Source organism: Paracoccus mutanolyticus (genome assembly GCF_003285265.1).
Lineage (GTDB): Bacteria > Pseudomonadota > Alphaproteobacteria > Rhodobacterales > Rhodobacteraceae > Paracoccus > Paracoccus yeei.
Map to the genome: position 1 here is coordinate 3,420,758 of NZ_CP030239.1, position 54,883 is coordinate 3,475,640.

58 protein-coding genes and 7 pseudogenes (2 of these 65 cut by a window edge) are annotated in these 54,883 nt (G+C 69.0%); 25 read left to right on the forward strand and 40 right to left on the reverse strand.

Annotation, left to right across the window (positions count from 1 at the left end; genetic code table 11):
* A protein-coding gene (locus tag DPM13_RS18585) for a CobW family GTP-binding protein (RefSeq protein ID WP_223252177.1) crosses the window boundary here: on the forward strand, positions 1–718 show its 3' portion. It extends 212 nt beyond the left edge of the window; only the last 718 of its 930 coding nucleotides appear in the window; its start codon lies beyond the left edge, outside the window; it ends in the stop codon at positions 716–718.
* Here the strand turns inward: DPM13_RS18585 and hydA are convergent.
* Genes hydA through DPM13_RS18600 form a run of 3 tightly spaced genes read right to left on the reverse strand, consistent with a single transcriptional unit; the run spans position 715 to position 3,716 of the window.
* Positions 715–2,148, reverse strand: a complete 1,434-nt coding sequence (gene hydA, locus DPM13_RS18590; protein WP_112888589.1) for a dihydropyrimidinase — start codon at positions 2,146–2,148, stop codon at positions 715–717. The two genes, DPM13_RS18585 and hydA, sit on opposite strands and share 4 nt — an antisense overlap.
* Before the next feature lie 19 nt (positions 2,149–2,167).
* On the reverse strand, positions 2,168–2,740 hold the full coding sequence (locus DPM13_RS18595) for an SDR family NAD(P)-dependent oxidoreductase (RefSeq protein ID WP_112888590.1): 573 nt from the start codon (positions 2,738–2,740) through the stop codon (positions 2,168–2,170).
* Positions 2,721–3,716: an ABC transporter substrate-binding protein gene (locus tag DPM13_RS18600; RefSeq protein ID WP_223252178.1), complete on the reverse strand. Its 996-nt coding sequence runs from the start codon at positions 3,714–3,716 to the stop codon at positions 2,721–2,723. The genes DPM13_RS18595 and DPM13_RS18600 overlap by 20 nt, the downstream gene beginning before the upstream one ends.
* A 217-nt stretch (positions 3,717–3,933) precedes the next feature.
* Between DPM13_RS18600 and DPM13_RS18605 the strand changes: the two genes are divergently transcribed.
* The 3 genes from DPM13_RS18605 to DPM13_RS18615 all read left to right on the forward strand — a co-directional run bounded on the left by DPM13_RS18605 (position 3,934) and on the right by DPM13_RS18615 (position 7,266).
* Positions 3,934–4,647: a GntR family transcriptional regulator gene (locus DPM13_RS18605; RefSeq protein ID WP_112888591.1), complete on the forward strand. Its 714-nt coding sequence runs from the start codon at positions 3,934–3,936 to the stop codon at positions 4,645–4,647.
* Positions 4,648–4,818: 171 nt separating this feature from the next.
* Positions 4,819–5,823 (forward strand): patatin-like phospholipase family protein, encoded by a 1,005-nt coding sequence (locus DPM13_RS18610; protein ID WP_223252179.1) that lies wholly within the window; start codon positions 4,819–4,821, stop codon positions 5,821–5,823.
* A gap of 27 nt (positions 5,824–5,850) precedes the next feature.
* Positions 5,851–7,266 carry a GntP family permease gene (locus DPM13_RS18615; RefSeq protein WP_223252180.1) on the forward strand — a complete coding sequence of 472 codons (1,416 nt, stop codon included), beginning with the start codon at positions 5,851–5,853 and terminating at the stop codon, positions 7,264–7,266.
* 59 nt (positions 7,267–7,325) lie between these two features.
* Here the strand turns inward: DPM13_RS18615 and DPM13_RS18620 are convergent, their stop codons facing one another.
* The 7 genes and pseudogenes from DPM13_RS18620 to DPM13_RS24330 all read right to left on the reverse strand — a co-directional run bounded on the left by DPM13_RS18620 (position 7,326) and on the right by DPM13_RS24330 (position 13,025).
* A complete protein-coding gene (locus DPM13_RS18620) occupies positions 7,326–8,105 on the reverse strand; it encodes an HpcH/HpaI aldolase family protein (RefSeq protein ID WP_112888594.1) in 780 nt (259 codons plus the stop codon).
* Between the two features lie 12 nt (positions 8,106–8,117).
* Positions 8,118–9,176: an Ldh family oxidoreductase gene (locus DPM13_RS18625; protein ID WP_112888820.1), complete on the reverse strand. Its 1,059-nt coding sequence runs from the start codon at positions 9,174–9,176 to the stop codon at positions 8,118–8,120.
* Between the two features lie 8 nt (positions 9,177–9,184).
* A pseudogene (locus DPM13_RS18630) lies at positions 9,185–10,149 on the reverse strand (phosphoglycerate dehydrogenase).
* Between the two features lie 4 nt (positions 10,150–10,153).
* A complete protein-coding gene (locus tag DPM13_RS18635) occupies positions 10,154–11,035 on the reverse strand; it encodes a dihydrodipicolinate synthase family protein (RefSeq protein ID WP_112888821.1) in 882 nt (293 codons plus the stop codon).
* Positions 11,035–11,903, reverse strand: a pseudogene (locus DPM13_RS24320) (ATP-binding cassette domain-containing protein). Before DPM13_RS24320 ends, DPM13_RS18635 begins: the two are co-directional and overlap by 1 nt.
* Before the next feature lie 26 nt (positions 11,904–11,929).
* The gene (locus tag DPM13_RS24325) at positions 11,930–12,694 is read right to left on the reverse strand and encodes an ABC transporter ATP-binding protein (protein WP_223252181.1); all 765 of its coding nucleotides are present in this window, start codon (positions 12,692–12,694) and stop codon (positions 11,930–11,932) included.
* The gene (locus DPM13_RS24330) at positions 12,687–13,025 is read right to left on the reverse strand and encodes an ABC transporter permease (protein WP_223252182.1); all 339 of its coding nucleotides are present in this window, start codon (positions 13,023–13,025) and stop codon (positions 12,687–12,689) included. The genes DPM13_RS24325 and DPM13_RS24330 overlap by 8 nt, the downstream gene beginning before the upstream one ends.
* Before the next feature lie 251 nt (positions 13,026–13,276).
* On the opposite strand from DPM13_RS24330, the gene DPM13_RS24335 reads away from it, so the two are divergent.
* A complete protein-coding gene (locus DPM13_RS24335; RefSeq protein ID WP_223252183.1) occupies positions 13,277–13,555 on the forward strand; it encodes a hypothetical protein in 279 nt (92 codons plus the stop codon).
* A gap of 188 nt (positions 13,556–13,743) precedes the next feature.
* Here DPM13_RS24335 and DPM13_RS24340 read toward each other — a convergent pair whose 3' ends face one another.
* The 3 genes from DPM13_RS24340 to DPM13_RS18655 all read right to left on the reverse strand — a co-directional run bounded on the left by DPM13_RS24340 (position 13,744) and on the right by DPM13_RS18655 (position 16,082).
* A complete protein-coding gene (locus DPM13_RS24340) occupies positions 13,744–14,307 on the reverse strand; it encodes an ABC transporter permease (RefSeq protein WP_223252184.1) in 564 nt (187 codons plus the stop codon).
* A complete protein-coding gene (locus DPM13_RS24345) occupies positions 14,307–14,480 on the reverse strand; it encodes a hypothetical protein (RefSeq protein WP_223252185.1) in 174 nt (57 codons plus the stop codon). The genes DPM13_RS24340 and DPM13_RS24345 overlap by 1 nt, the downstream gene beginning before the upstream one ends.
* Before the next feature lie 195 nt (positions 14,481–14,675).
* Complete coding sequence (locus tag DPM13_RS18655) at positions 14,676–16,082, reverse strand: ABC transporter substrate-binding protein (RefSeq protein WP_223252186.1); 1,407 nt, start codon at positions 16,080–16,082, stop codon at positions 14,676–14,678.
* Between the two features lie 340 nt (positions 16,083–16,422).
* Here DPM13_RS18655 and DPM13_RS18660 point away from each other — a divergent pair, with 340 nt between their 5' ends.
* The 4 genes and pseudogenes from DPM13_RS18660 (at position 16,423) to DPM13_RS25510 (ending at position 19,761) form a co-directional block, all read left to right on the forward strand.
* A complete protein-coding gene (locus tag DPM13_RS18660; protein ID WP_112888595.1) occupies positions 16,423–17,622 on the forward strand; it encodes a sialidase family protein in 1,200 nt (399 codons plus the stop codon).
* Entirely contained in the window at positions 17,619–18,569 is a 951-nt protein-coding gene (pdxA, locus tag DPM13_RS18665) for a 4-hydroxythreonine-4-phosphate dehydrogenase PdxA (RefSeq protein ID WP_112888596.1), read from the forward strand. Before DPM13_RS18660 ends, pdxA begins: the two co-directional genes overlap by 4 nt.
* 81 nt (positions 18,570–18,650) lie before the next feature.
* Positions 18,651–19,103 (forward strand): annotated as a pseudogene (locus DPM13_RS25505) (iron-containing alcohol dehydrogenase); the annotation flags it as partial.
* Between the two features lie 115 nt (positions 19,104–19,218).
* Entirely contained in the window at positions 19,219–19,761 is a 543-nt protein-coding gene (locus tag DPM13_RS25510) for an iron-containing alcohol dehydrogenase (protein WP_449579235.1), read from the forward strand.
* Positions 19,762–19,882: 121 nt separating this feature from the next.
* On the opposite strand, the gene DPM13_RS18675 is transcribed toward DPM13_RS25510, so the two are convergent.
* The 9 genes from DPM13_RS18675 to DPM13_RS18710 all read right to left on the reverse strand — a co-directional run bounded on the left by DPM13_RS18675 (position 19,883) and on the right by DPM13_RS18710 (position 29,125).
* On the reverse strand, positions 19,883–20,602 hold the full coding sequence (locus tag DPM13_RS18675; RefSeq protein ID WP_028718677.1) for a FadR/GntR family transcriptional regulator: 720 nt from the start codon (positions 20,600–20,602) through the stop codon (positions 19,883–19,885).
* Positions 20,599–21,534, reverse strand: coding sequence for a four-carbon acid sugar kinase family protein (locus tag DPM13_RS18680; RefSeq protein WP_262983193.1), 936 nt, complete (start codon positions 21,532–21,534; stop codon positions 20,599–20,601). The genes DPM13_RS18675 and DPM13_RS18680 overlap by 4 nt, the downstream gene beginning before the upstream one ends.
* A 100-nt stretch (positions 21,535–21,634) precedes the next feature.
* A complete protein-coding gene (locus DPM13_RS18685) occupies positions 21,635–23,134 on the reverse strand; it encodes a tripartite tricarboxylate transporter permease (protein ID WP_028718675.1) in 1,500 nt (499 codons plus the stop codon).
* Complete coding sequence (locus DPM13_RS18690) at positions 23,131–23,616, reverse strand: tripartite tricarboxylate transporter TctB family protein (RefSeq protein WP_080622645.1); 486 nt, start codon at positions 23,614–23,616, stop codon at positions 23,131–23,133. Before DPM13_RS18690 ends, DPM13_RS18685 begins: the two co-directional genes overlap by 4 nt.
* A 63-nt stretch (positions 23,617–23,679) precedes the next feature.
* The gene (locus DPM13_RS18695) at positions 23,680–24,651 is read right to left on the reverse strand and encodes a Bug family tripartite tricarboxylate transporter substrate binding protein (protein WP_112888597.1); all 972 of its coding nucleotides are present in this window, start codon (positions 24,649–24,651) and stop codon (positions 23,680–23,682) included.
* 601 nt (positions 24,652–25,252) lie between these two features.
* Positions 25,253–26,740, reverse strand: a complete 1,488-nt coding sequence (locus DPM13_RS18700) for an AMP-binding protein (RefSeq protein WP_112888598.1) — start codon at positions 26,738–26,740, stop codon at positions 25,253–25,255.
* Positions 26,741–26,763: 23 nt separating this feature from the next.
* Positions 26,764–26,937, reverse strand: coding sequence for a hypothetical protein (locus tag DPM13_RS24350; protein WP_223252187.1), 174 nt, complete (start codon positions 26,935–26,937; stop codon positions 26,764–26,766).
* Entirely contained in the window at positions 26,919–27,590 is a 672-nt protein-coding gene (locus DPM13_RS18705) for a p-hydroxycinnamoyl CoA hydratase/lyase (RefSeq protein WP_223252188.1), read from the reverse strand. The genes DPM13_RS24350 and DPM13_RS18705 overlap by 19 nt, the downstream gene beginning before the upstream one ends.
* An 83-nt stretch (positions 27,591–27,673) precedes the next feature.
* The gene (locus tag DPM13_RS18710) at positions 27,674–29,125 is read right to left on the reverse strand and encodes an aldehyde dehydrogenase (protein ID WP_112888599.1); all 1,452 of its coding nucleotides are present in this window, start codon (positions 29,123–29,125) and stop codon (positions 27,674–27,676) included.
* Between the two features lie 153 nt (positions 29,126–29,278).
* Between DPM13_RS18710 and DPM13_RS18715 the strand changes: the two genes are divergently transcribed.
* The 14 genes and pseudogenes from DPM13_RS18715 (at position 29,279) to DPM13_RS27800 (ending at position 39,017) form a co-directional block, all read left to right on the forward strand.
* A complete protein-coding gene (locus DPM13_RS18715; protein WP_189654773.1) occupies positions 29,279–29,671 on the forward strand; it encodes a MarR family winged helix-turn-helix transcriptional regulator in 393 nt (130 codons plus the stop codon).
* Between the two features lie 120 nt (positions 29,672–29,791).
* Positions 29,792–30,301 carry an MFS transporter gene (locus DPM13_RS24355; protein ID WP_223252189.1) on the forward strand — a complete coding sequence of 170 codons (510 nt, stop codon included), beginning with the start codon at positions 29,792–29,794 and terminating at the stop codon, positions 30,299–30,301.
* Positions 30,259–30,996, forward strand: coding sequence for an MFS transporter (locus tag DPM13_RS24360; protein WP_223252190.1), 738 nt, complete (start codon positions 30,259–30,261; stop codon positions 30,994–30,996). Before DPM13_RS24355 ends, DPM13_RS24360 begins: the two co-directional genes overlap by 43 nt.
* A 14-nt stretch (positions 30,997–31,010) precedes the next feature.
* Positions 31,011–31,892: an amidohydrolase family protein gene (locus DPM13_RS18725; RefSeq protein WP_112888601.1), complete on the forward strand. Its 882-nt coding sequence runs from the start codon at positions 31,011–31,013 to the stop codon at positions 31,890–31,892.
* Positions 31,889–32,722, forward strand: coding sequence for an acyl-CoA dehydrogenase family protein (locus tag DPM13_RS24365; RefSeq protein WP_223252191.1), 834 nt, complete (start codon positions 31,889–31,891; stop codon positions 32,720–32,722). Before DPM13_RS18725 ends, DPM13_RS24365 begins: the two co-directional genes overlap by 4 nt.
* Entirely contained in the window at positions 32,710–33,471 is a 762-nt protein-coding gene (locus DPM13_RS24370; protein WP_262983194.1) for an acyl-CoA dehydrogenase family protein, read from the forward strand. Before DPM13_RS24365 ends, DPM13_RS24370 begins: the two co-directional genes overlap by 13 nt.
* A 134-nt stretch (positions 33,472–33,605) precedes the next feature.
* Positions 33,606–34,232 carry an ImuA family protein gene (locus DPM13_RS18735; protein WP_112888602.1) on the forward strand — a complete coding sequence of 209 codons (627 nt, stop codon included), beginning with the start codon at positions 33,606–33,608 and terminating at the stop codon, positions 34,230–34,232.
* 80 nt (positions 34,233–34,312) lie between these two features.
* Positions 34,313–34,915, forward strand: a complete 603-nt coding sequence (locus tag DPM13_RS18740) for a Y-family DNA polymerase (protein WP_145963463.1) — start codon at positions 34,313–34,315, stop codon at positions 34,913–34,915.
* Positions 34,879–35,085 carry a hypothetical protein gene (locus DPM13_RS24375; protein ID WP_112888604.1) on the forward strand — a complete coding sequence of 69 codons (207 nt, stop codon included), beginning with the start codon at positions 34,879–34,881 and terminating at the stop codon, positions 35,083–35,085. The genes DPM13_RS18740 and DPM13_RS24375 overlap by 37 nt, the downstream gene beginning before the upstream one ends.
* Positions 35,086–35,263: 178 nt before the next feature.
* Positions 35,264–35,785, forward strand: coding sequence for a hypothetical protein (locus DPM13_RS18750; RefSeq protein ID WP_112888605.1), 522 nt, complete (start codon positions 35,264–35,266; stop codon positions 35,783–35,785).
* Positions 35,782–36,234 carry a PHP domain-containing protein gene (locus tag DPM13_RS27785; RefSeq protein WP_223252192.1) on the forward strand — a complete coding sequence of 151 codons (453 nt, stop codon included), beginning with the start codon at positions 35,782–35,784 and terminating at the stop codon, positions 36,232–36,234. Before DPM13_RS18750 ends, DPM13_RS27785 begins: the two co-directional genes overlap by 4 nt.
* 278 nt (positions 36,235–36,512) lie before the next feature.
* Positions 36,513–37,424 (forward strand): error-prone DNA polymerase family protein, encoded by a 912-nt coding sequence (locus DPM13_RS27790; protein ID WP_223252645.1) that lies wholly within the window; start codon positions 36,513–36,515, stop codon positions 37,422–37,424.
* Between the two features lie 10 nt (positions 37,425–37,434).
* Positions 37,435–37,800: pseudogene (locus DPM13_RS27795) on the forward strand (error-prone DNA polymerase); the annotation flags it as partial.
* Between the two features lie 230 nt (positions 37,801–38,030).
* On the forward strand, positions 38,031–39,017 hold the full coding sequence (locus DPM13_RS27800) for a helix-hairpin-helix domain-containing protein (protein WP_223252193.1): 987 nt from the start codon (positions 38,031–38,033) through the stop codon (positions 39,015–39,017).
* Between the two features lie 481 nt (positions 39,018–39,498).
* Here DPM13_RS27800 and DPM13_RS18760 read toward each other — a convergent pair whose 3' ends face one another.
* From DPM13_RS18760 to DPM13_RS18780, 5 genes are all read right to left on the reverse strand, one after another.
* On the reverse strand, positions 39,499–40,779 hold the full coding sequence (locus DPM13_RS18760; RefSeq protein WP_223252194.1) for a glycerate kinase family protein: 1,281 nt from the start codon (positions 40,777–40,779) through the stop codon (positions 39,499–39,501).
* A gap of 113 nt (positions 40,780–40,892) precedes the next feature.
* The gene (locus DPM13_RS18765; RefSeq protein ID WP_112888606.1) at positions 40,893–41,435 is read right to left on the reverse strand and encodes a hypothetical protein; all 543 of its coding nucleotides are present in this window, start codon (positions 41,433–41,435) and stop codon (positions 40,893–40,895) included.
* 37 nt (positions 41,436–41,472) lie between these two features.
* Positions 41,473–42,549 (reverse strand): SLC13 family permease, encoded by a 1,077-nt coding sequence (locus DPM13_RS18770; RefSeq protein ID WP_112888607.1) that lies wholly within the window; start codon positions 42,547–42,549, stop codon positions 41,473–41,475.
* A gap of 50 nt (positions 42,550–42,599) precedes the next feature.
* Entirely contained in the window at positions 42,600–43,385 is a 786-nt protein-coding gene (locus DPM13_RS18775) for a hypothetical protein (RefSeq protein WP_051577820.1), read from the reverse strand.
* A complete protein-coding gene (locus DPM13_RS18780) occupies positions 43,382–43,873 on the reverse strand; it encodes an RNA polymerase sigma factor (RefSeq protein WP_112888608.1) in 492 nt (163 codons plus the stop codon). The genes DPM13_RS18775 and DPM13_RS18780 overlap by 4 nt, the downstream gene beginning before the upstream one ends.
* A 95-nt stretch (positions 43,874–43,968) precedes the next feature.
* On the opposite strand from DPM13_RS18780, the gene DPM13_RS18785 reads away from it, so the two are divergent.
* Positions 43,969–45,348, forward strand: a complete 1,380-nt coding sequence (locus DPM13_RS18785; protein WP_112888609.1) for a S8 family serine peptidase — start codon at positions 43,969–43,971, stop codon at positions 45,346–45,348.
* On the opposite strand, the pseudogene DPM13_RS18790 reads toward DPM13_RS18785, so the two are convergent.
* The 13 genes and pseudogenes from DPM13_RS18790 to DPM13_RS18835 form a co-directional block, all read right to left on the reverse strand.
* Positions 45,260–46,452, reverse strand: a pseudogene (locus DPM13_RS18790) (M24 family metallopeptidase). The gene DPM13_RS18785 and the pseudogene DPM13_RS18790 sit on opposite strands and share 89 nt — an antisense overlap.
* A 3-nt stretch (positions 46,453–46,455) precedes the next feature.
* On the reverse strand, positions 46,456–47,007 hold the full coding sequence (locus DPM13_RS18795) for an FCD domain-containing protein (RefSeq protein WP_223252646.1): 552 nt from the start codon (positions 47,005–47,007) through the stop codon (positions 46,456–46,458).
* Positions 47,008–47,083: 76 nt separating this feature from the next.
* Positions 47,084–48,355, reverse strand: a complete 1,272-nt coding sequence (locus tag DPM13_RS18800; protein ID WP_112888610.1) for a Zn-dependent hydrolase — start codon at positions 48,353–48,355, stop codon at positions 47,084–47,086.
* Positions 48,352–48,912, reverse strand: coding sequence for an NAD(P)-dependent oxidoreductase (locus tag DPM13_RS24400; RefSeq protein ID WP_223252647.1), 561 nt, complete (start codon positions 48,910–48,912; stop codon positions 48,352–48,354). Before DPM13_RS24400 ends, DPM13_RS18800 begins: the two co-directional genes overlap by 4 nt.
* A complete protein-coding gene (locus DPM13_RS24405; protein WP_223252195.1) occupies positions 48,873–49,304 on the reverse strand; it encodes a Rossmann-fold NAD(P)-binding domain-containing protein in 432 nt (143 codons plus the stop codon). The genes DPM13_RS24400 and DPM13_RS24405 overlap by 40 nt, the downstream gene beginning before the upstream one ends.
* On the reverse strand, positions 49,301–49,669 hold the full coding sequence (locus tag DPM13_RS24410) for an FCD domain-containing protein (protein WP_262983369.1): 369 nt from the start codon (positions 49,667–49,669) through the stop codon (positions 49,301–49,303). The genes DPM13_RS24405 and DPM13_RS24410 overlap by 4 nt, the downstream gene beginning before the upstream one ends.
* On the reverse strand, positions 49,615–49,950 hold the full coding sequence (locus DPM13_RS24415) for a GntR family transcriptional regulator (RefSeq protein ID WP_223252196.1): 336 nt from the start codon (positions 49,948–49,950) through the stop codon (positions 49,615–49,617). Before DPM13_RS24415 ends, DPM13_RS24410 begins: the two co-directional genes overlap by 55 nt.
* Positions 49,947–50,990: a 5-oxoprolinase subunit C family protein gene (locus DPM13_RS18815; RefSeq protein WP_112888611.1), complete on the reverse strand. Its 1,044-nt coding sequence runs from the start codon at positions 50,988–50,990 to the stop codon at positions 49,947–49,949. The genes DPM13_RS24415 and DPM13_RS18815 overlap by 4 nt, the downstream gene beginning before the upstream one ends.
* Positions 50,987–51,759 (reverse strand): annotated as a pseudogene (gene pxpB / locus DPM13_RS18820) (5-oxoprolinase subunit PxpB). Before pxpB ends, DPM13_RS18815 begins: the two are co-directional and overlap by 4 nt.
* 7 nt (positions 51,760–51,766) lie before the next feature.
* Positions 51,767–52,764 (reverse strand): annotated as a pseudogene (locus DPM13_RS18825) (TRAP transporter large permease).
* On the reverse strand, positions 52,677–53,075 hold the full coding sequence (locus DPM13_RS26315; protein ID WP_223252197.1) for a hypothetical protein: 399 nt from the start codon (positions 53,073–53,075) through the stop codon (positions 52,677–52,679). The pseudogene DPM13_RS18825 and the gene DPM13_RS26315 overlap by 88 nt, the downstream one beginning before the upstream one ends.
* Before the next feature lie 12 nt (positions 53,076–53,087).
* Entirely contained in the window at positions 53,088–53,630 is a 543-nt protein-coding gene (locus DPM13_RS18830) for a TRAP transporter small permease subunit (RefSeq protein ID WP_080622660.1), read from the reverse strand.
* A 76-nt stretch (positions 53,631–53,706) separates the two neighbouring features.
* Positions 53,707–54,693 carry a TRAP transporter substrate-binding protein gene (locus tag DPM13_RS18835; protein WP_112888612.1) on the reverse strand — a complete coding sequence of 329 codons (987 nt, stop codon included), beginning with the start codon at positions 54,691–54,693 and terminating at the stop codon, positions 53,707–53,709.
* A gap of 172 nt (positions 54,694–54,865) precedes the next feature.
* Between DPM13_RS18835 and DPM13_RS18840 the strand changes: the two genes are divergently transcribed.
* Positions 54,866–54,883 carry the beginning of a LamB/YcsF family protein gene (locus DPM13_RS18840; protein WP_028718649.1) on the forward strand. 753 nt of this gene lie beyond the right edge of the window, so only the first 18 of its 771 coding nucleotides appear in the window; it begins with the start codon at positions 54,866–54,868; its stop codon lies off the right edge, out of view.

Here is a 54,883-nt window from a genome sequence, read left to right on the forward strand (position 1 = left end):
CGCGCTGCGCGAGCTGTGCAACGATGCCAGCGGCCGCGATGCAGGACGGATCGGCGGGGTGCTGCTGGAAACCAGCGGGCTGGCCGATCCCGGGCGCATCGCCGCCGCCATCGCCGCCGATCCCGTCCTGTCGCGCCGATTGGCCCTGCGGGAAACGCTGGTCCTGGTCGACGGCCTGCACGGCGCCCGGCAGCTGGCGGACGAAGGCCTGGCCCGCGCGCAGATCGAGGCGGCGGACGCGCTGATCCTGACCAAGCCCGCCGAGGCGGCGGTCCTGGGGCGGCTGGCGCTGACCCTGCGCCGGATGAACCCCCATGCCGCGCTGTCGGCGGCCGAACAGGGCGTCGCGGTCCCCCTGCCCTCTGTACCGGATGACCTGCGCCCGCTGGACCTGCCGCCGCTTGGCCCCAGCGAGCCCATCGCCCCTTATCGGCTGGCGGTCGGGCAGGATGGCGGCTGGGTGGCGCTGTCGACCTGGCTGTCGGCGCTGCTGCACGCCCGGGGCGACGACATCGTGCGCATCAAGGGCGTGGTGCGCACGCCGGCGGGCCGGCTGCTGCTGCAATCGGTCCGCCGCGTGGTCCAGCCGCCCGAGATCCTGCCCGACGACGATGCGGCCCTGGCCGGCCCCGCGCCAGAGGAAGGCGTGATCGTGCTGATCGGCCGCGGCATGACGGCCGAGACGCTGGAACGGTCCTGGCGGCGCTTTGGCGCCTAGCCCAAGGGTGCGCCCGCCCCGCGCGCCGCCATGGGCGACAGGGCGCGCGGCAGGAACCGGCCGCCCTGCTTGCTGCCCAGGATCTCGCCCTCCTGCATCACCACCTCGCCGCGCAGGATCGTCGCCTGGGGCCAGCCCGTGACCTCATACCCTTCCCATGGCGTATAATCCGAGCCGTGGTGCATCAGCGACTGGCTGATCGTCACGCGGCGATCCGGGTCCCACAGCACGATGTCGGCATCATAGCCCGGCGCGATGCTGCCCTTGGTCGTCAGCCCATAGATCCGCGCGTGGTTGGTCGAGGTCAGGGCGACGAACTGGTTTTCCGTGATGCGACCCTTGACCACGCCCTCGGACCACAGGATCGGCATGCGCACCGCGACCCCCGGGATCCCGTTCGGCACCCAGCGAAAGCCGGTGCGGGCCTTGGGGTTCTTCTTGCCCATCTCGCCCTCGAAATAGAACGGGCAATGGTCCGAGGAAAAGGTCTGGAACACCCCGGTCTGGATGCCGCTCCAGATCGCATCCCAGCTTTCGCGGTCGCGCGGCGGCGGCGAGCAGACGTATTTGCTGCCCGTGTCATCCATGTTCAGGCCCTTGAGGTCATCGGCCGTCAGCGAGACATATTGCGTGCAGGTCTCGCCCATGATCTTCAGCCCGCGGTTCTGCGCCCAGCGGATCTGCTCCATCGCCTCGCGCCCCGAGACATGGACGATCATGATGGGCACGCCGGTCAATTCGGCATGGCTGATGGCGCGGTGGGCGGCCTCGCGTTCGACGGACTGGGGGCGGGAAACGGCATGGTAATAGGGCGCAAGCTTGCCCGCCTTTTCCAGCTTTTCGGTCATGAAGCGGATGGCGTCATAGCCTTCGCAATGGACCATGACCAGCGCGCCCTGCTCGCCCGCCGCGTCGAACACCTCCAGAAGCTCGCGGTCGTTCAGCACCATGTCGTCATAGGTCATGAACACCTTGAGCGAGGTATAGCCCCCCGCCACCAGCGCCGGCAGTTCCTGGCCCAGCACGGCGGGCGTGGGATCGGTCAGGATCAGGTGAAAGCCGTAATCGCAATAGGCCTGGCCCTCGGCCTCGGCATGATAGTCGGTGACGGCCTGGCGCAGCGACATGCCGCGCGATTGCAGCGCAAAGGGAATGACGGTGGTGTTGCCCCCCGCGATGGCCGAGCGGGTGCCGCTTTCGAACCCGTCCGCCATCGCCGGTCCGCCAAAGGCCGGCTGGGCCAGATGCACATGGCTGTCGATGCCGCCGGGCATCACGCGCAGGCCGGTCGCGTCGATCTCGCGCCGTCCCGGGTCAAGCTCCAGCCCGATCGCCACGATCTTGCCATCCCGGACGCCCACATCGGCGCGCGCGCTGTCTGCGGCGGTCACCACCGTGCCGCCCCGGATCACCAGGTCGAAATCCTGCATGGTCCTGTCCCTCCCCGTTCTAAACCATCACGTCGCCGCCGTTCGGCGACAGCACTTGCCCGCAATAGAAGGCCCCGCCGGTTTCCGAGGCAAGCAGCAAGGCGGTCGGCGCAATCTCGTCGGGCTGGCCGAACCGCCCGACGGGCAACTGCCCCTTCTTCATGTCCAGCCACGCCTCGCTGTGGGCCATCAGCAGGGGCGTCTCGACCGGGCCCGGCGCAATGCCGTTCACCATGACATTGTGCGGCGCGCCTTCATAGGACAGGGCGCGGGTCAGCCCGACCACGCCCGCCTTGGCGGCGACATAGGCTGCCAGCCCCGGCGCGCCCTTGTAGGCCAGTTGCGATGCGATGTTCACGATGCGGCCGTAACGCCGCTCGACCATGCCGGGAAAGAAGGCGTGCGTCACCAGGAACACGCCGCGCAGGTTGACGCCCAGCATCCGGTCCCATTCCGCAACGGTGACATCGCCGAACGGCTTGTCCTTGCCGCCGATGCCGGCGCAGTTCACCAGGATGTCGGGTGCGCCCAGGACCTTGGCGGTCCAGTCGGCCAGGGCGGTAACCTGCGCCTCATCCGCGCGGCACCAGATAGTTCAGCGCCAGCCGCACCTTGGGATTGTCGAAGGGCGGCGTTTCGTTCTGCATCTCGACCCGGTGGATGAAGTTTCCGAACACCTTGTTGACCGTCACCCCCGGCATCTGTCCCAGCATGGACAGTTCGCGCGGCGACAGGTATTCCGCCACATCCACCGCCCCCGCCTGCAGGGCCGCCAGCCGGTTGGCGCTGGTCGGCATCTCGCGGAAGATTACCTTCTTCAGCTTCGGGACGCCGCGGTAATAATCGGTGTTGGCCTCATAGATGATTTCCTGGCCGGGCGAATATTTCGTCACCTTGTAGGGCCCGAACGAGGCCGAGTTGGTCGCCAGCCAGCGCTGGCCCCAGGGGTCCTCGGGCGTCAGGTGTTCCTTCATCGTGTCTGAATCGAGGATGCCCAGATCGCTGTTGATCCACAGCTTTTCCAGCAGCGGCGAGGCGTTGGGGATGCTGACCCGGACGGTCATGTCGTCGACCCTGGTGAAGGCCGCGTCGAAATCCTCGATCTTCAGGATCTGGGTCATGTACCAGTGGAAGTTCGACTTCAGGTTCCAGCCCCGTTCGAACGACCACATGACATCGTCGGCATCCAGCGGATGCCCTGCCCCGCTGACCACGCCCGGGCGCAGATGAAAGGTGATCGACTTGAAGTCGGGCGCGACCTCCCATCGCTCGGCCAGGGCGCCGGTGATCTTCGAGAAGTCCTCATAGGAGATGCCATCCTCGGCCTTCTTCATCTCATAGGCCAGAAGCCGTTCGTTCACGTTCCGGCGCAGTTCGTGCACCGCCTCGGTCGGCGGGTATTCCTGATCCAGCGACTCCGGGGTGCGGGGACCGGCGACGATCAGCGTTTCCTGCGGGCTTTGCGCCCAGGCCGCCTGACCGCCCCAGGGCGCGGCCACCATCATCGCACCGATGGCAGCCTGCATCAGCAGGCGATGCAGGGGCGAAGGGATATGGTTGATCTTCAAGACGAAAACTCCCTGTTCTGGACCCCCTTTCCGCCCTTGTCTGCGCAAGGTTTCTGGATGGTGAGTCGTCTACTACATTGGATACAATGAAATGAACAACGCTGGCTTCTGTCAATTGAAATTGCCCCTGCGCCGTGCGATAGCAAGGAAAAGCGCGGGAAAAAGGTGGGTGCGGTCGGTGACGTCCATTTTTCAGGCAGTCGATTGGTAGAACGTCATGGAAGAAACAGGCATCCCCCCGCAGAAGCGCCGCCACGGCTATACCGAGCAGGAAATCACACGCCGCCTGATCGAGGCGATCTTCGAACAGCGGCTTCCGCCTGGGGAAAGGATCACGGAAAACCAGCTTGCCGATATCTTCGGGGTCAGCCGCACGGTCGTGCGCCTGTCCATGAGCAAGCTTTCCGAGATCGGCGTTTTCAGAAAAACCCCCAACCTCGGATATACGATCGCCTCGCCCTCGCGCGCCGAGGCCAAGATGATGCTGGACGTGCGCAAGATGATCGAGCCCAGTATGGTCCGGTCCATCGCCGTGACCCGGTCGGCCGAACATCTGCAATCGCTTCTGGACCACATCGCCACCGAGGAGGCGGCGCGCAGCGCGGGCGACCGTTCGACCCTTGTGCGTCTGACCGGAGAGTTCCACCTGAAGCTGGCCGAGATCAGCGGCAACGTCTATCTGGTTCATATCATGACGCAGCTGCAGGTGCTGACCTGCCTTGCCATCCTGGTCCATGCCGAGTCCGAGACGGGATGCCCGAGGGACGAACACAGCAGCATCGTCAACGCCATCGCCCAAGGCGATGGGGAAAAGGCGGCGACCGAAATGGCGCATCACCTGTCCCATATCTCGGAAGAATTGCAGATCAACACCCTAAGGCCCGAGCCCAGCCTTGAAAGCGCGCTGCGCTGGCTGGGTGCCGCCCAGTAGGCTTGCCGACGCAGCTGGTACAACCATAGCCCACGATGCCAGGGGCCAAGCCGCTTTCTGCACCGCAGAGAAAGCCTTGAGAACGCGGGACACCGTGCTAGGATCGCGCCGAAGCAGCATATTGGGGGGCCCATGGCCAGTTCATCTCCCCCTCGTGGCAAGGCGGCCTCGGTGCCCGTCGATCTGGCCCTGCAGGGCGGCGGCTCTCACGGGGCATTCACATGGGGCGTGCTCGACCGATTGCTCGAGGAGGATTGGCTGACGATTGCCGGCATCTCGGGGACTTCGGCCGGGGCCATGAACGCCGCCGTTCTGGCCGACGGCTTTGCCCAGGGCGGGGCCGAGGGCGCGCGCAAGGCGCTGACCGCCTTCTGGGAATTCGTCGCCGATGCAGCCCGGCTCAGCCCGTTCCAGGCCACCCCCATCGACATGGCGCTGGGCAACTGGTCGCTGGCCCACTCGCCCGCCTTCGTCGCCATGGACATGCTGTCGCGGCTGGCCTCGCCCTATACGCTGAACCCGGCGGGGATCAATCCGCTGCTGCGGGTGCTGGAACGGGCGATCGACTTCGACCGCCTGCGCGCCGCGCCGATCAAGCTGTTCGTCACCGCCACCAACGTCCGCACCGGGCGGGGCCGGGTCTTTCGCAACGCCGACCTGTCGCCTCAGGTGCTGCTGGCCTCGGCCTGCCTGCCGACGCTGTTCCAGGCGGTCGAGATCGACGGCGAAAGCTATTGGGACGGCGGCTATGCCGGCAACCCGACATTGACCCCCTTGGTGCGCGAGGTCGACAGCGACGACACCATCCTGGTCCCGATCAACCCCATCGAGCGCCCCGGCGTGCCGCGCAGCGCGGCGGCCATCCTGAACCGGCTGAGCGAGGTTTCGTTCAACGCAGCGACCCTGAAGGAATTGCGCATGATCGCGCTGCTGCGCCAGGTCGCCGACCCCGGCAACGGAGAAGGCGCACGATGGGCGCGGATGCGGGTCCACATGGTGCCGAACGCGGTCATGACCAGCCTTGACCACTCGTCCAAGCTGAACGCGGACCGGATCTTCCTGCGCTGGCTCCGCGACCGGGGCCGAGAGGCGGCGGACCGTTTCCTGACCGAAAACGGCCGGAACATCGGCCAGCGGTCGTCCGTCGACATCGACACGCTTCTGGACGGGGTCTGACATGGGGCTGACCGCATTCTGCTGGCGTTGGCGCTGCTGATCTGGCTGGCCTATCGCGGCTGGAGCGTGCTGCTGCTGGCGCCGGTCGCCGCGCTTCTGGCGGCCGCCATCTCGGGCGAACCGTTGCTGGCGCATTGGACGCAGACCTTCATGGGCGCGGGCGCAGGGTTCATCGGTCAGTTCTTCCCGCTGTTCCTGCTGGGCGCGGTCTTTGGCAAGCTGATGGAGGACAGCGGATCGGTCCGCGCCATCGCCGACCTGCTGACCCGGACGCTGGGCCCTGGCCGTGCCATCCTGGCCGTGGTCCTGGCGGGCGCGGCGCTGACCTATGGCGGCGTCAGCCTGTTCGTCGCGCTGTTCGTGCTGGCACCCATGGCCGAGGCGCTTTTTCGCCGCGCCCGGATCCCGCGCAGGCTGATGCCTCCGGCGATTGCACTGGGCACATTCACCTTTACCATGATGGCGCTGCCCGGCACCCCCGCGATCCAGAACGCCATTCCGATGCCGTTCTTTGGCACGACGCCCTTTGCCGCACCGGGACTGGGGCTCGTCGCCTCGGCGATCATGCTGGGTTTCGGCTTGTGGTGGCTGGCCCGTGCCGAACATGCCGCGCGCGCCCGGGGCGAAGGCTTTTCCGACAGCCGCGTTCCGGGCGTGGACGAAACCGTCCTGCGCCAGCGGGCGGTGACGGCGCGCGAGTTCGACCCGGCCGAGGCCCCGCACGGCCATCAAAGTACCGAACTGCCCCCACCAATGATTGCCGTGCTGCCCCTGTTCGTGGTGATCGGGGTGAACATGGCCATGTCCTTTCTGATCCTGCCGGCGCGATCCTTCGACTGGCTGGCGCAGCCGCGCTGGGGCGGGACGGACATCGGCGCGGTCAGCGGCGTCTGGTCGGTCGCGGTGGCGCTTGCGGCGGCGATCCTGATCGTGCTGGTCCTGAACCGGCCGCGCCTGACGCGGCTGCGCGAAACCCTGGATGCCGGTGCCAGCGCCTCGGTCCTGCCGATCTTTGCGGTGGCAAGTCTGGTCGGCTTCGGTGCCGTCGTCGCCGCGCTGCCGGCCTTTGACCTGGTGCGCGACTGGGTGCTGTCGATCCAGGGCGGCCCGCTGGTCTCCATGGCGGTCGCCACGAACATCCTGGCAGCGCTGACCGGCTCAGCCTCGGGCGGGCTGACCATCGCGCTGGACGCGCTGGGTCCGACCTATCTGGAACGTGCGGCCGAACTGGGCATCGATCCGCAACTTTTGCATCGCGTCGCGGTGATGAGCGCGGGGACGCTCGACAGCCTGCCCCACAGCGGCGCGGTCGTGACGCTGCTGTCGGTCTGCGGTGTTTCGGCCCGGCAAAGCTATCGCGACATCGTCATGGTGGCCATTGTCGGCGCCCTGCTGGCGCTGGTCGCGGTGATCGCGCTGGGAACGCTGCTGGGCAGCTTCTAGCGCCTGCCGGGCGGCGGGTCCTGGGGCCTTCATCGGCCCGGACCCGCCCCGCGGCCCCGTCAGTCGGCGCGGGCCTTTTCCAGGTGCTGGCGGGCCGCCTGATCCAGATGGTTCAGGTCCGACGAGATCGAGGCGAAGGTGAAGCCTTCGTCCAGCCTTTGCCGCGCAACATCGCCGTGGCCGGTGTGGATGCCCGTGGCGATCCCGGCGGCGGCGCCGGCCTCGCGGATCCGGGCCAGAGCGGCCTCGAAATCCTCGGCGCGGGCCGGATCGGTGATCGTCTCGCCCCCCAGCGCCAGCATCAGATCGCCCGGACCGACGTAAAGGCCGTCGATCCCCTCGACCGCGGCGATGGCGTCCAGGTTGGCCAGCCCTTCGTGCGTCTCGATCATGGCGATGCAGGCGACCTCGGCGTTCATGTCGGCCGTGCGCGGGCCCGACCGCAAACCCGCCCGCATCGGCCCGTAACTGCGCGTTCCCAGCGGCGGAAAGCGGCACGCCCTTGCGGCCGCGCGGGCTTGCTCCGGGGTGTCGATCAGCGGCACGATCACCCCCTGGGCGCCAGCGTCCAGCGCCTGCCCGATCAGCGCCGGATCATTGGCCGCCACGCGGACCATGCCGCCGCAGGCGCTGCCGGCCAGCGCGGCCCCTGCGTCGATGCCGATCAGACCGTTCAGAACGGCGTGATAGTCCAGAAAGCCGTGCTGCGCGTCGAAGCAGACGTAATCGTAGCCATGCCGGGCCGCGCGCTCCTGCACGGCCGGAACCGGCAGTTGCGACCAGTAGCCGACCAGCCGCTCACGCGCGCGAAGGCGCGCGGCAAAGGTCCAGTTTCCCATGCGCTTTTCCTTTCACGCGGCTTCGTGGGCGGCCAGCACGGCCGGAACGTCGACGGACAGCGTGCCCGCCTGTTCGATCAACCCGGCCAGGATGCCGGGATACAGGGTGACGCCCTGGTCCAGGGCCTTGCGCTTGCGGGCCAGCGCCGCCTGCCCCGGCAGGCGCACCGGCTGGTCGGGGTTGCGCGGGGGCGAGGCAAGGCAGGCATCCACCAGCCAGCCGGTCTGCTTCAGGAAGGCCTCCGCGCCGCCGAAAGCCGCCGGGTCATAAACCGAGATGGTCACCGCCGCATTCGTCCCCTTGGGCGCATCGGCACGGCCATAGCCCGCCAGCCCCTGGGTGATCGCCTCGACCGACAGCGCCATGCCATAGCCTTTCTGGCCGTGGTCCAGCCCGCCGGTCGGCAGCAGCGTGCCGCCCTCCAGCACCGCCTTGGGGTCGGTTGTGGGCTTGCCCGTGGCGTCGGCCACCCAGGCGTGGTCATAGACGCGCCCTTCGCGGATCATGCGCTGCGCCATGTTGACCGTGGTGATCGAGGCCGAGATGTCGATCAGGATCGGGTCGCCCGGCGTCGGGATGCCGTAGGCCACCGGATCGGGCGTGAACACCCCCTTGAGCCCGCCAAAGGGCGCCACCTGCGCCCCCGAGGGGGACGACGAGGCGATCGAGATCATCAGCCCCTGGCTGGTCGCATCCTCCAGATAGGCGGCCAGCGCGCCGATATGGTGGCTGTCGCCGATGACCAGCGTCGCGGTACCGTATTCGCGGGCCCGCGCGCAGGCCAGCTTGACGCCCTGGGCGACCAGCCAGGCGCCGGGCAGGCGCGTGCCGCGCCAGCAGATCGCGGCGCCCTTGTCGGAGACCGTCTCGGGCGTGCCGTCGCGGGTCATGACCCCGTCCGCGATGCTTTGCAGATACCAGGGCGCCAGCGCCAGGCCGTGGGTCGTGTGGCCCATCAGGTCGGCCTCGACCAGGTATTTCGCCACGGCCTCGGCCTTGTCATCGGCCAGCCCGGCGGCCCGGAACAGCTCGGCAGAGAAACCTCGCAGGATATCGGCTTTGATCGTCATGTCGGTCCTCATTTGGCAAAGACTTCCGGGTTCAGGACGCGGCGCGGCTGGCCGCCCGCCATCAGTTCCTGAATGTCGGCGATGTTCATCAGGCCGACGTTTTCCACCGCCTCGACGGTGTCGGCGCCGTTATGGGGCATGAAGACCGTGTTCGGCGCGGTAAAGATCGGGTGGCTGCGGTCCGGCGGCTCGACCACATAGGCGTCGATGGCTGCCCCGCCCAGTTGGCCGGAACGCAGCGCCTCGGACACGGCGTCCAGATCGACGACCTCGCCGCGGGCCAGGTTCAGCAGGCGCGCGCCGGGCTTCATCCGGGCGATGGCCTTGGCGTCGATCAGCGCGGCATTGTCCTTGCCGCCGAAGATGTGCAGCGACAGATAGTCGGAGCGGGACAGCAGCCCGTCCAGGTCGGTCAGCTCGATGTCGTTCGCCGCGGCGAATTCCGCATCGGCATAGGGGTCCGAGGCGATGATCCGCATGCCCAGCCCCCGCGCCTCAGCGCAAGCGTGCGGCCGATGTTGCCAAGGCCAAGGATGCCCAGGGTCTTGCCGCCAAGCTGGCTGCCGACCTTGCGGTCCCAGCCGCCCGTCACCACCGTCTGATGGCCCGCGGGCATGTTGCGGGCCAGGGCGAACATCATCCCCAAAGCCAGTTCCGCCACCGCGTCGGCATTGGCGCCGGGGGTGTTCAGCACCGGCAGGCCGCGCCGGGTGCAGGCCGGAATGTCGATGTTGTCGACGCCCACGCCATGCTTCAGCACCGCCTTGATGCGCGGTCCCTTTTCCAGCAGGGCGTCCGTCGCGGGCACCAGCCCGACGACCAGATAGTCGGCGCGGTCGATATGGTCCCAGACCCCGCCATCTTTCAGCTCCGGGTCCGAGCAGCGGATCAGTTCCCAGCCAAGTTCCTCCAGCTTGGCGGCGACGCGGCCGATGCGGCCGAAGCTGGGCGAGGTGGTCAAAAGGACGGTCATGGGCTTATACCAGTTCGTATTTCACAAGGATTTCGCGGATCTTTTCGTCCTGGGCCGGGTCGGGCAGCAGGGCGGGCTGGCGGCTGGCGCCGACCGAATTGTCCATCAGGAACAGCGCGCGCTTGACCAGCGCGGGCGGATAGCCAAGGCCATAAAGATCCTTGCGGAAGTTCCCGAAGATCTCCTGCTGGCGCGCCGCCTCGGCCTGATCGCCGGCGTTGAAGGCGCGGATGATGCCGGCCAGCACCTCGGGCAGCACGTTGCCCAGGCCCGAGATGCAGCCCGCCGCGCCGTTCTGCAGCGACCAGTGCACCAGATGGTCGGGACCGGAATAGACCGCAAAGCCCTCGACCTCGCGGCCGACGGCCAGATAGGCCTCCAGCGTGTCCTGCGCGCCGCCCGAATCCTTGATCCCAGCGATATTGCCATGGCCGGCCAGGGCGCGGGCGGTCTCGGGCTCGATATGGTTCTGGGTGCGGGCCGGGATGTCATACAGAAAGACCGGCGTTTCCACCGCATCCGCCACGGCCGAGAAATGCCGTACCAGCCCGTCCTGGGTGCAGGCGATGAAGAAGGGCGTGATGACCGCGATGCCGTCGACGCCGATGCGGTCGAATTCGCGGGCAAGCTTGATCGTCTCGAAGGTGGCGGGCATGCCGGCGTTGACGATGACGCGCGCCTTGCCCGCAACCTCGTCCACCACCGCCTCGGTCAGCGCCACCTTTTCGTCATAGGTCAGGGCGGTGAAATCGCCGTTGGTCCCCGCGCACATGATGTTGTTGCCGGCCTGCACCTGGCGGCGCACCTGCGCGCGGGTGGCGTCGAAATTGATCGTCTCGTCATCGTTGAAACAGGTGACAAGCGCGACAAAGGCTTCTTTGGTCATCAAGGGCTCCGGGTAGAGGGGCGGGTCGTTCCGCCGCAGGGATTCATCGGGCAAGGGCCAGCCGCGCCATGCGGCGGGCGGCCTGCACGGCGGGGTCCGGGTCGAGCCCGCGGCAAGCAGGGCCTGCGTATAGGGCTGGCGCGGGTGGTCGAAGATCTGGCGGACGGCCCCTTCTCGACCACCCGGCCCTTTCGCATGACCATGACGCGGTCGGCGAAGTCGCGCACCACGGGCAGGTCGTGGGCGATGAACAGGAAGGACAGGCCCATGTCGCGGCGCAGCTTGTCGAGCAGCGCGATCACCTGCGCCTGGATCGAGACATCCAGCGCCGACACCGCCTCGTCGCAGACGATCAGCCGGGGCTCGATCGCCAGGGCCCGGGCGATGGCGATGCGCTGGCGCTGGCCGCCGCTGAACTGGTGCGGATAGCGGGCGGCATGCTCGGGCGACAGCCCGACCTGCGCCAGCAGGTCCGCGACACGGGCGCGCCATCGCGATTTCGGCAGGATGTCCGGGTGGATCACCCAGGCCTCGGAGATCAGTCGACCGACCGTCATGCGCGGGTTCAGCGACTGCATCGGGTCCTGGAACACCATCTGCGATCGCGGCGCAGCTCGACCAGCTCTGCCGGCGGCATGCTCAGCAGGTCGCGTCCCTGCCACAGCGCCTGCCCGTCGTCGGCCTGATCCAGCCGCAGCAGGATGCGCGCCAGCGTGGACTTTCCCGAACCGGATTCGCCCACCACGGCCAGCGTCTCGCCGGGCATCAGGTCGAAGCTGACCCCGTCCAGCGCGGTGAAGCCGCCATAGCTTTTGCGCAGGTCGCGCACGCTCAGCACCGGCTGCGCCGGAGGCAGAGGCTGGTGCATGGCGCCCTTGCCCGGCGCGGCGCCGATCAGCTTGCGGGTATAGGGATGGCTGGGATTGGCATAAACTGGGCGGCGCTGCCCGTCTCGACCACCACCCCGCCGTTCATCACCACGACGCGGTCGGCGATCTCGGCGACGACGCCCAGGTCGTGGGTAATGATCAGGATCGCATGCCGGTTTCGGCCTGCAGTTCGCTCAGCAGGTACAGGACCTCGGCGCTGCACCGTCACATCCAGCGCGGTGGTCGGCTCGTCCGCGATCAGCACATCGGGCTTCATCGCCAGGGCCATGGCGATCATCAGGCGCTGGCGTTGCCCGCCCGAGAATTCATGCGGGTACTTCCTCAGCGCGCCGGCGGGATCGGGGATGCCCACGCGGGTCAGAAGCCGCAGCGCCTCGGCCTTTGCGCGGGCCTGGTCGGTGCCGTGGATGGTCATCGCCTCGGCGATCTGCCAGCCCACGGTATAGACCGGGTTCAGGTGGCTCAGCGGATCCTGGAAGATCATCGCGATGCGGCGGCCGTTGACGGCACGCCGCTGTTCGTCGGACAGCGTCAGCAGGTCCTGACCGCCGAAACGGATCTGGCCGCTGGTGATCCTGCCCGGCGGCATGTCGATCAGGTTCATGATCGCCGAGGCCGAGACCGATTTCCCCGACCCGCTTTCGCCGAGGATCGCCAGCGTCTCGCCCCGGTCCAGATGCCAGCTGACGTTCTGGACGGCCTTCACGGTGCCGGCGGCGGTGTGGAATTCGACGGAAAGGTCGCGGACCTCCAGCAGGTGCTCAGTCATTCTTGCGTCCCCTCATTTCCAGACGCCAGCGCTGCACGGGGTCCAGCGCGATGCGCAGCCAGTTCGACAGCAGGTTCAAGGACAGCGTCGTCAGGATGATCGCAAGGCCGGGCCAGAACGACAGCCACCAGGCATTGGTCAGGTATTGCTTGCCCTGCGCGATCATCAGCCCCCAGGTGATCTCGGGCGGCTGGATGCCGATGCCCAGGAACGACAGGCTGCTTTCGGCCAGCATGACAAAGGCGAAATCCAGCGTCGCCAGCGTCGTCAGCGTGGGGATCACCACCGGCAGGATATGGCGGAACAGGATGCGCTGCGTGGGCGCGCCCATCACCGGGCCGCGCTGACAAATGGCCTGCGGCGGATTTCCAGCACCTCGGCACGGACGGTGCGCAGATAGACCGGGATGCGGGTGATCGCCAGCACCAGCACAAGGTTCCCGACACCGAAGGGCCCAGCAGATACAGCACCACCACCGCCAGCAGCAGCGACGGAAAGGACATGATGATATCGGCCAGCCGCATGATGACCTCGCCCGTGCGCTTGCCGGCATAGCCCGCGACCAGCCCCAGCGTGGTGCCGATGACGGCCGAACCCAGCACCGCGCCCGCCGCGACCAGCATCGTGTTCTGCGCCGCGACCACGATGCGCGCCAGCAGCGGGCGGCCAAGCGCATCGGCGCCCATGAACCAGACCCAGCCGCGCGACAGATCGAAGGGCGGGGCGTTGCGGCCGCGCAGGTTCTGCCGGGTCGCCAGATCACCCATCAAGGCCGGGCCGAACAGGGCCATCATCACCACGACCAGCAGAAAGATCACCGCGCACAGCGCGAACTTGTCGGCCCACAGCATCCGGGCATAGCGCCGCAGCGCGCCGGGTTCCTCCACGATCGGGATATCGGTCATTGACCTGCCCCCTTAGTGCCGGATGCGCGGATCGAGCAGCGCTAGGCGATGTCGATCAGCACGTTCATCAGGAAGATCGCCAGCGCCGTGACCATGATCGCGGCCTGACGACGTTGAAGTCGCGTTGCAGGATGGCATCGATCATCAGCCGCCGATACCGGGCCAGCCGAAGATCGTCTCGACGATGACGGCGCCGTTCATCAGGGCGGCGGCATGATCGCCGATCACGGTGATGACCGGCAGCATCGAATTGCGCAGCGCATGGACAAAGATGATCGGCCGCGCCCGCACACCCTTGGCCCGCGCGGTCTTGACATAGGCCGAACTCAGCGCCGTCATCATCGCGCCGCGCACGACCTGCACGATCAGCCCGAAGGGCCGGATGAACAGCACCGAGATCGGCAGGATCCAGTGCCAGACCGTCCCGGTCCCCGAGGTCGGAAGCCAGCCCAGCGACACCGAAAAGATCACGATGCCGACGATGACGATCCAGAAATCCGCAGCCGCTGCGCCGATCAGCGCGAGGATCGAGGCGATGCGGTCGAATAGACCGCCCCGCCACGCCGCCAGCGAGCCGATGACGACGGCAAGCGCCGTCACGATGGTCATGGTGATGACGGCCAGTTGCAGCGTCCAGGCGAAGGCCTCGGTCACCACCTCGATGGCGGGGCGCGCCTTGCGCAGCGAGTCGCCGAAATCCAGATGCATCAGATCGCCGACGTAACGCCCGAAGCTGGACCAGAAGGCGGATCGTTCAGCTCGTAGTTGGAAGCCCAGCCCATAGTGATGGTGCTGCCCGGTGAACGCGGAAGGTACTTTCCGGCCGGATCGCCTGTCAGCCGGTAGGAGAATTGCAGCGGATAGGTGCGCCCGTCGATCATGTGGCGCTCGTTTTCTGACAAAGCCTAGCATGGTGCCTCCCGTCCCCTGCCCGGCCGGCGCATCGGCCGACCGGGCGGCGCTGGTTACTTGAAGCCGATTTGCGACAGTTGCAGTTGCCCGTTCGTGGCGATGCTGGGCTTGAAGTCCAGCGCTCGCCGACGCGGGTATAGCCGACCATGTGATACATGAAGACATCAGCCACCACGATCGTCATGCAGATAGGCGACCAGGTCCTGCCACAGCTTCGTCCGTTCGTCCCCCGTCGCTGCCGAGGCCCGCGCGATCAGGTCGTCGGCCTTGGGGTCCGCGATGCCCGATTGCATGCCCTCGCTGTCGTATTTGAAATACATGGTGAAGGCGGGATCGCCCCGGCTGTTGTCATGCATCGCGGCCAGCATGTAGGGACCCTGATCCTTGGGATAGGGCTTGCTGTAGAAGGACTCGTGCTCGGCCACCTCGCGGAACTCCAGCTTCACGTTGAAGCCCGCGTCGGTCAGCATCTGCTGCATCGCCTCCATCACTTCGGTGATGTTGGGGAACTGCGCGGTGCGGGCGATCAGCCTGATCTGCGTGTCGACCGGCACGCCGTCGGCCTTGGCCTCGGCCAGCAGCTTCTTCGCGCCCTCGGGATCATAGGCGGGCACCTTGACATCCGGGTTCCAGCCGGCGGTGGTCGGCGGGAACAGGGCCACGGCCAGTTCGGCGCCCTCGGGCAGCAGCGTGCCGATGAAGGCCTGGCGGTCGATGGCCATGTTCAGCGCCCTGCGCACCCGCACGTCGTTCATCGGCGGCACGTCGTGCATCAGCCGCAGATAGACGGTTTCCGAGTCCAGATAGGGAAAATCGGTCGCCGGGTTGGTCGCATCGACCAGCGAGATCGAGGGCGCCAGATCCGCCTCTCCGGTCTGGACCATGGCGGCGCGCACGGCGGGGTCCGACCGCACCAGATAGGTGGCCGAGGTCACCTTGGGTTCCGCGCCCCAATAGCCGTCGCGCCGCGTCAGCACGATGCGCTGGCCGGGGGTCCATTCGGTGACCTTGTAGGGCCCGGTCCCGATCGGGTCGCGCACGAATTCGATCGGGGTTTCCTCGGGGACGATGGTGACCATGGACATCAGCAGGGGCAGGATCGGCTGCACCGGATCGGCCTTGAAGTCGATGGTATGGTCATCGACCACATTCGCCTGGACCGTCATGCCGCCGAAATAGCGCGGCGTCTCGCAGCTGATCTTGTCGCTCAGCGCACGCTCGAAGGAATGCTTGACGTCCTGGGCATCAAAACCGCTGCCGTCCGAAAAGGTCACGCCCTGGCGCAGGTGAAAGCGCCAGGAGCCATCGGGCATCTGTTCCCATGTCTCGGCCAGGCGCGGCAGGACGCCGCCGCCGCCTTCGCGGGCGTCGTATTCGGTCAGTGTCTCGCTGACGTTCTGAAAGATCACCCGCCCGATGTTCGAGCGCGTGGCCATGCAGGGTTCAAGCAGGTCCAGATCCTCGGGCAGGACGATCTTGATGTCCGTGCCCTCGGCCTGCGCCGTCCCGACCGTCACTGAAAGCCCGGCAAGCACAGCCGCCGCGCCCATGGCAAGAATGCGTTTTCCCATTGTCTCCTCCCCTTGCTGGCGCCGGCCAAAGGCGTTCCCGCGGACCTGTTCGCCACCTGCTGCGGATCGCCGGACATCCGGCTGGGCGCATTCCGCCGTGACTCATGGCGCCCTCTCCTCAGGGGGCAGATTGCAGTCAGTGTGGAATATTTGTCAACGTTTTGATGGTCTCATTCCCGGATAAGGAGGCATGATTCTATTTAATATATTATAATATATAGGTATTTTTTGACAAAACCGATGTCGCTGGCAATCAAATCGAAAAACACCAACTTGACAACTGTGCGAAGGATGCTGTTTCTGGACCTGATCGCGGCGGTCCGCGAGGCGGAGGAGGCCCATGTCACCCGAAGAAATCGCAAGCGGCATGACCGGGGTGCTCTCGGCCACGGCCCCCGGCCGGGTCGAGGCGCTGTTGCCCTCGCCCATGGTCCAGAACCACGCGGCCTTCCTGCATCTGTTCGACGACGGGGCGCTGCTGTGCCTGTGGTTCGGCGGCACGCTCGAGGGGAAATCCGACATCTCGATCCATGCCTCGGTGCTGTTGCCCGGCGCCGACGCCTGGGGACCGGCGCAGCAGATCAGCGACGATCCCGCCCATTCCGAACAGAACCCGGTGGTCTTTGCCGCGCCGGACGGGCGCCTGTGGCTGTTTCACACCTCGCAGCCGGCCGGGAACCAGGACCAGTGCCGCGTGCGCATGGTGGCGCTGGCACGCGATCCGGCCGATCCGCTGCGGCTGCTTCCGGGCGCCGGCCGGTTCCTGGACGACCTGCCCCGCGGCTGCTTCGTGCGCGGCCGGGTCATGCTGCGCCGCGACGGCGCTTGGCTGCTGCCGATCTTTCGCTGCGTTCCGCGGCCGGGCCAGAAATGGACCGGCAGCCATGACGTGGCGGCGCTTGGCGTCTCGCCCGATGGCGGCGCCACCTGGCAATTGCAGGAGGTGCCGGATTCGGTCGGTTCGGTCCACATGAGCCCCGTGCCGCTGCCGGATGGGTCCATCCCCGCCTTCTATCGCCGCCGGCAGGCGGATGCGGTGCACCGCAGCCTGTCCGTGGACGGCGGCTTCAGCTGGTCGGCGCCGCAGCCGACCGATTTGCCGAACAACAATTCCTCGATTGCCGCGACCCGCCTTGCCGATGGCCGCGTGGCAGTGATCTGCAACCTCGCCTCCGCCGCAACCTCGGCAGACCGGCGCGCCTCGCTCTACGACGAGCTGGGCGAGGACGACGACCGACCCGATGCCGACCCCACGGGCGGCTGCACCCCGGTCTGGGGCGTGCCGCGGGCGCCGGTGGCGGTCTGCCTGTCCTGCGATGGCGGTATGACATTCCCCCAGCACATCGTGATCGAGGATGGTCCCGGCACCTGCACCAGCAACGATTCGACCGACGGCCGCAACAAGGAGCTGTCCTATCCCTGGCTGCTGGAAGGCCCGGATGGCAGCCTGCACATCGCCTATACCTATCACCGCCGCGCCATCAAATACGTCCGGCTGGCGCCGGGCTGGGCGCCCGCAACCCCTTCGAGGACTTCATGAGCGACATCATCGGCATCACCATGGGCGACCCGGCCGGCGTCGGCCCGGAAATCAGCATCAAGGCCCTGGCCGGCATGTCGCCCGAGGATCGCGACCGCACGCTGATCTATGGCAACCGCGCGACGCTCGAGGCGGCCAAGGCCGCCATCGGCTGCGACGTGGACCTGACCGGCCGCGTGGTGGACCTGGCCGTCAAGGGCGCGCCGCTGCCCTGGGGCAAGCTGTCCCCCGCCGCGGGCGACGCCGCCTTCCGCTTTATCGAGAAGGCCGTGCGCGACGCCGAGGCCGGCCGGATCGGCTGCATCGTCACCGCCCCCATCAACAAGGAGGCGCTGAACGCCGCCGGCCACCACTACGACGGCCACACCGGCATGCTGCGCAGCCTGACCGGATCGCAGGCGGCCTACATGCTGCTGGCGTCGGAGCGGCTGAAGGTGATCCATGTCTCGACCCATGTGTCGCTGAAGGATGCCATCGCGCGCGCCACGACCGAACGGGTGCTGGCCACGATCCGCGCCGGCAATGCGCATCTGAAGCGCATCGGCATCGAAAGCCCGCGCATCGCGGTCGCCGGCATCAATCCGCATTGCGGCGAAAACGGCCTGTTCGGGACCGAGGACGACGACCAGATCGGCCCGGCCGTCGCGGCCGCCCGCGCCGAGGGCATCGACGCCTCGGGCCCGATTTCGGCCGATACGGTGTTCCACCGCGCCTATAACGGCGCCTTCGACCTGGTGGTCGCGCAATACCACGATCAGGGGCACATCCCGATCAAGCTGGTGGCCTTTGACGATGCGGTGAACGTGTCGGTGGAACTGCCGATCGACCGCACCTCGGTCGATCACGGCACCGCCTTCGATATCGCCGGCAAGGGCGTTGCCAACCACGGCAACATGAACGCCGCCATCGCCTATGCCCGCAAGCTGGTCGCCGGCAAGCGCGGCTGAGGATTCCAACGCACCGCCCCGAAAGACGGGCGGCGCCATTCGCCCATCCGGGCGCAATCACGTTCGCCGGGGGAGGCCCGCATGTCATTAGCCCGCAACATCACCCTGCATTTGCCCAAGCGTCTGGAAATCGGCGCCGGCGCCGTTGCCAAGGTCGGCCCCTGGGCCGGAGAGACGCAGCGCGTCTTCGTGCTGGCCACGCCGCACACCGCCAGCTTTGTCGAGCGGCTGGGGCTGAACGGCCATGTCACCGTCTTCGACGATATTCCGGGAGAGCCCGACATCGCCTGCTTCGAGGCGGCGATGGCGGCCGCCCGCGCCGCGCGGCCCGATCTGGTCGTCGGCCTGGGCGGCGGTTCGGTCATGGACTTGGCCAAGCTGGTGGCGGCGCTGTGGGACGGCGCGCAGACGCTGGCCGACGTCGCCGGACCGAACAAGGTCGCGGGCCGCCGCACGCCGCTGGCGCAGGTCGCGACGACCGCCGGCACCGGGTCCGAGGCGAGGCATCCGCGCCCTGACACCGACCCGGGCGTCGGCAACAAGATGGCCGTCGAAAGCCCCCACCTGCTGGCCGACCTGGCGGTGCTTGGACCCCGAGCTGACCTTCAGCGTGCCCCCTGCCGTCACCGCCGCCACCGGGATCGACGCCATGGCCCATTGCGTCGAGGCCTTTACCAACAAGAACGCCCATCCGGTCATCGACGGCTTTGCGCGCATGGGCATCGCGCTGGTCGGCCGCTACCTGGCCCGCGCGGTGCGCGACGGATCGGATACCGAGGCGCGCGAGGGGATGATGCTGGCCTCGTTCTATGGCGGGATCTGCCTGGGGCCGGTTGAACACCGCCGCCGGTCATGCGCTGGCCTATCCGCTGGGCCGCTGCTGCACCTGCCGCACGGGCTGGCCAATGCGATCATCTTGCCGCATGTGCTGGCCTTCAACGAAAGCGCGGTGCCGGAAAAGACCGCCGAGGTGGCGACGGCTCTTGGCCTTTCGGGCGCCGAGCTTCTGCCCGCCGCGCATGGGTTCTGCGCGGATCTGGGGGTGGAAATGCGGCTGTCCGCCCATGGCGCGGCCAGGGATCAGCTGCCGCGCTTTGCCAGCGACGCCCATGCCATCCGCCGCCTGATGGACAACAACCCCCGGGACATGAGCGCCGAGGACGTGCTGGCGATCTATCACGCCGCCTACTAAGGCCACGAAACCGGATCGGCCGGCCGGCAGGAGCGGGGCCGGCCATCCAATCCGATCAGTCGATCAGCAAATGATCCAGTCTTGGCCGGCATTCCAGCGCGGCAGGCGTCCTGGCCGCCCCTCAGGCGACCACCGCACCGGGACGCTTGCGTTCGAACAGCCGCTCGCGCGAGCCGATCAGGTGCTGGTGCATCAGGCTTTGCGCCAGGTCGGCCTTGCCGTCGCGGATCGCCTCATAGATGCAGCGATGCTCGTCAAAGACCTTGGCCAGGCCGCTCGTCTCGCGCTTGACCGATGCGCCATGAAACCGCATGCCGACCGCGATATGGTCCTTCAGCGCCTCCATGGCGGTCGCGAAATAGGTGTTCTCGCTGGCCCGCGCGATGGCAAGGTGGAACTGGAAATCCGCATCCTCGCGGTGGGACTGGCGGTTGGTCGCGTCGCGCATCAGCTCCAGCGCCTGCGCGATGCTGTCCAGCGTGCCATCGTCATGGCGTTCCGCCGCACAGGCGGCGGCGGCGGGCTCCAGCGTCAGGCGGAACTCGTAGCAGTTCAGCAGGTCGGCCACGTTTTCAAGCTGGCCGAAGCCCAGCGGCTGCTTCAGCCCGACCGAGCGAACGAAGCTTCCCGCGCCGCGCCGGGAATAGATCAGGCCCTGATCGCGCAGCCGCTGCAACGCCTCGCGCACGATGGGGCGCGACACCTCGAACTCGGCGGCAAGATCGTGTTCGGTGGGCAGGCGTTCGTCCGGGGCGAAGGCGCCCGACTTGATCGAGCGCAGGATGCGATCGAAGACGATATCCCCCAGACTTTTGCGCCCCACAACCTTTTCGCTGTTCATGGCCTGCCCTTGTCGATCATGTCCGCAACGCGCAACAAACTGTCCTGCCCCCCAAAACCGCCGGATTTTGTGAGAATCGTCAAGCCGTCCGCCGAAGAAACCACCAGCCCCGGCAGACATTCCCCCAGCACGTCAAGGCAATGGATGCCGCGACGAGCCAGCACCGCCTCGGCCGTTGCGCCACCGCACAGCAGGGCCGTGCCCATGCCGGGGCGCAGCAGCGGCAGGACGGCGGCGGCCAGGTTGGCGGCAACCTCGGTGCCGCTGGCGGGACGTTCCCCGGGCAGCGCCTGAACCAGCAGGCAGGACGCCCTGGGCAGCGCCGGGGCATGGCCATTGGGCGCACCGACAAAGACGGTACCGGGCCGGTCCCGCAGCGCCCGGGCCTGCGCCAGCGTGATCGGATCGCGCGAGCCGATGACGAACAGCCCGCAGGGGCCGGGCAGACGGGCCGTGGCGGCCGCCGCGTTCCCGGTCATCCCCGCCGCCAGCGCATCGGCAAGACCGCGCGCCCCGATCAGAAGATCGGCGTCCGAGGCCGCGACCGCCTGCGCCATCTGCCCCTGCGTGACCGTGTCGGGCACCTGGGCGCGCGCCGCGTGATGGCCCAGCACCGCCCGCACGTCGATGGGGGCATCGACACCGAAACCCTCGACATGGCCGCCCCGGACCACGCGGCCGAATTCGGGAATGGCCGGCGCCGCCAGCGCGCTGTCGAAGGACAGCGCGTCCAGCTCGGCCGCGATATGGCCCTTGAGACGCGAGTCGACCTTCTTGAAGATCCGCATCGGCGGCAGCGCCTGCGCGGCGCGGCGCACGGCCGCGGTGGCAGAGGCCGGGTCGATCTCGCGGCTGGCGGTGGTGACGGCCAGGATGTCCGGGGCGCGGGCCAGCGCCGCCGCGACATGGTCGGGGCCCAGCGCCACCGACACCCGCAGCCCCCGGGCCGCGAAGGGCGCCGAGGATCCAGCGCGCCGGTCAGGTCGTCGGCGATCAGCGCCAGCGCGGGCGGCGCGCCCCCTGGCTTCGGGCTCATTCCTCGAACGCGACCTCGCGCGTCTTGCGGACCTTGGGCAGCAGCATCATGACCAGGCACAGGGCAGCCAGGGCCAGCAGCGTGGCCGAGATCGGCCGCGTCACGAACACGGTCGGATCCCCCCTGCCCGTCAGCATGGCGCGGCGCAGATTTTCCTCCAGCATCGGGCCAAGGACCAGACCCAGCAGCAGCGGCGTGGGTTCGCACCCCAGTTTCATGAAGACATAGCCGAGCAGACCGAAACCGACCATCAGCATCACGTCGAAGGTGCTGTTGCTGACCGTATAGACGCCCACGCAGCACAGCGCGACGATGATGGGAAACAGCATGCGGTAAGGCACCGACAGCAGCTTGACCCAGATTCCGATCAGCGGCAGGTTCAGCACCACCAGCATCAGGTTGCCGATCCACATGCTGGCGATCAGGCCCCAGAACAGCGCCGGTTCGGTCGAGATGATGTTCGGACCCGGCGTGACGCCGTGCAGGATCAGCGCCCCGACCATCATCGCCATGGTCGCATTGGCCGGAATGCCCAGCGTCAGAAGCGGGATAAAGCTGGTCTGCGCCCCGGCGTTGTTGGCGCTTTCGGGCGCGGCGACCCCTTCGATGGCGCCGTTGCCGAAACGCTCGGGCGTCTTGGACACGCGCTTTTCCAGCAGATAGGCCGCGAAGGCACCGATGGTGGCGCCGCCGCCGGGCAGGATGCCCAGGACCGAGCCGATGCCCGTGCCGCGCAGCACCGGCTTGACGATGCGGCGGAAATCCTCGCGCGTCAACAGCAGCGAACCGACCCGGCCGACCGAGGATGCGCGGGCGGATTCGTCTTCGAGGTTCTGGCAGATCTCGGCCAGGCCGAACAGGCCCATGGCGATGGCGACGAACTCCAGCCCGTCCAGCAGTTCGCTCTGGCCAAAGGTCAGCCGCGATGCGCCGGTGTACATGTCCTGTCCGACCAGCCCCAGGATGACGCCCACCACGATCATCGCCAGCGCCTTGACGACCGACCCCGAGGCCATGGCGACCGAGGCCACCAGTCCCAGAAGCATCAGCGAGAAATACTCGGCCGGGCCAAAGCTCAGCGCGACGCCCGACAGCAGCGGTCCCATCGTCGCGATGATCAGCGTGGCGACCGAACCGGCAAAGAACGACCCCAGCGCGGCGGTCGCCAGCGCCTTGCCGGCCTGCCCCTGCCGCGCCATCTTGTAGCCGTCCAGTGCCGTCACGACCGAGGACGCCTCGCCCGGCAGGTTGATCAGGATCGCGGTGGTCGAACTGCCGTATTGCGCGCCATAGAAGATGCCGGCCAGCATGATCAGCGCGGTCACCGGGTCCAGCCCGAAGGTCAGCGGCAGCAGCATGGCGATGGTCGCGACCGGGCCAAGCCCGGGCAGCACGCCGATCAGCGTTCCGACAAGCGCGCCAAGGAAGCAGTAAAGCAGGTTTGTCAGGCTGAGCGCCGTCGAAAAACCCAGGCCAAGATCAGCGATCAGGGTCATGCCGCACCCCCGAACTGCAGCCAGGGCCCCACCAGCCGGAACGGCAGGCCCAGCGCCTCGGCAAAGATCAGCCAGCCGACGACGGCGGCCAGGGCGGCAAGGCCAAGCCCGGGCACCAGGCGGAACTGGCGGCTGGCCGAGGCGGCGATCAGCACCGTGCCGAAGATCGCCGTCGGCAGGCCCAGCGGCGCCAGCGTCAGCGCAAAGAACACGCCCGAGCCGCAGATGACCAGCATCCGGCCCCAGGCGAGCGGCGCGGTGGCGTTTTCGGGCGTGGCGCTGCGCAGCCCTTCGACCAGGGTCAGCAGGCCCAGAAAGGCCAGCAGGCCGCACAGGATCATCGGGAACATTCCCGGCCCCATGCGGACGCCGCTGCCCATCGGCAGGTGATGCGCACCCCAGGCGACGATCCCGGCGATAACCAGGAACAGCAGGCCCGCCAGCACGTCCTGATTGCGAAGAAGAATCTGACTGCGCGTCATGGGATGCCTTGTGTGGAATGCAGGTGGATGGCCGCGCCGGGCCACGCGCCGGCGCGACGGCGGTTACTTGTTCATCCCGTACATGCCGAGATCGCGGATGACGCCTTCGGCCATCGCGCTGTCGGCATGGGCGAGTTCGGAATAGCCGGCGCCGTCGCGGTAATCGACGAACTCGCCCATCTCATCCATCTTCTTGACGAAATCGGGGTCCTGGAAGGTCTTTTCCAGCGCGCCCGCCAGCGTGGCGCGCACGTCATCGGGCAGGCCCTTGGGCGCGATGATGCCCTTCCACGACGACCAGGTGAAATCGACGCCCTTCTCGACGGCGGTCGGCACATCGGGGAAGGTGTCGATCCGCTTGGCTTCCATGATGAACAGCGGCTTCATCGCGCCGGATTCGACATGCGGCTTGGCCTCGGCGGGCGTTGAGGTCACGGCGTCGATATGGCCGCCGGCGCAGGCGGTCAGCGCCTCGGACGCGCCGCCGAAGGGAACCGGCTCATAGCTGGTGGCAGAGATCTTGCCGAAGGCCTCGATCGCCAGGTGGTCGGCGCCACCCGACCCCGAGTTGCCGACAAGCGTCGCGCCCGGATTGGCCTTGGCATGGTCGATGAATTCCTCGAACGTCGAGAAGGGCGCGCCCTTGCAGGCCATCACGACCTTGAGGTTGCGGCCCATCATGGCGATGAAGTCGACATCGTCCAGGGTATAGGTGGTCGAGCCATAATGCGGCAGCAACGCGATGGGCCCCTGCGCGCCCGTGCCCAGCGTGTAGCCGTCGGCAGGAGCACTCAGCGCCTGGCCGGTGCCGATGGACCCGCCGCCACCCGGCACGTTCCGCACCACGACGGTGGAGTTCGGCAGATATTTCTGCAGGGTTTCGGCCATGATGCGCACGGAAAGGTCGGTGCCGCCACCGGCCGCATAGGGCACGATGACCTCGACCGGCCGGCTGGGGTAGTCGTCGGCCTGAGCCGATGCGGCAAGAGCAAACGTTGCCGCCGCGATGGCGACCCCTTGGGTCAGCTTGTTCATTGAAACCTCCAAAGCAGCCCGGCCCTCCTGCCAAGCAATGGAGGGAACCATGCACATTACCGCTCATGTTGTCAACAAGTCCGTTTTCTTTGGGTGGATCGCTTTGGGTATAGTAAATTAAGTTTTTGATTTTCAATAGTTATTATTTTTATGGTCGGGCTGGTAGAAAACTTAATCTCTTTACAACTATCCCGCCGTTCCGGCATCTTCCGGAAAGACGGATCAGAGGGCGAGGACCAGCACAACGTCTTGCGCGCGGTCAACGGCGCTCCGCCACCCTCCGGGCAAACGGGCTCAGCCACCTTTCCGAAAGAAACAACAGGAGGATTTCTCGACACCCACGCCATCGACGCGCGTTCGCATCACGGCTGGCCGAACTCATGTGGCGCTGTCCATCAAGGGGAAGCCGGCCCACAGGCCCGCAGCGCAGCCAATCGGTTCAGCCTGACCGACTCTCGGCGTGAATGTCGCCGGTCGACGCCGCGCGTCCCAAAAAGCAGTTGCGCGGTCCCGACATATCGCCGGAACCGCCGTGGGGTCGTCTTTCAACGCAATGCGCCGGGGCGATCCGTCACCGCCCCGGCGCATCGCCCAAGGGCCGTTACAGGCCCTGTTTCAGCACATGCTTCATCACCTTGCCCGATCCGGTGCGGGGCAGGCTGTCCACGACGCGGAATTCCTTGGGCACCTTGTAGCGGGCGATCAGGCGCTGGCAATGCAGGGCCAGTTCCTCGGGCGCCGGGTTCGCGCCCCGCGCGGGCACGATGAAGGCGCAGCCGACCTCGCCCCAGCGGTCGTCGGGAATGCCGATCACCGCCACCTCGCGCACGGCGGCATGTTCGACCAGCGCGGCCTCGACCTCGACCGGATAGACGTTCTCGCCGCCCGAGATGAACATGTCCTTCTTGCGATCCGCGATGCTGATGAACCCGTCGCCGTCGCGGATGCCGATGTCGCCGGTCCTGATCCAGCCGTCGGCGGTAAAGGCGCGGTCGCGTTCCTCGGGTCGGTTCCAGTAGCCGGGGATGACGTTCAGGCCAAAGACCAGAACCTCGCCCGCCGTGCCGTCCGGCACGTCGCGGTCCTGTTCGTCGACCAGCCGCACCGCGGTCAGCGGACCCGGCAACCCCACCGCGCCAGCCTTGTCGCGGATCAGGTCGGGGTTCAGCGGCATGCCCAGCGTGGTCCCCGTCTCGGTCATGCCATAGCCGTCGACCATGCGCACGCCCTGGTCCAGCCACCAGCGGATATGCGCGGGCGGGTTCGGCGCGCCGCCGGTGAACAGCGCCTTGAGGCTGGTCCAGCGGTCGGGGGCAAAGTTCGGGGCATGGCGCAGCGCCTCGGCCATCTGCGGGACGCAGAAGTAATGCGTGACGCCGAATTCTGCGTCGCCCAGCCGGTCGTTGGTGCGTTCAGGGTCGAAGCCGGGAGAAACCAGGATCTTGCCGCCGCGCAAAAGCGGCGGCCAGATCTGGGTGACGATGCCGATGACATGAAACATCGGGCTGTCGCACAGGAATACGGCCCCGGTATCGACCTCGCCCAGCACGTTGAAGTTCACCGCCGTCGCCAGCAGGAACTGCGAGGTCAGCATCGCCCCCTTGGGCGTCCCGGACGTGCCCGAGGTGTAAAGGATGATGCAGCAATCCATGCCCGAATGCGGCGGACAGCGCGGCGCGGGACCTGCCGCGTCCACGGCGGCGGCGAAGTCCTGCATGGTCATCGCCGAACAGCCCGGCGGCAGCTCGGGCGTCTCCTGATCCGAAACCAGCAGGCGCGGCGTGCAGTCCAGCATCAGCCGCCCCAGTTCCGGCAGCGACAGCCGCCAGTTCAGCGGCACGAAGATCGCGCCGATGCGCATCAGCGCCTGCTGCAGGATGACCTGATGCACGCTGTTGCGGGCCAGCGCCGCCACCCGGTCGCCTCGGGTGACGCCGCCCTTGGTCAGGACCGCGACAGCGCGCTGGATGTCGCAGTCGAGATCGCGATAGCGCCAGCGCCGGTCGGTCGCCAGATCGGCGGCGGCCAGCGTCTCGGGCCGCAGCCGCGCGTGCAGCGCGACCGGGTCCGGCGAGATGAAATCGAGCATGGTGTCCTCCTCCCTGCCCGGTCTCAGCCCTGCCGGCTCTTGTCATAGGCGCCCAGGCCGGGCTTGTAGGATTTCTCGTCGATGAACTGGCGGATGCCTTCCTTGCGGCCTTCGTTGTCGTAGCTGTTCGCGGCCTCCTGGGCGCGGACCAGGTAATCCTCGGCCTCGTCATAGGTCATCAGGCCGACGCGGCGCACGGCATCCTTGGTGGCTTCAGCGCAACGGGGTTCTTCTCCATCAGCCTGCGGGCAACCTCGGTCACGCGGTCCTTCAGTTGCGCCAGCGGCAGGGATTCGTTGACCAGCCCCCAGTCGGCGGCGGTCTGGCCGTCGATCGGCTCGCCCAGCATGGCGTGATACATGGCCTTGCGGAAGGGCAGCAGTTCCACCGCCACCTTGGTCGCGCCGCCGCCGGGCAGGATGCCCCAGTTGATTTCCGACAGGCCGAACTTCGCCTCATCCGCCGCAAACGCCAGATCGCAGGCGAACAGCGGACCATAACCGCCGCCAAAGCACCAGCCGTTCACCATGGCGATGGTCGGCTTCTGGTACCAGCGCAGCCGACGCCACCAGCCATAGGATTCGCGCTGCGCCTTGCGGGTGCCTTTCAGGCCATCCGCCTCGGTCTCGCGGAAATACTCCTTGAGGTCCATGCCGGCGGTCCAGGCCAGGCCTTCGCCGGTCAGCACCAGAACGCCCACGTCGTCGCGGAATTCCAGTTCGTCCAGCGCCTCCATCATGGCGCGGTTCAGGGTGGGGGACATGGCGTTGCGCTTGTCCGGGCGGTTGAAGCGCAGCCTGGCGATGCCGTCCTGCACGTCATAGGCGACGGTGTCGTGATCGTTTGCCATCTTGAGGTTCCTTTCGGGATATGCGGTGCCGCGCCGCGCCGAGGGTTCGGCGCGGGCGTCGCGGCGGGGATGCGACAGGCGGTTTACAGCGGGTAGTGGCCCGGCTGGGTCTCGATGGTGATCCAGCGCAGTTCGGTGAATTCGGCGATGCCGGCCTTGCCGCCGAAACGACCATAGCCCGAGGCCTTGGTGCCGCCGAAGGGCATCTGCGCCTCGTCATGGACGGTCGGGCCGTTGATGTGGCAGATGCCCGACTTGATCCGGCCGACCACGGTCAGCGCGCGGGCCACGTCGCTGCGCAAACACCGCCGCGACAGCCCGTATTCGGTGTCGTTCGCGATGCGGATCGCGTCGTCTTCGTCCGCGGCGCGGAAGATGGCGACGACCGGGCCGAAGCTTTCCTCGGTGGCGATGCGCATCTCGGGCGTCACGCGGTCCACGACCTGGGCGGGCATCAGCACGCCCTCGGCCGCGCCCGCCGAATGGATCTCGGCGCCCTTGGCGCGGGCGTCCTCGATCAGTGCCGTCACCTTTTCGACCGTATGAGCATCGACCACGGCGCCCAGCGGCGCCTTGCCGTCGCGCGGATCGCCGGCCTTCAACGCGGCGGCGCGGGCGGTGAAGCGGGCGACGAAGTCGTCCGCGATCTCGGGCGCCAGGATGATGCGCTCGGTGGACATGCAGATCTGGCCCTGGTTGAAGAAGGCGCCAAAGATCGCGGCCTTGACCGCCACGTCCAGGTCGGCGTCGCGCAGCACGAGGAACGGCGCCTTGCCGCCCAGTTCCAGCAGCACGGGTTTCAGCTGGCGCGCGGCACGTTCGGCGATGATCCGGCCCACCTTCGTCGAGCCGGTGAAGTTGATGCGGCGGATCGCGGGATGATCGACCAGCGCGCCGACGATCTCGCCCGCGTCCTCGGGGGCGTTGGTGACCAGGCTGACGAGGCCCGCAGGCAGGCCGCCCTCATCCAGCGCCTCGACGATCAGGCCGTGCGTGCGCGGGCAGATCTCGCTGGCCTTGAAGACCACCGCATTGCCGCAGGCAAGCGGCGTCGCCAGGGCGCGCACGCCCAGGATGACCGGCGCGTTCCAGGGCGCGATGCCCAGGCAGACGCCCGCCGGTTCGCGTACGCCCATCGAGATGCAGCCGGGCTTGTCCGAGGGGATCACCTCGCCCGCGACCTGGGTGGTCAGGGCGGCGGCCTCGCGCAGCATCGAGGAGGCGATGGCGACGTTGAAGCGCGCCCAGGGCTCGGTCGCGCCGGTTTCCTCGGCCATGGCGGTGACAAAGGCATCGCCCCTGGCGGCCAGCGCGTCGGCAGCCTTCAGCAGCACCGCGCGCCGCGCATTGGGGCCAAGCGCGGCCCAGGCCGGAAAGGCGGCGGCCGCGGCATCGGCGGCGGCACTGGCGTCCGCCACGCTGGCGGCGGGCGCCGCGCTGGCCATCGCGCCGGTGACCGGGTTCAGGCGGCGGAACGTGCGCCCGTCGGATGCGACACGCTCGGCACCCGCGATTTTCATGCTGACGAAGCTCATGCTTTTCCTCCCTAAAAGGGTTTGCCCGCATCGTGAACCGAATCGCGCCCCGGGCCAACTGCTATGAAACATAGCGATTGACTGTTATATTGCATAGCATTATTTTCATCTCCATCGAAGGCACCCACGGAAGCAGCCATGCCCGGAGAATTCTTGAAGAAAGCCCAAGAAACCGGCGCCGAATCGCCCCTGCAACTGCGCGACCTGATCGGCTATCACCTCAAGCGCGCTTCGGCCTGGGACCTGCATGGCGCCAATGCCGCGCTTGAGGCGGCGGGCCTGCGCACCGTGTCGATGAGCGTGCTTTTGACCATCACGGAATGGCCCGGCGTCAGCGCGGCCGAGATCTGCCGCAGCCTGCGCATGCAGCGCGCCAACATCGTGGCGGTTCTGGCCGAACTGGAATCGCGCGGCCTGTTCCTGCGCGAGGCCGATCCCGAGGACAACCGCGTCCAGCGCCTGTTCCCGACCGCCAAGGGCCGCGAGGAGGCGCAGCGCATGCTGGGCCTGATCCGCGCGCAGAGGACCGGATGCTGGCCGGCCTGACCCTGGCCGAGCGCGACGAGTTGCGCCGCATGCTGGCGATCATCTGGAGAGAGGACGGCGAAGGCTAGGCCCCGCCGCAACATCCGCGGGGAGAAGAGGCCCCGCCCAAGGGAGGAAACCATGAAGACCATCAACGACCACCGCCACGGCGGGGGGCGGGCGCTGACGCTTGCCTTTCTGGCCGCCGTCATCGAGGGCTTCGACCTGCAGGCCGCCGGCGTCGCCGTGCCCAAGCTGGCCCCCGCCTTCGGCCTGACGCCGCAGCAGATCGGGCTGTTCTTTTCCGCGGCCACCTTCGGGCTGATCTTCGGCGCGCTGGCCGGCGGCCGCATCGCCGACGCCTGGGGCCGCCGCACGGGGCTGGTGATCGCGCTGGTGGCCTTCGGCGTCTTTTCCATCGCCACCGCCTATACGGCGACCTTCGAGCAGCTCGTCGTCATGCGCTTCCTGACCGGCGTGGGCCTGGGCGGGGCGCTGCCGAACCTGGTCAACATCGCCGCGGAATCCACCGATCCCGCCAATCGCGCAAGGCGGTCCGACATGATGCCGGCATCCCGCTGGTCGGCGCCATCGCCAGCGGCGTGTCGATGCTGGGCCTGCACGGCGGCGACTGGCATTCGATCTTCCTGATCGGTGGCATCCTGCCGCTGATCCTGGTGCCCTTCGTGCATTTCCTGCTGCCGCCGCTGGCGGTGGTCAGGGCGCAGGTGAAATCGGCCGGGGGCGCGCTGTCGCAGGTCTTTGCGCCGGGCACGCTGGCGACCACGGCGGCGCTGTGGCTGTCGTTCTTCCTGGGGCTGCTGGTCGTCTATCTGCTGCTGAACTGGATGCCGCAGCTTCTGGTGTCGCGCGGGCTGGAACGGTCCGAGGCCTCGACCGTGCAGATCCTGTTCAACATCGGCGGCGTCATCGGCAGCCTGATCGGCGGGCGGATGCTGGATCGCGCCCGGCCCCTGGCGCCGGTGGCACTGTGCTTTGCCGCCGCCGCCGCGGCCCTTCTGATGCTGGCGATGCTGCCCGCGAACCTGGCGCTGATGCTGCTGGGCGGTACGCTGGTCGGGGGCGCGATCCTGTGCGTACAGGCCATCCTCTATGGCATCGCGCCGCAATGCTATCCGTTCGAGATCCGCGGCACCGGCGTCGGCACCGCCGTCGCGGTCGGGCGGCTGGGGTCCATCGCCGGGCCGCTTCTGGCCGGGGCGCTGGTCACGGCGGGCTTCACGCCCTCGGACGTGATGATGGCACTGGTGCCGATCACGCTGGCCGCCGGCCTGACCACGGTGCTGCTGCTGATGCGCCGCCGCGCCGCGCCCGTTCCGGCCTGAGGGGAAAGGCCGTCATGCTGGATCTGGCCGCGCTTCGCGCCATCGACTTTCACACCCATGCCGAAGAGCCCTGCGGCTGCCATGCCGATGATGGCTACGACGATCTGCAATCGGCCATGGCGCGCTATTTCCGCGCGCCATGGGCCCACCCGCCGACCATCGACCAGACCGCCGCGCATTACCGGGCCCAGAACATCGCGGCGGTGATCTTTCCCGTCGATGCCGAGCGCGAGACCGGCTATCGCCGCTATGCCAACGAAGAGGTGGCCGAAGCCTGCGCCCGGCATTCGGACATCCTGATCCCCTTCGCCTCGATCGACCCGGCCCGCGGCCGCATGGGCGCGCGCGAAGCGCGGCGCCTGATCGCCGATCACGGCATCCGCGGCTTCAAGTTCCACCCGACGATGCAGGGCTTCTATCCCAACGACCGCACGGCCTATCCGCTTTACGAGGCGATTGCCGAGGCGGGCCTGCCGGCGCTGTTCCACACCGGCCAGACCGGCGTGGGGGCCGGGATGCGCGGCGGCAACGGGATGCGGCTGAAATACTCGAACCCGATGCACCTGGACGACGTCGCGGTGGATTTTCCCGACATGCCCATCGTCCTGGCGCATCCGTCCTTCCCCTGGCAGGACGAGGCGCTGGCCGTCGCCACGCACAAGCCCAATGTCTGGATCGACCTGTCCGGCTGGCGGCCGAAGTATTTTCCGCCGATCCTGGTCCGCTATGCCGATACGCTGCTCAGGGATCGGGTGCTGTTCGGCTCGGACTGGCCGATGATCGCCCCCGAACTCTGGCTCGAGGAATTCGAGGCTTTGCCGATAAAGCCTGAAAATCGGCCAGGAATTCTGAAAGGCAATGCCGCCCGCCTGCTCGGGCTCAAGGAGATGCGATGACACCGTTCCAGGCCCCGGTCGAGGATATCCTGTTTTCCCTGGAGGTGGCCGGCGCCGCACGCCTGCCCGACTGGGACGCGGATCTGGTGCGCGAGGTCGTGACCCAGTTCGCCCGCTTCGCCGAAGGCGCCATCGCTCCCGCCGACGAGCCCGGCGACCGGCAGGGCTGCACCCTGGTCGGCGGCCGGGTGCGGATGCCCGACGGCATGATCCCGGCCTATCGCGCCTTCGTGGAACAGGGCTGGCACGCGCTGGCTTTGCCCGAAGCCGCCGGGGGGCAGGCCATGCCCGGTCCGGTGCTGGCCGCGACCAGCGAAATCTTTGCCGGCGCCAGCCACGCGCTGCAGATGGTCACGGCGCTGGTCCCCGGCGCGGCCCGCACCATCGGCCATTTCGGCACGCCCGGGCAGCAGGAGCACTGGCTGCCTCGGCTCGGTTCGGGCGAATGGCTGGCGACCATGGCACTGACCGAGGCCGGGGCCGGATCGGACCTGTCGGGCATCCGCTGCCGCGCGCGCCGCGACGGCAAGGGCTGGCGGGTCGAGGGCGAAAAGATCTTCATCTCGGGCGGCGACCAGGACCTGACCCCCCGCATCCTGCACCTGGTGCTGGCGCGCACCGGCGAGGCCGGCAGTGGCACGCGCGGGTTGTCCCTGTTCCTTGTCCCCTCGCATGACGAAGCCGGCGCCCGCGCCCCGATCAGTGTCACCCGGATCGAGGAGAAGCTGGGCCTGCATGCCTCGCCCACCTGCGCAGATGCTTTACGGACTGCGCTCCGGCCGAGCTGCTGGGCGCCGAGGGCGATGGGCTGCGCGCCATGTTCACCATGATGAATCACGCCCGCCTGGACGTGGGCCTGCAGGGCGTGGCCCATGCCGCGCGCGCCGGCCATATCGCCCGCGCCTATGCCGAAACCCGGCGGCAGGGCCGCGCGCCCGGCGGCGATGGCCCGGCGCCGATCGCCGCCCATGCCGATGTGCGCCGCATGCTGGACCGGGCCGAGGCGCTGGCCATCGGCACCCGTGCGCTGTGCCACCTTGCGGCGGTGACGCTGGAGGCCGGAAACGATCCCGCGCTGGTCGAGATGCTGACGCCGATCTGCAAATGGGCGGGCACCCGCGCCGGGATCGAGGCCGCGGACCTCGGCATCCAGATCCTGGGGGGTTACGGCTATCTGCGCGAATACCGCGTCGAACAGGTCTGGCGCGATGCCCGCGTCACCGCGATCTACGAGGGCGCGAATGGCATCCAGGCCCAGACGCTGGCGACGCGCCTGCTGCGCCTGCCCGGTGCCGCCGATGCCTTCGCCGCCTTCCTGACCGATCCGCAGGTGGCGGCGATCTGGCAGCGGGCGCGGGCGCAGGTCGCGGCCGCAGCCGACCCTTCGCCCGCGGCGCATGATTTCATGGCCCTGACGGTCGAGGCGGCGCTGGCGACGATCTGGCAGCGGCTTGACGATGCCGCGGACCGCGCGCCCGATCCCCGGCGGCTGCGGGCGCTGGCCCGGCGCGAGGCGGCGCAGCGCCCGGCCCGGCTGCGCTATCATGCCGAGATGCTTGCGGCGATGGATGCGCCCTGACGCCCTTCGGCTTTTGCACGAGCCACGGGCAAAACCGGCAGATGGTCCAGCGCCTTGCGCATTGACAGACCCGCCCCGAAAGGAACAAAAGAAGAACATATCCGTTTCTTCCGAGTCCCTGGAGCCTGCCTTCCATGCCCGCCCGCCCGGTCCGTCCCGCCCTTGCCGCCCTGCATGCGCGGATCGCCCTGATCGAGGGTGACGGCGGGCCGGCGCGGGGATCCCTGCCCTTCGGCGTCCCCGACCTGGACCGCCGCCTGCCCTCGGGCGGGCTGGCGCTTGGCTGCCTGCACGAGGTGGCGGGCGGCGGCAAGGATGCCGCCTATGGCGCGGCGGCGGCCTGCTTTGCCGCCGGCATTGCGGCGCGGCTGCCGGGGCAGGTCTTGTGGTGCGTGACGCAGGCCGACCTGTTCGCGCCCGGGCTGGAACAGGCGGGCCTGGCCCCAGACCGGGTGATCCATGTCGAGGCCGGCGACGACAAGGCGCTTTTGTCCTGCATGGAGGAGGGCCTGCGGCATGGCGGGTTGGCCGCGGTCGTGGCCGAGGTGGCGCGGCTTTCGATGACCGCCTCGCGCCGGCTGCATCTTGCGGCCAGGGCGACCGGCACCCTGGGCCTCGCCCTGCGGCGCTGGCGGCGGCAGGCGGATGCGGCCGATTTCGGCCAGCCCACGGCGGCGATGACGCGCTGGCGGGTGTCGGTCCTGCCCTCGGCCCCCTGCCGGTGCCGGGCGTCGCCCGGCCGCGCTGGCGGGTCGAGCTGATCCGGGCGCGGGCCGGCGAGCCATTCACGATCGAACTGGAGGCATGCGATGGCACGGGTCATCTCGGTCTTCCTGCCGATGTGGCCGATCGATCGGCGCGGCGGCAGGCGGGCGGCGCGCGTCCGTCCTCTAAGGCGCCGCTGGTCCTGGCGGGGCGGACCGGCAACCGCCGGCTGATCACCGCCGCCGACGCCGCGGCGCAACGCCTGGGGTTGCGGCCCGGCATGCCGGTCAGCAAGGCGCAGGCCATGGTGCCGGAACTGCAGATCCTGCCCGCCGACCCGGCCGCCGATGCCGAAAGCCTTGAGCGCCTGGCGCTGTGGGTTCTGGAACGCTTTTCGCCCATCGTCGCGGTCGATCCGCCCGATGGGATCGTGATCGATTCGACCGGCGCCGACCACCTGCATGGCGGCGAGGCGGCGATGCTGGAGGCGCTGGTCGGCCGCTGGCGATGTCGGGCCTGGCCGCGCGGGCCGCCGTCGCCGGCAGCTGGGGCGCAGCCCATGCCCTGGCCCGGCATCGGGCGGATCCGGTCAGCCTGGCCCAGCCGGGGACGGAAAAGGCGCTGCTGGCCCCCCTGCCCCTGTCCGCGCTGCGGCTTTCCCCGGCCACGCTTGGGGGGTTGCACGCCCTGGGCTTTGCCTGCGTGGGCGATCTTCTGCGGCAGCCGCGTGCGCCGCTGACGCGCCGCTTCGGCCCGGAACCGTGCCGCCGCCTCGACCAGGCCCTGGGCCATGCCCCCGAGCCCATCGAGCCGCTGCGTCTCGAGGGACTGGTCGAGGTGCGCCGCAGCTTCGCCGAACCCATCGCCGCGCCCGAACCTCGCCCGCCATACGGCAAGCTGGTGGCGTAGATTTCAGAACCGAGAGAATAGGGAAAGCTGTGGGAAAAGCCGCCAATGAAGCCATTGTGAATGATGATATCGTCCAGACCGTCCGCGTTGATGTCCGCTGCAGCGCGACCCCCGCCGCCTGACGCGGCTGCTGTGTGACAGGATCGAGACCATCGCGCCGGGCTATGGCATCGAGATCATGGCGCTGGCCGTCCCCATCGCCGAGCCGCTGGCGCCGCGCCAGACCGACACGCTGGAACCCGCCGCGCCCGACCTCTCGGGCCTGATCGACGTTCTGGCGAACCGTGTCGGCGCGCAGGCCGTCTATCGCCTGGCCCCGGTCGCCAGCGACGTGCCGGAACGCTCGGTCACCCGCATCGCGCCGCATTGCCGATCCGCGTCGCGGCGCTGCGCTCTCGGATCGCTACGCTCGAGGGCGGTGCTGCCGCGCCCCGAACCGATCGAGACCCTGGCGCTCTTGCCCGACCACCCGCCGGCCTGGATCGCCTGGCGCGGCGTCCGCCGCCGGGTCCGCCGCGCCGACGGGCCGGAGCGCGTCTTTGGCGAATGGTGGAAGCGCGACACCGAGACGCATGCGGTGCGTGACTATTTCCGCGTCGAGGACGAGGCCGGCGCGCGCTTCTGGATCTTTCGCGCCGGCGATGGCGAACATCCCGACACCGGCAGCCACCGCTGGTTCCTGCACGGGATCTTCGGATGACCCGCTATGCCGAACTGCAGGTGACCTCGCCGTTCTCGTTCCTGCGCGGCGCGTCCTCGGCCGAGGCGCTGTTCGCGACCGCCGCGGCTTTGGGCATCGAGGCGCTGGCCGTCACCGACCGCAATTCGCTGGCCGGCATCGTCCGGGCCTGGCAGGCGGCAAAGGACACCGGGGTGCGGCTGATCGTCGGCTGTCGCCTGGACCTGGCCTGCGGCATGGCGCTGCTGGTCTATCCGACCGACCGGGCCGCCTATGCGCGGCTCTGCCGGCTGCTGACCCTGGGCAAGTCCCGCGCGGGCAAGGGCAAGTGCCAGCTGGACTGGTCCGATCTGGCGGATTACGCCGAAGGGCTGATCGCCGTGCTGGTCCCGGACCTTGCCGCGACACCTGCGCGCTGCGCCTGCGCCGGCTGCGCGATCTTTTCGGCGAGCGCGCCTATCTGGCGCTGACCCTGCGCCGGCGGCCGAACGACCAGCTGCGGCTGTGGGAACTGTCGCAGCTCGCGCAGCGCTTCGGCGTGCCCACGGTGGTCACGAACGACGTGCTTTATCACGACCCCTCGCGGCGCATCCTGCAGGATGTGGTCACCGCCATCCGCCACACCGTGACCGTCGACGCCCTGGGGTTCCGCCGTGAGCGCCATGCCGACCGCTACCTGAAGCCGCCCGAGGAGATGGCGCGGCTTTTCGCCCGCTGGCCCGAGGCGCTGGCCCGCACCGCCGAGATCATGGACCGCTGCCGGTTTTCGCTGGACGAGCTCTGCTATCAATACCCCGAGGAGCGCGACGACCCCGACCTGACCCCGCAGGAAACGCTGGCAAAGCTGACCTGGGAGGGTGCGGCCGAGCGCTATCCCCAGGGCGTTCCCGAGGAGGTGACATCCGCGCTCGATCACGAACTCGCCCTGATCGAAAAGCTCGAATATGCGCCCTATTTCCTGACCGTGCACAGCATCGTGCGCTACGCCCGGTCGCAAGGCATCCTGTGCCAGGGCCGGGGCTCGGCCGCCAACTCTGCGGTCTGCTATGTGCTGGGCATCACCGCGATCCCTCCCAGCGAAAGGCTGCTGTTCGAACGCTTCATCAGCGCGGAACGGCACGAGCCCCCCGACATCGACGTGGACTTCGAACACGAGCGGCGCGAGGAGGTGATCCAGTGGGTCTATAAGCATTACGGCCGCGACCGCGCCGCGCTGGCCGCGACCGTGATCCGCTACCGCGCCAAGGGGGCCTTGCGCGACGTGGGCAAGGCCATGGGCCTGCCCGAGGATCTGATCCAGACGCTTTCCGGCCAGGTGGGCCGCTGGAGCGACGGCCTGACCGATCAGGACCTGCGCGACCTGAACCTGAACCCGCAGGACCGCCGGCTGCGGCTGACGCTGGCGCTTGCCGCGCAGCTGCGCGGCGTGCCGCGCCACCTGAGCCAGCACCCCGGCGGCTTCGTGCTGACCGAAGCCCGACTGGACGACCTGGTGCCCATCGAGCCTGCGGCGATGGAGGACCGCCAGATCATCGAATGGGACAAGGACGACATCGACGCGCTGCGCTTCATGAAGGTCGACGTGCTGGCGCTGGGGATGCTGAGCTGCCTGCGCAAGGCCCTGGATCCTGCTGGCCGACCACAAGGGGCTGCGCCTTGACCTGACGCGCATCCCGCAGGACGACAATCCCACCTATGACATGATCTGCCGGGCCGACACGCTGGGCACCTTCCAGATCGAGAGCCGGGCCCAGATGTCCATGCTGCCGCGCCTGAAGCCGCGCAAGCTGCGCGACCTGACCATCCAGGTCGCCATCGTGCGCCCCGGCCCGATCCAGGGCGACATGGTCCACCCCTATCTGCGCCGCCGCGCCGGGCATGAGGCGGTGGACTATCCCACGCCGGAACTCGAGAAGGTGCTGGGCAAGACGCTCGGCGTGCCGCTGTTCCAGGAGCAGGCCATGCGCGTCGCCATCGACTGCGCGGGCTTCACCCCGGGCGAGGCCGATCAGCTGCGCAAGTCGATGGCGACCTTCAAGACCACCGGCGGCGTCAGCGCCTTTCGCGACAAGCTGATCGAAGGCATGGTCGCCAAGAAGTATGACCGGGATTTCGCCAAGCGTATCTTTCGCCAGCTGGAAGGCTTCGGCAGCTACGGCTTTCCCGAAAGCCACGCGGCAAGCTTTGCGCTGCTGGCCTATGCCTCGGCCTGGGTGAAATGCCACCACCCCGATGCCTTCTGCGCGGCGCTGCTGAACGCCAGCCGATGGGGTTCTATGCACCCGCCCAGATCGTCCGCGACGCCCAGGCGCATGGCGTCGAGATCCGGCCCATCTGCGTCAACGCCTCGCGCTGGGACTGCACATTGGAGCCGACCGGCCGGCCCGAGGGTCAGGGGTCCCGCTTCGCCGTCCGCCTGGGGCTGCGGCTGGTCAAGGGCCTTGCCAATGCCCATGCCGCCGCCATCGTCGCCGCGCGCGAAACCCCCTTCACCTCGGTCGAGGACCTGTGGCGCCGTGCCGACGTGCCGCGCGCGTGCCTTGCCCGCATCGCCGAGGCCGACGGCTTCCGTCCCGCCCTCGGCCTCGCCCGCCGTGAGGCGCTTTGGGCGATCAAGGGGCTGCCCGAGACCGAACTGCCGCTGTTCGCGGCCGCAGAGGCGCGCGAGGCGGCCGAACCGGACGTCCTGCTGCGCCCGATGCGCGCCGGCCGGGAGGTGGTCGAGGATTATTGCCATACCGGGCTTACGCTGCGCCGCCATCCGGTGGCCTTCCTGCGTGAAGATCTTGCCCGCCGCCGCATCGTGACCTGCGCCGAGGCCATGGCCAGCCCCGACCGCTCCTGGCGCACGGTCGCGGGTCTGGTGCTGGTCCGCCAGCGCCCCGGCTCGGCCAAGGGGGTGATGTTCATCACGCTGGAGGACGAGACCGGCATCGCCAACCTGGTGGTCTGGGAGAAGGTCTTCGAGGCGCACCGCCGGATCGTCCTGTCGGCAGGCATGATCGCGGTCACGGGCCGCATCCAGCGCGAGGGCGAGGTCGTGCATTTCGTCGTCCACCGGATCGCCGATTTGTCGCAGGATCTGGCCAGCATCGGCGCTCGCGGCGCCTTTCCCCTGCCCCACGGCCGCGGCGACGCGTTCCGCCATGCCAGCGAGGCGCCCGACCCGCGCGGTCCTGCCCCCCTGCGGCACGGGGACGCCCACGACCCGCCTTCCGATGGCATCAGGGTGAGAGGGCGGGATTTCCGGTAAGCGGTCCTGGTTTCCCGAACCGGATACCGCCGCCAAAGGCCCCGAGAGGGGCACTTCCCAGCCGAAAGGCGACGCATCGGCAAGGTTTCCGGGCATGGCCTCTCTGCCGGACACCCCCGGGGTTGGGCACGGGGCCGATATGGTGAAGGTTTTCCGATGCGGGCGGTGGCATGAGGGTGGCGCCTGATGATGGACGGCCCGCGTTGGAAAGCCTTCACCGATATGGAACTGGCTGTTCACCGGGGCCTCGGCCCATCTGACCTGCATGGCCGATCCCTGCCTGATCCATTTCATCGGCAAGGCCAAGCCCTTCGCTCGGCCGCTCGGCCGGCATCGTGCCGATGCGCATTTCGCGATGCGGCGCAGGGCACCGCGCCCGAGCAGCGCCATTGGCCGGATGCAGGACACCTTCGCCGGGCGCTTTCCGGCAATGGTGGGCGGCGGGGCCCGTGCTGCGCTACCTCGGGCGCTTTCCCGACCCCTACACGATGCTGGATCCCCGGGCCTGATGCGCGGCGGGCGGCCGTCCCGCTTGGAACGGCCGCCTTGCCGGGCCCGGGTCGAACCCGGGACAGCCGCGATGCGAGGGCTTTTCTGGCCCGCTCGCGCTGCGCCAGCCGTTGGCCGACCAGCAGCATCCGCATGGTGTTTTCGGCCGCCTGACGCGCAGTTTCGCGCCGCCGCCGATGGCCTTGCGCAACGAACAGGGCCGCTGCATGATCGAGGCATAGGCGCCGATGCCGTGTTCATAGGTCTGGCGCGCGCCCTTGCCGATGGTGCCGGCCAGCGCCACGGTCGGGATGCCAAGCGCCTCGGCCCGGCGCGCGACCTCGCAGGGGACCTTGCCGAAGGGGCTTTGGCCGTCCAGCGCGCCCTCGGCGGTGATGACCAGATCGGCGCGGCCAAGCTGGCGGTCGAAGTCCAGGTAATCCAGCACGATGTCGAAGCGCGGATGCAGGGTCGCGCCGGCAAAGGCGACCAGCCCCGCGCCCAGGCCTCCCGAAGCCCCGGCCCCCGGCATCTGCGCCACGTCGTGGCCCGTCGCCTGCAGGATCGCCTCGGCATAACGGATCATGCCGCGATCCAGCAATTCGACCTGTTCGGGCGTCGCGCCCTTCTGCGGGCCGAAGACGCGGGCGACGCCCTTGGGCCCCAGCAGCATGTTGTGCCAGTTCACGGCAGCGTCGATGCGGACCCCGGCCAGGCGGGGATCAAGCCCCGAGACGTCGAGCCGCGCCAGATCCTGCAACGCGCCGCCGCCCTCGGGCAGGTCGCGGCCCTGCGCGTCCAGCAGGCGCGCGCCAAGCGCCCGGGCCATTCCCGCGCCGCCGTCGTTGATGCCGCTGTCGCCGCAGCCGACCAGGATGCGTTCGGCGCCGTGATCCAGCGCCAGCAGGATCAGTTCGCCCACGCCCCGGCTGGTGGTCAGCGTCGGGTCGCGGCGGTCGCGCGGCACCAGCGACAGGCCGGCGGCGGCGGCCATTTCGATCACCGCCGTGCGCGGCCCGTCGCCGCCCAGGATGCCCCAGAAGCTGGCGACCGGGTCGCCCACGGGGCCGGTCACGGTCGCGGACACCATGCGCCCGCCGGTCGCGGCGACCAGCGCCTCGGTCGTGCCCTCGCCGCCGTCCACCATCGGGGCGGTCAGGATCGTGGCATGCGGGGCGGCGCGGCGAATGCCGCGGCCGATGGCCTCGGCCACGTCCTTGACCGAAAGCGATTCCTTGAAACCCGAAGGGGCGATCAGAACAGTCAGAGCCATCTCAACTCTCCTTTCCTGCTGTCTGAGAGGTTTACGGACGGGCCGGACGGTTATTCCCGCCCCCGGCGAGAAAAATGCGAAAGGATCAGCCCAAGGCGCCGTGCCGGCCAGCGTCAGCGGATGATCAGCCGGATGCCGGCGGGGCGCAGCAGGCGGTTCAGCCTTTGCAGGCCCGGATCGGCCTGGCGCCGCGCCGGCGCGGCCTTGCGGGCCGCAGGTCGGGCAGCAAGCGCAGGGCGCGGCACCGGGCGCGTCGCATCGACCGCCGGGGCGGCCCTGGCCGGGACAAGCGCCACCGCAGGCGCCACGAGGCTGGCGGCGGGCTGCATCCGGGGGGCGTCCGAGGGCCGCAGCTGCGCCAGTTGCTGGGGCCAGACCAGAAGCGCAAAGCCGATCAGCAGCGCCGTCACCGCGGGCGCCAGCGGCAGCGCCAGGCGGATCAGGTCGCGCTGGTCGAAACCCGCCTCCTCGGCATTGCCGAAGATCGCCACCGGCTTGGCCGAGGCCATCATCGTCTGGCAGAACCCCGTGCCCATCACCGCGATCAGGATCATCAGCGCCGGATCGTGCCCCAGCGCCGCCAGCGGCAGGGCCACGGCCGGGATCAGAACCGCCGCCCGCGCCGAACGCGAGGTGATCGCCAGATGCGCCGCCACCGCGACCAGGAATCAGCAGCGCGACCAGCCGGCCGCTTCACCAAGGCAACCACGGCGGACAGCCAGCCCATGCCCGGCCAGCCAGCGGTCCGAGCCGGCGCGACCATCGCCTCGGCGACAGGACGGTCGCGGTCATGTAAAGCAGCAGCTCCGTGTCGACGGCGCGAAAGATCTCCTTCGGCTTTCTGGAGGTAAAGGGCGGGGTCAGCAGGACCAGCGCCCCGATCAGCGCGACCAGCGCCATGCCGATGCCGTGCAGCCCCGCGCTCAGCCACAGGCCGACGACCAGGGCCAGGACCAGCGCGATCCGGCCCTGGCGGGCGCGGCTGGCGGGATCGGGCGCGGGCGTCGCGATGCGGGGCAGCGGCGCCAGCAGCGCCTTGCGCGGCACGAAGATCCACAGGATCAGCCCCGCGCCGATCAGGCTCGCCAGCAGCGAAAACGGCAGGCCCAACGCGGCCCATTCCAGATAGCCCAGGTGGATGCCGGTCGCCCCCCGGATCGCCTGCGCGGCCAGAAGATGCGCTCCCGCTCCGATCAGCGAACCGCCCGCCGACAAAAGGATCACGGTCGGAAAAAGCAGCGCCAAGGGCCTTTTCAGCCCCGGATCGGGCAGCGCCGCCGCGATGGCGGCAAAGACGGGCAGCAGCAGCGCCGCCCGCCCCGAGGTCGAGGGCAGCACGAACCCCGTCGCCGCGATGGCCAGCGTCAGGCACAGAAAGAACGGCAGGACACGCATCCCCCGCGCCAGCAGGGGCGCGACCAGCCTTTGGGTCAGCCCGGCCTCGCGTGCCACGGCGGCGATGACGAAGGCCGACAGAAGCAGCCAGATCAGTTCGCTGCCGAGGGCGGCGAAAAGCTGCGCCTCGGTCAGCACGCCCGTCAGCACCAAGACCAGCACGGCGGCCAGCGCCACCAGCGATTCCGGGATACGGGTGCCGATCCAGCCCAGGATCGCAAGCCCCGAGACGGCCAGCGTCATGCGCCCGGGCTGCGCCAGATCGCCGGGCAGCGTGGACAGAAAGGCGATCAGCCCGGCCAGCGCGGCTACCATCAGGTGGCGGGGCGTGGGCCGGGGCAGATCGGCAAGGGCCTGCAGGCTGCGGACGGTCATGGCGTTCTCCTGTGCGGTTGCGCGACAGGATTACGGGCAAGGGTCCGGGTTTATTCCCGCAAGGCGGCGGCCTCGTCCTCGGGCGTCAGCGGCGCCTCGGCGCCGATGGCCGCGATCGCATCGTCGATCGTCCCCTCGCCCGAGGCGGGGCGGTATTCCTGGCCCCCGTCGCGCGACTCGGCGGCGAAGCGCTCGGACCAGCCCGCGTCGCCGCGGCAGGCCAGAACGGTGCGCAGCACCTCGCCTCGGCGGGTTTCGTATTCGCGGCAAAGCCCCCCGTCGCCGGCGCGAAACGACGCGATCATCGCCAGTTCCGCGCCCTGGTCCAAGGGCTGGACCTGGCCCGAGGGCAGGCTGTCCAGCGCCGCAAGCTCGGCGGCCGAGAAGGATTGCGGCCCCGGCGCGCCGGCCCATTGCCACCAGCCCAGCCCAAGGGCCACGATGGCGACAGAGGCGGCCGCCGCCATCCAGGGCCTGCGGTTCAGGTTGGCGGGCGGCTGCACGTCACGCGTCTGCCCGCCCAGCCGCGCGCCCGAGGCCGGGGGCGGTACAGGCGCCGACGAAGCAACGCCCGCATCCGGCCTGACTGCCGCGCGGATCACCGCGGCCAGCGGGTCCTCGGCCGCATCGGTCTGGCGCAGCCCGGCCAGCAGCCTGCGGGTTTCCTGAAAGCGGTGCAGCCTGGCCTGCAATTCGGGATCGGCGGCGACGGCGCGGCGCAGCGCCTCGGCCCGGGCCGGATCAAGCTCGCCATCGGCCAGCGCCATCAGGGTTTCGTCGTCGATCTGCATCGGCCCGTCCTTTTCGCCTTTGCCCGTATACGTCCCGCCGCTCATCTTATTCCCAATCTTTCGGAAAGCGCGAGACGGGCGCGGGACAGCCGGCTCATCACCGTGCCCAGCGGGATGTCCAGGATGCGCGCGGTTTCGGCATAGCTCATCTCCTCGACGCAGACGAGATGCAGGATCTCGCGCTGTTCGGTCGGCAGCGCGGCCATCACCGCCTCGACGCTGCGCAGCATCAGCCGGGCTTCCAGCGCGGGGCCCGGATCGGTCGGCAGCGCCTCGGGCATGTCGTGCACGTCCAGCTGGACCCCGGCGCTGCGCCGGCGGCGGGTCTGGTCGATGAAGCCGTTGCGCATGATGCGAAATAGCCAGGGTTCCAGCCGCTGGACGGAATCGAAGCTCGCGGCCCCGGCAATCGCGCGTTCGACCGTCTGCTGCACCAGGTCATCGGCCTGATCCGGGCGCCGGGTCAGCGACAGGGCATAGCGCCGCAGATTGGGCAAAAGCGCGACCAGGGCCTCGCCGAACGCCGCGTCCATCCAATCCACCTCCGCAAAAGCCGCAAAATTGACAAAACCGGGGAATAATAGAAAGGAGCGGACGTAGAATGTCCAGAAACCGTCTGGAGTCGCCCATGACCGCCCTGCACCCGCTTCTGTTCCTGGCCCTGTTCCTGGCCGCGCTGACCATGGGTCCCACACCGCAATCGCCGGGCTGGGGTCCGGCGGCGGCATGGGCCGATGACGACGACGACCGGGACGACGATGACGACGATGCGCCGGCGCGCCGCCGCCCAGCCCCCCCGCCGGCGGCGCGTGCCGTGCCCCTGCCGGTCCAGGCCCCGAACGAGGTCATCGCCCGCGGACTTTCGCCCGCCGACCTGCAGACCCTGCAGGCCGAGGGGTTCCGGGTGCTGCGCGCCATCACCTTGGCCGACGGCCAGCCGATGCACCGGCTGCGCAAGCCCGACGGCCTGACGATGCAGGCGGCGCGCGACAGGGTGCGCCAGATCGGCTCGGCCGGGGCGGCGGATTTCAACCACTATTATCGGCCAGGCGGGGCCCCCGACGCCTGCACGGGCGGCGATTGCCCGGCGCGGCAGATGATCGCCTGGCCGGCCGCGCAAGGCGGCTGCGGCAAGGCGGTGCGGATCGGCATGGTCGACACCGGCGTCAACGCCGGTCACGCCGCGCTGAAGGACGCCAAGGTTCACGTCCATCGCATCAAGAGCGACACGAGATTCTCCGCCTCGGACGCGGTGCATGGCACGGCGGTCGCGGCCCTGCTGGTCGGTCGCGCCGACAGCCGCAGCCCCGGACTGGTGCCCGAAGCCGAACTGATCGCGGTGGATGCGTTCCACAAGGCCAGGCAGGACGAACGCGCCGATGCCTTTGCCCTGGTCGAGGCGCTGGACTATCTGGCCAGCCAGGACGTGCAGATCGTCAACCTGTCGCTGGCGGGCCCGCCGAACCAGGCGCTGGGCGGCCAGATCCGGCGCATGGACCGGCAGGGCATCGTGCTGGTGGCGGCGGCGGGCAACGGCGGGCCCGCGGCCAAGCCGGCCTTTCCCGCGGGCTATGATCCGGTGATCGCCGTCACCGCCGTCGATCGCCGCCAGCAGGTCTATCGCCGCGCCAATCGCGGCAGCCATATCGACCTGGCCGCGCCGGGGGTGAATGTCTGGACCGCCGCCTCGATCAGCGGGGCGCGGACCAAGACCGGAACCTCGTTCGCGGCGCCATTCGTCACGGCGGCGGCCGCCCTGCTGCTGCAATCCGAGGCCGGCCTGACCCCGGCCAAGACGCGCGCGCGCCGCAGGCCTGCGCCGGCGCATCGCAGCGGCAGGAAGGCAGGCGAGAGCGCCAGGCCAACCTGGCCCGGCGCCCGCCGGCGGCCGCGTCCCCTGCCGCCTGTCCCAGGGCCAGCTAGCGGATGCAGAGCGAGCGCGGCAGGTCCGACAGGATCTCGATGCCGGTCGGGTTCACGATCACCGTTTCGGATGCGCCGACGGTGAAGGCGCCGTAGGCCCGCAGCGTGGCCGGAAGGTGAAAGACCATGCCGGGCTCCAGTTCGCGTCCGACGCCCGAGAACAGCGACAGGATCGCCCCCTCGCCCCAATCCGGCGCAAAGGCTGTGCCCATCGAATAGCCGATGCGCTTGCGAAACGCCGCCGTATAGCCCGCATCGTCGATGACGGCCTGCGCCGCCTCGTGCGGCAGGCTGCACGGACGCCGGGCCGCATCGCGGCCAGCGCGGCATCCAGCGCCCGCAGCGCCACGTCCATCATGCGCCGCGCCTCGGCCGGTGGCGGTCCGATCCAGACGCTGCGCATCAGCGCGGCGTGATAGCGGTCGTGGCTGGCGGCAAGCTCCAGAAAGACCGGGTCGCCCGGGCACAGCACCCGCCGCCGCCAAGTGGCATGGGGTACGCCCGAGCGCGGCCCGGACGAAACCAGCGGCTCCATCGCCATCGCCTCGGACCCGGCCGAGACCGCGGCCGACAGCATCGCGGCGGCCAGGTCGTTTTCGCTGGTGCCGGCGGCGCAGTGCGCGATGGCCGCGCTTAGCCCCGCCTGGGCATAGCCCGCCGCCCGCCGGATCGCGGCCAGTTCGGCCGGCGACTTGACGGCGCGCAGCCCCTCGACCACGGACGAGCCGTCGCTTAGCGCCACGCCGTCCAGCGCGGCCGCGATGCGCGCGCCCAGCGACTGGCTGACGAACCAGCCGTCCCGCTCGACCGCCAGGCGGCGGATGCCCAGGTCGGCCACCAGCCCGGCCAGCGCGCGGGCCGGATCCTCGCCGTCCTGCCAGGCGCGGATGTCGCGCAGCCAGGTCGAGGCGCGCGCGCCCGTCGTCTCAAGCTGGCGCACCAGCAGGACGGGCTCGCACTGCAGGGGGACGACCAGCGCCTGAAAGGCGAAATACCCGGCCGTCTGGCGGCCGCAGGCCCAGAAGATGTTCTCGGGCCCGGTCAGCAGGACGGCGTCCACACCCAGGGGCAGGATGGCCCGGCGCAGGCGCGCCAGGCGCGCGGCGAACTCTGCCTGGGGGAAAACGGCATCGCAGCCTTGCACGAGATCGGCCGGCGGCGCGGCGGTAAGGTCGTCGGTCATCGTCATCTTTCAACCTTTGGAGAACCAGCCAAGAAAGCGGTTCCGGACGTTTTCGAAATGCAGCGACATGGCGTCGCGCGCGGCCGGGGCATCGCCCCGCGCGATCGCCTCGAGCACCGCGATATGCTCGCGCGCCTGTTCGTCGAAACGGTCATGCACGCGGGTGATGGTGCAGCGCCGGGCCACGGCGCGCTGCTCGGCCAGGATGGCGGGCAGCAGTTCCAGACCGGCGGCGCGGGCCACCCCGGCATGGAACTCCTCATCGACCTGCCAGAATTCGTCGAAGCCGACCGAGCGGCCCTCGGCATAGGGCAGCATCTCGTCCCAGACCCGCCGCAGGTCGTCGGTCATGCCGCGTTCGGCGGCGCGGGCGGCGGCGGCGCGCTCCAGAACCTGGCGCAGTTGCACGATTTCCAGCAACTGCTCGACCGTCACCGAGCGCACGATCAGCGCGCCATTGGCGAAACGGCCGATGACGTTCTCGTTCTCGAGCCGCGACAGGGCGGAACCAGCGGCGTCCGCGAGATGCCCAGCCGCAGCGCCAGTTCGCGCCGACAGCATCAATCCGGGGCGATGCGCCCTTCCAGGATATCCTGCTTGATGCGGCGATAGGCGGTTTGCGACAGGGTCTCGGCCGTCATGTCCGGCCCTCCGCAAGGGCCAGGACCACGGCCTCGACCGCCCGCGCCAGGTCGGCCGGGTCCATCCCCTCCTCGGGGCAATGGCTGCCGTTCCAGTTGCGGACAAAGACCATCACGCTGTCCCAGCCCGCTGCGGCAAAGGCGGCCGCGTCATGCCCGCCGCCCGACAGCATCCGGCGCGGGTGGTCGCCCAGCCGCTGGGCGCCCGTCGCCACCAGATCGGCCAGGGCGCGCGACAGCACCGCCGGCTGGCTGCGGCTTTGCTGCCCCAGATCGAAGCGGATGCCGGGCTGGGCGGCCTCGATCCGGGCGATCTCGGCGCGCAGCAGGCGGTCGGCCAGATCCAGCGCGGCAACATCCTCGGACCGCATGTCGAGACAGAATTCCAGCTCTCCGGCCACCTTGGCCATCGCATGGGCGGGGGTCGCCGCATCGACACGGCCGAAGGTCACCGTCAGGTCGCGGCCCTGCGCCAGCAGGTCGTCCCAGACCCGCTGCATGGCCACGACCAGTTCGGCAAAGGCCACCACGGCATCCGCCCGGCCGTGGCGCGGCGCGCCGCCGGAATGGGCCCAGGCGCCATGCACGCGCGCCGCGCGATAGCGCAGCCCGCCCCGGATCGCGGTCACGATGCCATAGGGCTCACCCGCCGTGTCCAGAACCGGACCCTGCTCGATATGAAACTCCAGAAAGCGCGCCGGGGCGGGGGGCCGGTGGATCAGGACGGCCCCTGCGTCGAAGCCCTGGTTGCGCATGTGGTCGGCCAGGCTGCGGCCGGTATCGACGCGCGGGGCTTGCAGATCCTCGGGCGACAGCCGGGCCAGCGCCGCGCGCGACCCGATGTAGGAGACCGGGAACCACACGCTTTCCTCGGCCCGGGTCACGGTCAGGACGATGTCCATCGCCGGGGTGACGCCCTGCGCCCGCAGCGCCGCGATCAGCGCCAGTCCGCCCGCGACGCCCGCCTGCCCGTCATAGGCGCCGCCCTGGCTGACGGTGTCGAGATGCGAGCCGACATAAAGCGGCACCGCCGCCGGATCGCGGCCGGCCAGCCGGGCAAACAGGTTGCCGGCGGGGTCGCGGCGCACCTCAAGCCCCAGCGCGCGGGCCTCGTCCTCGATGACGGCATGGGCGGCGGATTCCTCGTCGCTGTAGGAGGGGCGGGTATAGCCCGGCCCCCCCAGGGTGATCGCGTTCACCCGCGTCAGGACGCGGGCGATCGTCTCGCCGATGACGGTGTTCAGGGCGCGCGCGGCAAGGGTGGTCATGCGGTCTGGCTCCAGACTTCGGGATTGATCGCGGTTTCGGGCAGGCGGCCGGACAGCGCGTCGATGACATGGCGGGCGGCGGCCTCGGCCACGCGGATCAGCGCCTCCTCGGTCGTGCCGCCCAGATGCGGGGTGAAGACGACATTCGGGAAGGCCGCCAGCGGCCCCTGCGGCGCATCCCCGGACCAGACGTCGAGCCCGGCTCCGGCCAGCCGCCCCGAGGCCAGCGCCTGGCAAAGCGCCGGCTCGTCCACCAGCCCCGCGCGGGCGAGGTTCAGCAGGATCGCCCCCGGCTTCAGGGCGGCGAACTGCGCGGGGCCCATCATGCCCCGCGTCTCGGCGCGCAGGGGGGTGTGCAGCGACACCAGATCGGCCTGCGCCAGCCCCTCGGCCACGCCGGCGACGCGGCGATAGGGTGCGGTGTCAGCGGCGCGTGGCGAATGGACCAGAACCGTCATGCCGAGCGCCCGGTCCAGCATCCGGCCGAAGCTGCGCCCGATGGCGCCCCAGCCGACGATCAGCGCGGTCTTGCCCGCCAGTCGGTGAACCGGGCGGATTCGCGAGACCCAGCGGCGCCGGCCCGCTGCGCGCGATCCGCCGCCGGGATGCGCCGCGCCACGGCCAGCGCCAGGCCCAGGGCCAGCTCGGCCACCGATTGCGCGTTGGCGCCCGGCGTATTGGCAATGACGACCCCGCGCGCGGCGGCGGCCGCCTTGTCCACCGGGTCATGGCCGGTGCCGTGGACGACCACGACGCGCAGCCTGTCGGCCGCGGCAAAGGCCGGGGCGGACAGGCCGGCATCGCGGGTGATGACCGCCTGGCAGCCGGGAATATGCCGGGCGACCGTCGCCATGTCGTGCGTGGGACAGGGCACCGGCTCGACCCCGTTCCGGCGCAGCAGCGCCAGGCCGGTTTCGTGGATGGGTTGCACGATCAGACATCTCATCATGGCGCGGTCTCTGCCGAAATGCGGTCCAGCCGGTCCAGAACGGCGTCCCGCGCGTTTTCCAGATGCCGCGCCATCTCCGCCGCCACGGCATCGGCATTGCCCGAGCGCACCGCGTCCAGGATCGCCAGATGCTCGTCGCAGCCTTGCAGGAAGCGGTCGGGCACCTGGGTGTGGTCAAAGACGCAGGTGCGCCGCCGCAGCGAGGCCACGACCGCGCTGAGGGTGCGGTTGCCCAGGGGATGCAGCATCATGTCGTGAAACTCGTTGTCGGTCTGGAAATGGCTGCCATCCAGTTCGGGGCCGGCGGCCATCAGGTGCCGGATGCGGCCTTCCATCGCATCCACCTGCGCCGGCGGCAGGCGCACCGCCGCCCGCGCGGCAAAGGGTTCCAGCTGCAGGCGCAGGAAGAAGATCTCCTCGAACTCGCTGCGCCGCATGTGGCGGACCCGCGTGAACCGGCCCGAGGCTCGGCCAGGCCCTCGCGTTCGATGCGCTTGATCGCCTCGCGCACGGGGGTGCGCGACATGCCCAGCCGTTCGCCCAGCGGCGCCTCTTGCAGCGCATCGCCCGACTTCAGCGCGCCTTCGAAGATCATGGCGATGATCCGGCGATGCGCCTCCTGCGACAGGTTCGACGATATGCTCATGCCTTGGCCCCCTCTCTCATGGCCGTTTCGGCCCAGACGACCTCCTCGGGGAAGACGATGCCGCCCACAAGATCGCAGGACAGCAGATAGTCCGAGCGCAGGATGCCTTCGGGCTTGGCAACGAGGGCGGCAAGGGCCTCGCGCAAGGCGCGGGCGCGGGCAATGCCGATGCGCTCGCCTTCATCGCGCGAGATCGCGGCAAAGCGGACGCGGCTGCCGACCGGAAGCTGCGCCAGGCGCGGCAGGTCGGCCGAGATCACCGTGGCGATCTTGGGATAGCCGCCGGTGGTCTGGCTTTCCACCAGCAGGACCAGCGGCTGACCCGACCCCGGCACCTGGATCGAGCCGGGCACGGTCCCGTCCGAGACGATGTCATGGCCGCGCGCGGCGGGCAGGCCGGTTTCGCCCAGCACCATCGCCATGCGGTCGCGCTGCGGCGTGATCAGGAACGCCTGATCCGTCAGCCGGGCCAGCGTCTCGGCATCGAAGTAATCCTGCTGCGGGCCTAGCACGACGCGGATCGGACCCTGGCCGCGCGGCAGGCTGGCCCCCTGCAGCGGCGCGGCCGGGCGCAGGCAGGGGGCATCCGGCTGGTCCTCGCCCAGGGGCAGGATGTCGCCCGTGCGCAGGCAGCGCCCCTCGACCCCGCCAAGGCCGCTGCGCAGATGGGTGGCGCGCGACCCCAGGACCGGCGCCGTCGCAATGCCGCCGGAAAACGCCAGATAGGCCCAGGTCACGTCGCGGGCGACGCCGACCCGCAGCACTTCGCCCGGCCTCAGGCGCTGGCTTTCGCCGGCCTGCAAGATGCGGTCGGCGGCGCGCTGATCGAGCTCGCCGCCCGCGACAGCAACGCGGCCGCCATGCTCGACCGGCTGGTCCGCAACCTGCCCCGCGTCCGGCGCAAGCCGCGAGCGCTTGGCGAGCGCCATGGCGGCGGCGTCGACCGGACCGGCGTCCGAAACGCCCATGTGCCGCAGCCCCGCCCTGCCCGCGTCCTGGACGGTCAGCATCGGCCCGGCTGAAACGATCTCGACGCTCATGCCAGGGCCTCGGGGTGAAGGATCGCCTCTCCGGCGGCGGCGCGGGCGGCCAGGGCCTCGGCCTCGGCCGTGTCGACGGGGCGGAAGCGGATGCGGTCGCCGGCCCGGAACAGGAACGGCTCGGGCCGCCCCGGATCGAAGGATCGCAGCGGCGTCCAGCCGATGAAGCGCCAGCCCGACGGCCCCGCGACCGAGTTGATGTTGCCCTGCTGCCCGCCGATCCGATGGCGCCCGCCGGGATGTTCTGGCGCGGCTTCGGCAGGCGGGGCGTGTGCAAAGCCTTGGGCAGGCCACCCAGATAGGCGAAACCCGGCGCGAAGCCGATCATGTAGATGCGGTATTCGGCCCCGGAATGCAGCGCCACGATCTGCTCCGGCGACATCCCCTTCATCCGCGCCAGGTCGTCAAGATCCTGCCCGACGTCGCCGCCATAAAGGCAGGGCACGACCCACAGCCGCGCCGGCGCCGCGCCGGCGCCATCCTCCAGCGCCAGCCCGCCCAGGAGGGCTTCGAGGCGGGCGCCGCTGAGGATTTCGGGATCATAGCGCAGCAGAAGCGAGCGATAGGTCGGGACGATATCGACAAGGCCCGGCACCGCCATGTCCTCCAGCCGCGCGGCGATGGCGATCACCCGCGCGTTCGTTTCGGCATCGATGGTTTCGCCGAACTGCAGCGTCAGCGCGGTATCGCCGCAAGGAAGGATCTTGGGTTGCATCATCTTTTCTTGGCCTGTGATTTCGCGCCGCGGCCCTTCTTGGGCCGCAGGCATGCTTGCTTTATCGTCCTGCCATCATGCCCGGCAGCAGGTCGATGATTCCAGGAAACGCGGCGATCAGCAGCACGAATGCCGACATGATGTAAAAGAACGGCATGGTGGCGCGGGTGATGCGGCCCATGCTGTCGCCCGTCAGGCGCTGGATCACCGTCAGGTTGAAGCCCACCGGCGGTGTGATCTGCGCCATCTCGACCACGATCACCAGGAAGATCCCGAACCAGACCTGTCATAGCCGGCTGCCAGGACCAGCGGCAGGGTGATGGGCAGGGTCATGACGATGATGCCCAGGCCCTCCATCACCGTGCCGAGGATGACGTAGAAGACCAGCAGCACGACGATCAGCATGAAGGGCGACATGCCCCAGCCCTGGATTTCCGTAGCGATAAAGCGCGGCACGCCCAGATAGCCGATGGCGGTGGACAGGAACATGGCCCCGATCATGATCAGCCCGATCATCGCGCAGCTTTCGGCAGCCTGGCGGGCGGCGATCAGCACGCCCTTCAGATCCAGCGTCCGCTGCAGAAAGCCGATCAGCATCGAGGCGGCGACGCCCACGGCGGCGGCCTCGGTCGGCGTGGCAAAGCCGCCGTACATCGAGCCGATGACCCCCAGGATCAGCAGCAGCAGCGGCCCCAGATCCTTCAGCGCCACGATCTTGTCCCAGAGCGACGTGGGCGGGGGCGGCGTGCCGACCAGCGACGGGTTCAGCGTCGAGCGGACCGCCAGATAGCCCATATAGGCCGCCGCCAGAAGGAAGCCGGGCAGGATCCCGGCGATGAACAGCTTCAGGATCGATTCCTCGGCCATCACGCCATAAATGATCATGATGGTCGAGGGCGGGATCAGAAAGCCCAGCGTGCCCGCCCCGGCAAGGCTGCCGGTGACCAGGTCGCGGTCATAGCCGCGGTCGATCAGCTCCTTTGCCGTGATGCGCCCGACGGTCGCGGTGGTCGCCGCCGACGAGCCGCAGACCGAGGCCAAGAGCGTGCAGCCCAGCACCGTCGATGGCCCGGGCGGCCATAGCGATCCCGGATCAGGTAATGCGACAGGAAGCCGCTGAACAGCTCCGCCCGCTTGCGGGTGCCGTCGGGCAGGATCTTCGCCACAAGGCAGCGGTCGTTGTCGTAGAGCACAGACTGGGGAACCGCGGTGTTCCAGCTTTGCTGCGACAGCAGCTTCAGCGCCGGAAGATTGGGCTTGAAGATCTCGACCAGGCCGATGCCGGTGCCGATCAGGCCGATGCCGATCCACATGCCCGACCCCAGCAGGACGGCCATCAGGAACAGCAGGGTGAAAACGATCATTGCCATGCAAGGCTTCCCCTATTCCAGACCGGGTCCGGTCGCCATCGACTCGCCGCGCAGCAGGCGCAGGACCTGCGCCAGGCATTGCAGCGTCAGCAGCACGGCGCCTGTCGCCAGCACCGCCTGCGGATAGACCAGCGGCATGCGGAAGGTCGTCGCGGCGGTCGAGCCGCGCTGCCCCGACAGGACCGCCATGTCGATCAGCGCCCAGCTGAGCGCGCCGCAGATCGCCAGACCCACAAGCGCCGAGGCGGTCTCCAGAACGCGCCCGACGGCGGGGGACGAGACCTCGATCAGCGCGGTCACGCGCACATGGCTGCCCGCCTTCATGGCCGAGCCGCAGCCCAGCAGAAAGCAGGCCCCCATCAGATAGCCCGCCAGATCCCACGAGAAATGCAGAGAACTGCCCAGGAAGTTGCGGGTGACGATCTCGGCCAGGATCAATCCGAGAATGCCCAGCAGGCTAAGCGCGGCCGCGTAGCCGCCGATATCGGTCATGAGGTCGATGGTTGAGAGAATGCGCCCATAGGGCCGGGTTGCGGGGAATGTCATGTCAAGCATGGCTCCGTCCTTTGTCCTTGTCGCGATTGCGGACAGGCGGCGCCCCGTCGCGGGGGTCGGGGCGCGGCGGGCCGGTCTATTGGCGGGCGGTCAGATAGGCGTCGACATAGGGGGCCGCATCCGGCACCCGCGCCTTGAAGTCGTCCCAAAGCGGCTTTGCCTTTTCCAGCAGTGCGGCGCGCAGCTCGGGCGAGGGCTGGGTGATCTCGATGCCATGCTCTTGCAGGATGGCCAGCTTCTTGGCGTCCTCGGCCTTGCTGTTCAGCCAGAACTGGCCCTCCATCCGGGCGGCGGTCGCCTCGATGGCGGCGCGGGTCTCGGGTTCCAGCGCGTTCCAGGCATCCAGGTTCACCATCACCGCATTCGACGAGGCCTGCCAGTTGAAGGTGCTCATGTGCTTGGTGAATTCCCAGAAGGCGCCGTCCACGCCCGACGAGGACGAGGTCGTCACCCCCTTGATCGTGCCCGCCGCCAGCGAGGGCACCACCTCGCCCCAGGGCATCTGCACCGGCGTCGCGCCGAGCGCCTCGAAGAAGGAGGACCCGTTGGCGTCCACGACGCGGATCGTCAGCCCCTTGATGTCGTCCAGGCTGTTGATCGGATTGGGCGCGAACACCGCCTGCCCCGGCCACGGCACCAGATACAGCAGCTTCTGGTTCATGCTTTCGGCCACTTCTTCAAGCTTGGGCCGATAGAACTTATGCAGAAGCGCCAGGTCGGGCATGGTCGGCGCCAGATAGGGCAGCGTCTCGATGCCCAGGATCGGCGCCTCGCCCACCTGCTGGTTCAGCAAGATGTCCGCGATCGGCACCAGCCCGTCGCGGACCGCCGCCATGCCCTCGGGGCCCTTGATCCCCAGCGCGCCGCCGGAATGGACGGTGATGACCACCTCGCCCTCGGTCGCCTCCTTCACCGCTTCGGCAAAGGCAAGGGCGTTCTGGGTGTGGAAATTGCCTTCAGGCCAGACCACGGACATGTCCCAGGCGGTCTCGGCCAAGGCCGTCGAAACGCCCAGACCCAGCGCGCAAGCCGCTGCAAAAGCAAAGATTCTTCCCTGTTTCACGATTTTTTCCTTTTTGACCGGATTGTGAGGAGGTCACTTGAATTTTCAGTATACCACCTGTATTCCAATTTGGCGCAGCGAAATCGGGTCTGTCAACGGTTGCTTCCGACTCGCCGCGAAAAAATCGCCAAAATCCGCAATGCACGTTTTTTGCGCAGCAACAGGAGCAGGAATGGCCCGCACAATCGAT

Coding starts and splice junctions, on each gene's coding strand:
- hydA (WP_112888589.1), bottom strand. CDS start 2,148: ATGCAGGATTTCGACCTGGTGATCCGGGGCGGCACGGTGGTGACCGCC.
- DPM13_RS18605 (WP_112888591.1), top strand. CDS start 3,934: ATGGAAGAAACAGGCATCCCCCCGCAGAAGCGCCGCCACGGCTATACC.
- DPM13_RS18620 (WP_112888594.1), bottom strand. CDS start 8,105: ATGGGAAACTGGACCTTTGCCGCGCGCCTTCGCGCGCGTGAGCGGCTG.
- DPM13_RS18625 (WP_112888820.1), bottom strand. CDS start 9,176: ATGACGATCAAAGCCGATATCCTGCGAGGTTTCTCTGCCGAGCTGTTC.
- DPM13_RS18635 (WP_112888821.1), bottom strand. CDS start 11,035: ATGACCAAAGAAGCCTTTGTCGCGCTTGTCACCTGTTTCAACGATGAC.
- DPM13_RS24325 (WP_223252181.1), bottom strand. CDS start 12,694: ATGACTGAGCACCTGCTGGAGGTCCGCGACCTTTCCGTCGAATTCCAC.
- DPM13_RS24330 (WP_223252182.1), bottom strand. CDS start 13,025: ATGGGCGCGCCCACGCAGCGCATCCTGTTCCGCCATATCCTGCCGGTG.
- DPM13_RS24335 (WP_223252183.1), top strand. CDS start 13,277: ATGACGGCCGAACCCAGCACCGCGCCCGCCGCGACCAGCATCGTGTTC.
- DPM13_RS24340 (WP_223252184.1), bottom strand. CDS start 14,307: ATGCATCTGGATTTCGGCGACTCGCTGCGCAAGGCGCGCCCCGCCATC.
- DPM13_RS24345 (WP_223252185.1), bottom strand. CDS start 14,480: ATGATCGACGGGCGCACCTATCCGCTGCAATTCTCCTACCGGCTGACA.
- DPM13_RS18655 (WP_223252186.1), bottom strand. CDS start 16,082: ATGGGAAAACGCATTCTTGCCATGGGCGCGGCGGCTGTGCTTGCCGGG.
- DPM13_RS18660 (WP_112888595.1), top strand. CDS start 16,423: ATGTCACCCGAAGAAATCGCAAGCGGCATGACCGGGGTGCTCTCGGCC.
- pdxA (WP_112888596.1), top strand. CDS start 17,619: ATGAGCGACATCATCGGCATCACCATGGGCGACCCGGCCGGCGTCGGC.
- DPM13_RS25510 (WP_449579235.1), top strand. CDS start 19,219: ATGGCCCATTGCGTCGAGGCCTTTACCAACAAGAACGCCCATCCGGTC.
- DPM13_RS18675 (WP_028718677.1), bottom strand. CDS start 20,602: ATGAACAGCGAAAAGGTTGTGGGGCGCAAAAGTCTGGGGGATATCGTC.
- DPM13_RS18685 (WP_028718675.1), bottom strand. CDS start 23,134: ATGACCCTGATCGCTGATCTTGGCCTGGGTTTTTCGACGGCGCTCAGC.
- DPM13_RS18690 (WP_080622645.1), bottom strand. CDS start 23,616: ATGACGCGCAGTCAGATTCTTCTTCGCAATCAGGACGTGCTGGCGGGC.
- DPM13_RS18695 (WP_112888597.1), bottom strand. CDS start 24,651: ATGAACAAGCTGACCCAAGGGGTCGCCATCGCGGCGGCAACGTTTGCT.
- DPM13_RS18700 (WP_112888598.1), bottom strand. CDS start 26,740: ATGCTCGATTTCATCTCGCCGGACCCGGTCGCGCTGCACGCGCGGCTG.
- DPM13_RS18705 (WP_223252188.1), bottom strand. CDS start 27,590: ATGGCAAACGATCACGACACCGTCGCCTATGACGTGCAGGACGGCATC.
- DPM13_RS18710 (WP_112888599.1), bottom strand. CDS start 29,125: ATGAGCTTCGTCAGCATGAAAATCGCGGGTGCCGAGCGTGTCGCATCC.
- DPM13_RS24355 (WP_223252189.1), top strand. CDS start 29,792: ATGAAGACCATCAACGACCACCGCCACGGCGGGGGGCGGGCGCTGACG.
- DPM13_RS24360 (WP_223252190.1), top strand. CDS start 30,259: ATGCTGGGCCTGCACGGCGGCGACTGGCATTCGATCTTCCTGATCGGT.
- DPM13_RS18725 (WP_112888601.1), top strand. CDS start 31,011: ATGCTGGATCTGGCCGCGCTTCGCGCCATCGACTTTCACACCCATGCC.
- DPM13_RS24365 (WP_223252191.1), top strand. CDS start 31,889: ATGACACCGTTCCAGGCCCCGGTCGAGGATATCCTGTTTTCCCTGGAG.
- DPM13_RS24370 (WP_262983194.1), top strand. CDS start 32,710: ATGTTCACCATGATGAATCACGCCCGCCTGGACGTGGGCCTGCAGGGC.
- DPM13_RS18735 (WP_112888602.1), top strand. CDS start 33,606: ATGCCCGCCCGCCCGGTCCGTCCCGCCCTTGCCGCCCTGCATGCGCGG.
- DPM13_RS18750 (WP_112888605.1), top strand. CDS start 35,264: ATGGCGCTGGCCGTCCCCATCGCCGAGCCGCTGGCGCCGCGCCAGACC.
- DPM13_RS27785 (WP_223252192.1), top strand. CDS start 35,782: ATGACCCGCTATGCCGAACTGCAGGTGACCTCGCCGTTCTCGTTCCTG.
- DPM13_RS27790 (WP_223252645.1), top strand. CDS start 36,513: ATGGACCGCTGCCGGTTTTCGCTGGACGAGCTCTGCTATCAATACCCC.
- DPM13_RS27800 (WP_223252193.1), top strand. CDS start 38,031: ATGGGGTTCTATGCACCCGCCCAGATCGTCCGCGACGCCCAGGCGCAT.
- DPM13_RS18760 (WP_223252194.1), bottom strand. CDS start 40,779: ATGGCTCTGACTGTTCTGATCGCCCCTTCGGGTTTCAAGGAATCGCTT.
- DPM13_RS18770 (WP_112888607.1), bottom strand. CDS start 42,549: ATGACCGTCCGCAGCCTGCAGGCCCTTGCCGATCTGCCCCGGCCCACG.
- DPM13_RS18775 (WP_051577820.1), bottom strand. CDS start 43,385: ATGAGCGGCGGGACGTATACGGGCAAAGGCGAAAAGGACGGGCCGATG.
- DPM13_RS18780 (WP_112888608.1), bottom strand. CDS start 43,873: ATGGACGCGGCGTTCGGCGAGGCCCTGGTCGCGCTTTTGCCCAATCTG.
- DPM13_RS18785 (WP_112888609.1), top strand. CDS start 43,969: ATGACCGCCCTGCACCCGCTTCTGTTCCTGGCCCTGTTCCTGGCCGCG.
- DPM13_RS18795 (WP_223252646.1), bottom strand. CDS start 47,007: ATGCTGTCGGCGCGAACTGGCGCTGCGGCTGGGCATCTCGCGGACGCC.
- DPM13_RS18800 (WP_112888610.1), bottom strand. CDS start 48,355: ATGACCACCCTTGCCGCGCGCGCCCTGAACACCGTCATCGGCGAGACG.
- DPM13_RS24405 (WP_223252195.1), bottom strand. CDS start 49,304: ATGATGAGATGTCTGATCGTGCAACCCATCCACGAAACCGGCCTGGCG.
- DPM13_RS24415 (WP_223252196.1), bottom strand. CDS start 49,950: ATGAGCATATCGTCGAACCTGTCGCAGGAGGCGCATCGCCGGATCATC.
- DPM13_RS18815 (WP_112888611.1), bottom strand. CDS start 50,990: ATGAGCGTCGAGATCGTTTCAGCCGGGCCGATGCTGACCGTCCAGGAC.
- DPM13_RS26315 (WP_223252197.1), bottom strand. CDS start 53,075: ATGGCAATGATCGTTTTCACCCTGCTGTTCCTGATGGCCGTCCTGCTG.
- DPM13_RS18830 (WP_080622660.1), bottom strand. CDS start 53,630: ATGCTTGACATGACATTCCCCGCAACCCGGCCCTATGGGCGCATTCTC.